This window comes from Pseudomonas sp. CAN1, from assembly GCF_030462585.1.
Lineage (GTDB): Bacteria > Pseudomonadota > Gammaproteobacteria > Pseudomonadales > Pseudomonadaceae > Pseudomonas.
Map to the genome: position 1 here is coordinate 395,290 of NZ_JASMRU010000002.1, position 55,963 is coordinate 451,252.

A 55,963-nucleotide genomic window follows, 5' to 3' on the forward strand; every position below is an offset into this window, starting at 1 on the left:
GAACACGCGGGCCACCCGCGGGTGCGCTTCGAGCGCTTCGGCCAGCGCCTGGGCGTTCTGTGAGTGGGCCTTCATGCGCAGGGACAGGGTCTTGGCGCCGCGGAAGTTCAGCCAGCTCTCGAACGGGCTGGCGCTGCCGCCGGCGTTGATCTGGAAGCGCCGCGCGGCAGCGATCCACTGCGCATCGCCGACCAGCGCGCCGCCCATGGCGTCGCTGTGGCCGTTGAGGTACTTGGTGGTGCTGTGGATCACCAGGTCGGCGCCATCGCGCAGCGGCTGGTAGAGCACCGGCGAGAGGAAGGTGTTGTCCACCAGCAGCTTGAGACCGTGGCGCTGGGCAAGCTCCGCCAGCGCCGGGATGTTGCTCACACGCACCAGCGGATTGGAGGCGGTCTCGGTGTAGATCAGCTTCGTGCTCGGGGTGATCGCCGCTTCCACCGCCGTCAGGTCGTTGAGGTCGAGCAGGCTGGAGGCGATGCCGAAGCGCGCCAGTTCCTTCTCGATCAGGCTCTGGGTGGTGCCGTACAGCTCGCGGCTGGCGATCAGGTGGTCACCGGCGCCGAGCACGCCCAGCAATGCCGCGGAAATCGCCGCCATGCCGGAGGCGGAAAACAGCGCGTCCTCGCCACCTTCCAGCTCGCGCAGCAGCTCTTCCACGGCACTGTGGTTGGGGTTGCCGATGCGCGTGTACATGTAGTTGTCGGGGTTGCCGGAGAGGAAGTCGTCGACCTGCTCCAGGGAGTCGTAGACGAACACCGAGCTCTGGTAGATCGGCTGGCTCTTGGCGCGGGTGACCATGCGCCGGTCGGCATCGTGGCCGGCATGTACGGCGCGGGTGGACGGGCCTTTGGCGGGGTCGCTCATGGCAGCTCCTGGGGAAAGAAAAACGCCGGTGGAACCTGCCCACCGGCGTCGAAAGCGGGCGCAAGCAAGGCGCGCCCAGCGTGGGAGTCGTTGCGCCCGGCGCGCGGCCGGGCGACGGATCAGAAGGCCGGCACCACGGCGCCGTTGTACTTCTTCTCGATGAAGGCTTTGACTTCCGGGCTGGTCAGGGCGGCGGAGAGTTTCTTCAGGGCATCGCTGTCCTTGTTGTCCGGACGCGCCACCAGGTAGTTCACGTAGGGCGAGTTGCGGTCTTCGAGGATCAGCGCGTCCTTCACCGGGTTGAGCTTGGCTTCCAGCGCGTAGTTGGTGTTGATCAGGTCCAGGTCGACCTGGTCCAGCACGCGCGGCAGCAGGGCCGATTCCAGTTCCTTGAACTTCAGGTGCTTGGGGTTCTCGGCGATGTCTCGCGGGGTGGCCAGGGCGTTGCTCGGGTCTTTCAGCTTGATCACGCCGGCCTTCTGCAGCAGGAGCAGGGCACGGCCGCTGTTGCTGCCCTCGTTGGGGATGGCGACGGTGGCGCCGTCAGGCAGATGGTCGATGGACTTGTACTTCTTCGAGTAGCCGCCGAAGGGCTCGACGTGCACGCCGGTCACGGTGACCAGGTTGGTGCCCTTGCCGGCGTTGAAGTTGTCCAGGTACGGCTTGGTCTGGAAGTAGTTGGCGTCCAGGCGCTTCTCGGCGACCTGCACGTTGGGCTGCACGTAGTCGGTGAAGACCTTGATCTCCAGGTCCACGCCTTCCTTGGCCAGGGTCGGCTTGATCAGTTCGAGGATCTCGGCGTGGGGAATCGGCGTGGCGGCAACCACCAGCTTTTCGTTGGCGAAGGCAGTGGTGCTGAAGGCAGCGGCGAGGGCGGTCAGAAGCAGCAGCTTTTTCATTGCGATGTCCTTGTGGGGCAGATGACCGCTGGCGTCCGGGCCGGCCGGGATGGGGCCTTCGTACGGGCGGTGGATTCTAGTTCCGCGGCTCGACATGGCAGCGGTTGAGGCAGAAGTTACCGGGCTTTTTTATTCCAATAAAATATTAATTTTTCATTTTCATATTCGATTTTGTTCATATGGACCGGTCGGCCCTTGCCTGAGACAAGCTGTCGCGCGACACCCCGTCGCGCGGCAACCCACCACTCCAGCCCGCGCAGGGTGGGCGCGTAAGATCAATGCAGTTTCTTGAGCGGCGTCAATGCAGAGGCTGGTCCATTCTGAATGAGCAGCGAAAAGAACCCGAACCGACGCGAGATCGGTGGCTCGAACAGAAACATCAAGCACCACAGACATCACGCAAGAACGCCCTGCGCATGCGCAAGGCAAGGTGCCCGGCCAGCCGTGTGGCGGGCGTCAGCCTGAAGAGGAATAGTCATGTTCGGATTAGAGGCGCTCGACCTGGCCCGCATCCAGTTCGCCTTTACCGTGTCCTTCCACATTATCTTCCCCGCCATCACCATCGGCTTGGCCAGTTATCTGGCGGTGCTCGAAGGCCTGTGGCTGAAGACCGGCGAGGAGGTCTATCGCGACCTCTATCACTTCTGGTCGAAGATCTTCGCCGTCAACTTCGGCATGGGCGTGGTCTCCGGCCTCGTCATGGCCTACCAGTTCGGCACCAACTGGAGCGCCTTCTCGGCCTTCGCCGGGAGCGTCACCGGCCCGCTGCTGACCTATGAGGTGCTCACGGCGTTCTTCCTCGAAGCCGGCTTCCTCGGCGTCATGCTCTTCGGCTGGCACCGCGTCGGCCCGGGCCTGCACTTCTTCGCCACGGTGATGGTGGCAATCGGCACGCTGATCTCGACCTTCTGGATTCTCGCCTCCAACAGCTGGATGCAGACCCCGCAGGGCCACGAGATCGTCAACGGCATCGTGGTGCCGGTGGACTGGCTGGCGATCATCTTCAACCCGTCGTTCCCCTACCGCCTGCTGCACATGGCGATCGCCTCGTTCGTCGCCACCGCCTTCTTCGTCGGCGCCTCGGCGGCCTGGCACCTGCTGCGCGGCCGCGACAACCCGGCGATCCGCAAGATGCTCTCGATGGCCATGTGGATGGCGCTGATCGTCGCGCCGATCCAGGCCATGGTCGGTGATGCCCACGGCTTGAACACCCTCAAGCACCAGCCGGCGAAGATCGCCGCCATCGAAGGCCACTGGGACAACAGCGAAGGCGGCCCGACGCCGCTGGTGCTGGTCGGCTGGCCGGACATGGAGCGCGAGGAAACCCGCTTCAAGATCGAGATTCCGGTACTCGGCAGCCTGATCCTGAATCACAGCCTGACCGAGCCGATCCCGGCGTTGAAGGACTTCCCCAAGGCCGACCGGCCCAACTCCACCATCATCTTCTGGTCGTTCCGCGTCATGGTCGGGCTGGGCATGCTGATGATCCTGATCGGCGTCTGGAGCGTCTGGCTGCGCTGGCGCAAGCGCCTCTACGAGAACCGCGCGTTCCTCAAGCTGGTGCTGTGGATGGGGCCGTCCGGCCTGATCGCGATCCTCGCCGGCTGGTTCACTACCGAGATTGGCCGCCAGCCCTGGGTCGTCTACGGGCTGATGCGCACCTCGGACGCGGTGTCCAACCACAGCGTCGCGCAGATGAGCCTGACCCTGGTGATGTTCGTGCTGGTGTACTTCAGCCTGTTCGGTGTCGGCATCGGCTACATGATGCGCCTGGTGCGCAAGGGCCCGGTCACCCACGAAGGTCGCGAGACCAGCCATGGCGGCGCCGGCCAGAAACGCACGGCGGCGCGGCCGCTGTCGGCCACCGAAGAGGGACTTGATGACGATGACAGCACTGACGCGGGGAGGAACTGAGCCATGGGAATCGATCTTCCGCTGATCTGGGCGATCATCATCATCTTCGGCGTGATGATGTACGTGGTGATGGACGGCTTCGACCTGGGCATCGGCATGCTCTACCCGTTCTTCAAGGACGAGGGCGACCGCGACGTGATGATGAACACCGTCGCGCCGGTCTGGGACGGCAACGAGACCTGGCTGGTACTGGGCGGCGCGGCGTTGTTCGGCGCCTTCCCGGTGGCTTATTCGGCCGTGCTCTCGGCGCTGTATCTGCCGCTGATCCTGATGCTCGTCGGGCTGATCTTCCGCGGCGTGGCCTTCGAGTTCCGCTTCAAGGCGCGCGCCAACAAGCGTCACCTGTGGGACAAGTCGTTCATCGTAGGCTCCTTGGTGGCGACCTTCTTCCAGGGCGTTGCGCTGGGTGCCTTCATCGAGGGCATCCCGGTGGAGAACCGCGCCTTCGCCGGCGGCTCGCTGGACTGGCTGGCGCCGTTCCCGCTGTTCTGCGGCCTCGGCCTGGTGGTCGCCTACAGCCTGCTGGGCTGCACCTGGCTGATCATGAAGACCGAAGGCAGCCTGCAGGAACGCATGCATGACCTGGCGAAGCCGCTGGCGCTGGTGCTGCTGGCGGTGATCGGCATCGTCAGCCTGTGGACCCCGCTGGCCCATGGGGAAATCGCCCAGCGCTGGTTCAGCCTGCCGAACCTGTTCTGGTTCCTGCCGGTGCCGCTGCTGGTGCTGCTGACCTTCTACGCCCTGCTGCGCTCGGTGGCGCGCAATGACCACGTGAAACCGTTCCTGCTCACCCTGGCGCTGATCTTCCTTGGCTACAGCGGGCTGGGCATCAGCCTGTGGCCGAACATCATCCCTCCGTCGATGTCGATCTGGGACGCCGCGGCGCCGCCGCAGAGCCTGGGCTTCATGCTGGTGGGCGCGCTGTTCATCATCCCCTTCATCCTCGTCTACACCGCGTGGAGCTACTACGTGTTCCGCGGCAAGGTGAAGCACGGCGACGGCTACCACTAGAGGTGCGCGGCATGACTCACGAGGAACCGCAGAAGGCGCCGCTGCGCAAGCGGCTGGGCTGGCTGGTGCTGATCTGGGCGCTGAGCGTTGCCGGCCTGGGTGTCGCGGCCTGGCTGATGCGCCTGTTCATGAGTGCTGCTGGGTTGGGCCCGGCTCACTAGGCTGCGCAATCGATCCCATCCGGGCGCCGCTCGCGGCGCCCGTTCCCACATCCCTCGCCGGTGCTTCCGGCGGGGGATTTTTTTGGCTCAATGGGTGGGGTTGGGTTTTATGTAGGAGCGAGCTTGCTCGCGAACATAATCACCGGCAGAACCGATGTTGGGCGGTTCGCGAGCAAGCTCGCTCCTACGAAAAGCAGGGCGGCGAAGCTGTCAGTGCAACTTGTCGCGCTTGGCCAGGGTCGGGAACAGCTTCATCCACACGCCGGTGACCACCAGCGTGCCGACGCCGCCGAGCACCACCGCCGGCACGGTGCCGAGCCAGTGGGCGGTGAGGCCGGATTCGAATTCGCCCAGCTGGTTCGAGGCGCCGATGAACAGGCCGTTCACCGCGCTGACCCGGCCGCGCATTTCGTCCGGGGTTTCCAACTGCACGAAGGCGCCGCGGATGACCATGCTGATCATGTCCGCCGCGCCCAGCACCACCAGTACCGCCAGGGAGAACCAGAAGGACGTCGACAGGCCGAAGGCGATGGTGGTGACGCCGAAGATGCCCACGGCGAGGAACATGATCCGCCCGACGTTGCGCTCGATGGGGAAGCGCGCCAGCCAGAACGACATCAGCAGCGCGCCCACCGCTGGGGCCGAACGCAGCAGGCCCAGGCCCCAGGGGCCGGTGAGCAGGATGTCCTTGGCGAACACCGGCAGCAGCGCGGTGGCGCCGCCCAGCAGCACGGCGAACAGGTCCAGGGAGATGGCGCCGAAGATGTCCGGGCGGCTGCGGATGAAGCGGATGCCGGCCAGCAGCGATTCCAGTGTGGCCTTGCCCTGCGCCGCCGGCGCCTGGCGCTTGGGCAGGGTGAGCACCAGGGTGCAGGCGATGAAGTACAGCACCGCCGTGGGCGTGTAGACCCAGAAGGCGCCGAAGGCGTAGAGGAAGCCACCGAAGGCCGGGGCCGCAATGGTCGCCGCCTGCATCGCCGAGGCGGACGCCGCCACCGCGCGGGGGAAGAGCGCGGTGGGCACGATGTTCGGCAGCAGCGCCTGCGTGGTGGGCATCTCGAAGGCCCGCGCGGTGCCCAGCAGGAAGGCCATCACGAAGATCATCTCGCGGGTCACGTTGTCGGTGCTGGCGCCAATCACCAGTGCGACGGCGATCAGTCCCTGGGCGACCTGGCACAGCGAGGCGATGCGCCGGCGGTCGTAACGGTCGGCAACGTGGCCGGTGTGCAGCATGAACAGCACGCGCGGGGTGAACTCCACCAGACCGACCAGGCCCAGGTCGAGCACGTTGTGGGTCAGCTCGTAGATGTGCCAGCCGATGGCCACGGTGATCATCTGGAAGGCGCTGGCGGTGCAGACGCGTGCCAGCCAGAAGGCGAGGAAGGGGCGGTGACGCAGCAGTGACGTGGCTTCGGCGGTCATTTTGGGTTGTTCGTTAGGGGGCTAAGCAAGGGTCGAGCAGCGTAGCACGGCGTAACACTTTTCCGCTTGTCGCCAGCCGATTCCGCTATTGGCGAATAGTCTCGATGTGTCGACTAAAATTTTCATCTCCGCGACAAGCCGCCCGATTGACTTTGCTTCGTACCCCTGAGGTGCGTTAAAGTTGACAGAAGAGTCAGGTTTTTCTGCAGGATCCTTCCCCCGGCGCCACCCCCGAGACGCCCGCGATTGTGCGGCCTCCGAACTCTCTCCAGCACCGAAAAAAACCACATGGGCGGGCCTTCACCGTCCAGAGGATGAACCATGTCCAACCGTGATATTTCCCGGCGCGCCTTCCTGCAAGGCGGGCTGATTGCCGGTGTCAGCGTGACCATGGCGCCGCTCGGCAGCCGGGCTTTCGCTGCCCTGATGGAAAACTCCGTCACCGTCTCCCCCCAGCAGTGGATGGGCCACGACGGCAAGGCGCGCTTCCGTAACGACGCGTTGTCCAAGGTCTGCGGCAACAAGGTATTTGCCCGCGACATCCGCTCGAAAGACATGCCCGGCTGGCCGCAGCAGCAGGGCCACGCCATGCTGCTCAAGACCATCAAGGCCGACCGCATCTTCGACGGCATCGACCTCGCCTGGCTGGGCGCCGAGTTGCAGCCCGACCGCATCGTCACCGCCGAGGACCTGGACAAGGACGGCATCGCCTTCCCCGAAGCCCACGCCCCGGACCCGCTGCTGCCGCGCGGCAAGGTGCCGATGTTCATCGGCCACCCGGTGGCCATCCTGATCTGGAACGACTTCGAGCGCTTCCGTCAGGCCAAGCTGAAGATGAAGTTCAACGACAAGGCGATCCGCTACGGCGCGCAGGCCCCGCTGTACCAGGGCGACCCCTACGGCAGCTTCCGCTACGTGCGTGTCGGCGGCGCGACCTCGGCCGATCCGGACGAGTTCTCCAGCCTCAAGGACTCGATCCTCTTCCCGATGATCCGCGAGCGCAAACCGGTGTGGAACCAGCAGCCCAACCAGCACGGTGACCTTACCGAGCAGGGCCTGTTCTACGCACAGAAGATCAAGGACCAGATCGAAAACCCGCCGGAGAACTGGCTGGTCTTCGACGAACGCTACAAGACCCCGTCCATCGAACCGGCTGCCCTGGAGCCGGACAACGGCAACGGCTGGTACGACCCGGCGAGCAAGACCCTGCACTTCGTGGTCGCCACCCAGTGCCCGTTCGAGGCGGCCTTCGAGACGGCGCACATGATCGCCCCGTCGCGCTTCGGTCTGGCCAAGCTGAACATGCACCCCGGCTACACCGTGGGTTACGGCTCCAAGGACCACAACATCTTCGTCTACTACGCGGCCCTGGCTGCGCTGTACGGCAACGGTGTCCCAGTGCGCCTGGCCAATGACCGCTACGAGCAGTTCCAGAGCGGTATCAAGCGCCACCCGTTCGACATTCGTTACCAGCTGGCGGTGGACAAGAAGGACATGACCTTCAAGATCTTCCGCACCGAGATGAGCGTGGATGGCGGCGGCCGCATCAACTACAGCCCGTCCGTGGCCGCCGTGGGCGCCACCGCTGCGCAGTCGATCTACTACATGCCGCAGAACGACCTGCAGGTGACCGCCTACCATTCCCGCGCCGTCGAGGCCGGTTCCATGCGTGGCTACGGCACCCTGCAGAGCATGGCCGCCACCGAGATGATGGTGGACGAGATCGCCGGCCGCCTGGGCGTCGACGCCATCGAGTTGCGCCGCGTCAACGCGCTCAAATCCGGCATGAAGAACACCCAGGGCGCGATCCCCGCCGGCGCCCTGCGCCTGCACGAGATCCTCGACAAGGCTGCCGCCCACGAGTGGTGGAAGACCCGCGACGCGCGCAAGAAGGAGATGGACGCCAAGGACCCGGACCACTGGTACGGCGTCGGTTTCGCCATCTGCCAGAAGGACTTCGGCACCGGCTCCGAAGCGCCCATGGCGAGCATCGAGTTCGATGCCCAGGGCAAGGTGCACATGCGCCATATCGGCATCGAGATCGGCACCGGCATGTCCACCTCCCAGGCGCTGGTGGCGGCCGACTTCCTCGGTAAACCGGCGGACGAGATGAAGACCGCCGAGACCGAGTGGCCGGAGTTGCAGCTGCTCAGCGGCGAAGACCCCTACACCATGAGCCAGCCGACCCAGGACGAGAAGCTGCGCAACCCGCGTTGGGTCGGCAAGTATGCCTCGGCGTCGTCGGCGACCAACTCGGCTTACTACTTCAGCCACGCCACCCGTGAAGCGGCGCGCGTGCTGTTCAACCACGGCCTGTGGCCGGCGGCCCTGGAAATCTGGCGTCGCGGCCCGTTCAACGGCGCGGCCAACCCGCTGGTGGTGCGCCGTGAAGACGCCCACTGGGTCGACGGCAAGCTCACCGCCAACGGCCTGCAACCGCTGTCGTTCGCCGAGCTGGCCCAGGTTGCCCACGAGAAGGGCCTGGTCACCGGCGCCACCGTCCACGGCTTCAACCGCTGGAGCTGGGCGGAGTGCGACTACGTCATCGATGGCGTACGCGACCGCCTGCCGCTGGACGCCCTGGCCGTGAAGTACGGCGACGGCGCACCGGGCGTGAAGAAGGCGCTGATGAACAGCGCCGGCTTCCACCTGCTGGACCGCCAGAACGTGGCCTATCCGCCGGTGCAACTGAACAACGCTGCCGTGACCTACTACAGCCCGGTGGCGACCATCGTCGAGCTGAAGGTGAACAAGGGCAGCGGCGAAGTCAGCGTGCTCAACCACCACAGCTGGATCGAGTGCGGCCGCGTGCTGGTGCCTGAGCTGGTGAAAGGCCAGATCGAAGGTGGCACCGCCATGGGCATCGGCCATGCGCTGCTCGAAGACATGCCGCTGTACGAGGGTGGCCCGGGCGAGGGCGACTGGAACTTCAACCGCTACCGTCTCCCGAAGGCGAAAGACGTGGCTGTCTGGCAGCAGAGCTCGGAAATCCTTCCGCCGCTGTCGCCCAGCGACCCGTCCAAGGGCATCGCCGAAGTGGTGATGATCCCGGTGGTCGGCGCCATCAGCAACGCCGTGGCCCACGCCATCGGCAAGCGCGTCCGCGACCTGCCCATCACCCCCGCTCGCATCAAGGAGGCCCTCAATGGCTAACCGTCCGCTCAACCTGACCTTGAATGGTCAAACCGTCGGTCCGGTCGAGGTTCCCGAGGACCTGCCGATGATCGACTACCTGCACGAATACCAGAACCTCACCGGTTCGCGCCTGGGCTGCGGCCAGGGCATCTGCCATGCCTGCGTGGTGATCGTCGACAACCCCGACGGCACCAGCGAGGAAGTGCGCACCTGCATCACCGGCGCGCACTACTTCGAAGGCAAGAAGGTGCGCACCATCGAGGGCCACGCCCAGCGTGAGGAAGACGGCTCGCTGAAGGAGCTGAGCCCGATCCAGCAGAAGTTCGTCGACCGCTTCGCCTTCCAGTGCAGCTACTGCGCACCGGGCTTCGTCAACGCCGCTACCGTGCTGGTGGAAAAGGCCCAGCGCCAGCCGCTGAAGAAGAGCGAACTGGAATCGACCATCGAGGCGAGCCTCGGCCACCACATCTGTCGCTGCACCGGGTACGTGCGTTACTACGACGCCACCCGCGAAGTGCTGACCGATCTCGGCCTGGTCAAGGAGGGCTAAGCATGCAGCGCATACTTTCCGGCCTCGCGCTGGCTGCCGGCCTCGGCCTGGCGCTCGGTGCCCAGGCGGCCGACCAGGAGCTGATCAAGCGCGGCGAGTACGTCTCCCGCGCCGCCGACTGCATGGCCTGCCACACCGCCGAGGGCGGCGCGCCGTTTGCCGGCGGCCTGCCGATCCACTCGCCGTTCGGCACCATCTATGGCAGCAACATCACCCCGGACAAGGACTTCGGCATCGGCAATTACAGCGCCGACGAGTTCTTCGCCGCGCTCACCGAAGGCAAGCGCAAGGACGGGGCCAATCTCTACCCGGCCATGCCGTACACCTCGTACCACCTGATCAAGCGCGAGGACAGCGATGCCCTCTACGCCTACCTGATGAGCCAGACGCCGGTGCATCGCGCCGCGCCCGAAACCAGCCTGAGCTTCCCGTTCAACGTGCGCCTGGGGCTGTCGGGCTGGAACATGCTCTACGGCAAGAGCGTCCAGCTGGAGAACGCCGAGGGCAAGAGCGCGGCGTACCAGCGTGGCCAGTACCTGGTGGAAGTGCTCGGCCACTGCGGCGAGTGCCACACCCCGCGCAACCAGATCGGTGCGCTGGAGCAGGACAAGCGCCTCACCGGCGGCCTGCTCAACGGCTACAGCGCCCCGAGCCTGCTGGCCCAGGACCTGGCCGAGCGCGGCTGGACCAGCGCCGACCTCACCGGCTTCCTCAAGCACGGCATGAGCCCCCAGGGCAGCATGTTCAACGAGATGTTCCCGGTGATGCACCTGAGCACCCAGCACCTGGGTGACGAGGACCTGGCCGCCATGTCCACCTACCTGCTCGGCGAACAGCCGCCGCAGGCCAAGGTGGTCAAGGCGGTGGCCGAGGACCAGCTCAGCGACAGCGCCAAGCGCGGCCGCCAGCAGTACCTCAACGTCTGCGCCGGCTGTCATGGCAACGACGGCGAGGGCAAGCCGCACATCGCCGTGGCCATGCAGGGCAACACCACCCTGCGCCTGGCCGATTCGCGCAACCTGGCCAAGGTCATAGTCGAAGGCATCCGCGAGCAGCAGTTCACCGGTTTCGAGCGCATGCAGCCGATGCCGGGCTTCGCCGACAAGCTCAATGACGAGCAGCTCACCGACCTCATCAACTACCTGCGCCAGGCCTGGGGTGGCTTGCCGGGTGACATGGGCGTACAACAGGTCGCCCAGCTCAAGGCGGAGTGAGTCGTGCAGCATCTCGATCTGCAAGTAGTCCGGCAGGCCCTCAAGTGGTCCAGCGCCGGGCAGCGCGTGTGGTTATGCAGCGTGCTCTTCACCTACGGCTCGGCGCCCCGCGCGCCGGGCTCGCTGCTGGCGGTCAATGCCAGCGGCCAGTGGGTGGGGTCGCTGTCCGGCGGCTGCGTCGAGGATGACTTCCTCGAACGCGTCGCCGCCGGCGAGTTCAGCGAGCCGGTGGTCGTCGTGCGCTACGGCGACGGCACCGACACTCGCAGCAACATCCGCCTGCCCTGCGGCGGCATCCTCGACGTACTGGTAGAGAACCTCGCCGCCGATTGCGACGTGCAGGCCCACCTGCGCGAGCTGGAGTCGGCACTGCTCGGCCAGCGTCGCCTGCTGCGCGAAGTGAACCTGCAGGACGGCAGTCGTCGCCTAAGCGACGACCACGAACACGGCCCGCGGGTCGAGCGTGACGAAGCCCGCGTGCTGCTGCGCGTCGGCGCTGCCCAGCGCCTGCTGCTGGCCGGTTACTCCAGCGTTGCGCACTTCTGCGCCGAGTTCGGCAAGGGCCTGGGCTTCGAGGTGATCCTCTGTGATCCCCGCGACGAAGCGCTGGACGGCGTGGTGCTGGACGGCATCGAAATCCGCCGCGAGCTGCCGTCGATCTTCATCGCCAACGGTGGCTGCCACGCGGACACCGCCGTGGTCGCGCTGACCCACGATCCGAAGATCGACGACCTGGCGATGCTCGAAGCCGTGCGTACCGAAGCCTTCTACATCGGCGTGATGGGTTCGCGTACCACCTCCGACAAGCGCCGCGAGCGCCTGCACCGCGTCGGCGGCCTGGGCGAGACCGAGCTGGCGCGCATCCATGCGCCCATCGGCCTCAACCTGGGCAGCAAGACCCCGGCGGAAATCGCCATGGCTGTGCTCGCCGACATCCTGCGTACCCGCAGCGGCATCGCCCGCGAGGCGCTGTGACGGTCGTGGCGCTGGTCCTGGCCGCCGGCCAGGGCTCGCGCTTCGGCGCCGACAAGCGCCGCGCCACCTTGCCTGATGGGCGCAGCCTGCTGGCCCATAGCGTCGAGCGCGCATTGGCGGTGTTCGATGAAGTGCGCGTGGTGCTGCGTGATGGTGAGCGGGCGGAGGATTTCGGTCTGCCCAGCCCCTGCCGGGTGATCCACAGCCCCGACGCGGCGCTTGGCATGGGACATAGCCTGGCGGCTGGCATAGCTTCGCTGGGCGACTCCCAGGCCTGTGCCGTGGCGATCCTGCTCGGCGATATGCCGTGGATTGCGCCGCAAACCCTACGGGAATTAACCGATGCGGCCAGCGCCTCGACCATTCTCTTTCCGCTTCACGATGGCCAGCGTGGCCACCCCGTGCTGTTCGGTCGCGAGTTCTGGCCGGCGCTTACGCAGCTCAGCGGCGACGAAGGCGCTCGGGTGGTCGTGCAGGCGCACCGTGATCGCTGTATCACCCTGGAAGTCACCGACGCCGGCGTGCTGCGCGACGTCGATACCCCTGCCGCGCTGAACACCTGACGTAGGAGCGGACTTCGTCCGCGATAGGTCCGCATCGCGCTGGGAATCAATCGCGGACGGAGTCCGCTCCTACGCGAAGGGAAATGCTGAAGTCAGTCTGAGCGAACTCCGTAGGGCGAATAACGCCCCAGCGTTATCCGCTGCCAAAGCTACTGGCGGATAACCTGTTCCAGGTTATGCGCCCTACGCAGCTCAGTGCTGCGCCAGCCACTGCGCGATGCGCGGCCAGATTTCCAGGCTGGCATTGCGCGACAGCAGCAAGCGGTTGTGGCTGTAATCCTCCCGCGCACCGTTCTCCAACCCGAACAGTTCCAGCTTCGCCTGTGTCCCGCCGAAAGCCTTCACCAGCGCCTCGCACCCCGCCACCGGCGCAATGAAGGTATCGCCACTGCCGGCCACGCCCAGTACCGGCAGCTCAACGCCGCCCAGCCCGGCCAGATAATCGAAGCCACTCAACGAATCGAAGCGCCGCCGCAAGTTCCACTGGCACCACTGGCGCATCAGCCGCGCGCTCTCCGCTTCCGGGCCGACGCTTTTCGAACGGCTGGGGGCGATGCGCCGCCAGCGCAGCATCCAGTCGAAAGCCTGGAGCATCAGCCAGTGCCGCGGGCTGGCGCCGGCCGCGGTGGCCTGCGAGCCGATCAGTACCAGTGAACGCAACCGGCGCTGCGCCAGTTCGGGATTTTGCGCCGCCCACATCGAGACGATCAGCCCGCCGCCGGAATGGCCGATCCAGTGCAGCGCCGCCTGCCCTGTGCGCTGGCTCACCGCATCGAGAATCGCTGGCACGTCCTGCTCGGCCACGTCGTCGAAGCTGTGCAGGAAATCATTGCGCCCGCTGTCGCCATGCCCGCGCCAGTCGAACAGCCAGCAGGCGAAGCCCTGGCTGCCCAGGTAATTGGCCAGGCCCAGGCAACTGCGGTGGTTGGAGAAGGTGCCGTGGGTCAGCACCACCGGCACGCCGTCCGCCGGGCCTATGCGGCGCAGGGCGAGATCGACGCCGTCAGCGGTGCGGATCATTTCCGGAGGGAGGAGGGCGGCTTCTTGTGCAGTCATGGCGCGCGTCCGAGTGGGGGCGAACCATGCTGCTCCGGCGCGCCGGCCGGAGCAATCCCGGGCGCTTATTTGGTCGCTTTCAGCACCACGAATTTCGGATTTGCCGCCACCTGCTCGACGCCGCGGAACAGTCGCTTGAGCTTGGCGTGGTAGCCCAGGTGGCGGTTGCCGACGATCCACAGCTCACCGCCGGTGACCAGCGCCGCGCGGGCCTGCTGGAACATGCGCCAGGCGAGGAAGTCGCCGACCACCTGCTGCTGGTGGAAGGGCGGGTTGCAGAGAATCAGGTCCAGGGAGTCGGCTGGCTGTCTGGCAAGACCGTCGTCGGGGTGGATGTCCACCGGGCGCTCACCGAGGGCGGCCTGCCAGTTCTCCCGCGCGGACTGCACGGCCATGTACGACTCGTCCACCAGCGTCAGCTCGGCCTGCGGATTGAGCAGGGCGAAGGCGATGCCCAGCACGCCGTTGCCGCAGCCCAGGTCTGCCGCGCGCAGGGCGTGGTGAATCTGCGGCAGGTGCGGAAGGAAGGCGCGGGTGCCGATGTCCAGGCCCTCGCGGCAGAACACGTTGGCGTGGTTCAGCAGCGTCAGTGCGGGTTTGTCCAGGCGGTAGCGGCTGGGGTAGGGCGAGAAGGGCGCGGGGCGCTCCTGAGCCGTGGCCACCAGCAGGCGGGCTTTCTTCACGGCGAGCGAAGCCTGCATGGGGCCGATGTACTTTTCCAGCAGGTCGCCGGCGGCGCGCGGCAGATGCTTGATCATGCCGGCGGCAACCACCTTGGCGCCTGGCGCGAGCTGGCCGTGCAGACGAATCAGCTGTTCTTCCAGCAGTGCCAGCGTCTTGGGCACGCGGATCAGCACGTGGTCGAACGGGCCCTGCGGGGTTTCGCTGGCGGGAACGAAGGTCAGCGGCGCTTCGGCGAGGCCGTTGCGTTCTAGGTTGCGCTCAAGGGCGATGAAGCCCAGGTGCGAGTCGCCGCTGCTGGTCAGGCGCACATGGGGCGCGAGGCTGGCGGCGAGGGCGCCGAAGCTGTCATTGAGTACCAGAACGCGGCTGTCCGCGCTGACTTTCTGCTCATGGAGATGGCCGAGCAGGTACTCGTCGGCCGCATCGAAGGCCTGCAGCGGGTCTTCGCGCTGTTCGGGGTGGCGGACCAGGTCGAGCTGGGCGAAGGGGCTGGCGAGGACGGGCATGGGACTCTCGAAACGACGGAAATGGCTGGAATAGAGGTGTTGCTTCGCTGGCAATGAGTGATGGCTTATTGCAACGATATTGTCATCAAATTGAGACGTGGTTTACGTGTTCCTGCTTGTGCAGGCGCGCGTTATACCGAAAAATTATGACCTATCCGCCCGCGCTCGTCTGCGCGGCGGCTTCCCAATAATAACCGGGCGCCCCTCGCGACCCGGTAGGGCCCGATCCCGGAGCGCGTCTCCGCCGACCGACGGCCACCCTTCCAAGTCTTCACGAATCCTCGACACGCGACTCCCGTTCGCGCGCCGGGCTATTGCCATTGCATAAGGATGTCGATGTACAAGTCGTTGCTCGGGGTGGCGCTGTCCGCCCTTTTCCTCGTGGCCCAGCCGGTTCTCGCCGATGCGCCCATCGTGATCAAGTTCTCCCACGTCGTCGCCGATGACACGCCCAAGGGCCGCGGCGCGCTGCTGTTCAAGAAGCTGGTGGAAGAACGCCTGGCCGGCCAGGTAAAGGTCGAGGTGTTCCCCAACTCCACCCTGTTCGGCGATGCCGACGAGCTGCAGGCGCTGCAGGACGGCAAGGTGCAGATGCTGGCGCCGTCGCTGTCGAAGTTCGAGGGCTACACCAAGCAGCTGGAGGTCTTCGACCTGCCGTTCCTGTTCGATGACCTGGAGGCGGTGAAGCGCTTCCAGAAGCGCGACAAGAGCCGCGAACTGCTGCATTCCATGGCGCGCTCGGGCATCTACGGCCTGGGCTACTGGAACAACGGCATGAAGCAGCTTTCCGCCAACCGCGAACTGCGCGCGCCGGCCGATGCCAAGGGCCTGGCCTTCCGCATCCAGCCGTCTTCGGTGATCAACGCCCAGTTCGGCCTGCTCGACGCCACGGCGGTGAAGCTGCCCTTCGCCGAGACCCTCAAGGCGCTGCAGGACGGCAAGGTGCAGGGCACCGAGAACACCTGGTCGAATATCGGCAGCCAGAAGCTCGACAGCGCCCAGCCGTTCATCACCGAGACCAACCATGGTGTGCTCAGCTACATGGTGATCAGCAACCAGAAGTTCTGGAACAGCATGCCGTACCCGGTGCGCACCCAGCTGGAAAGCATCATCGAAGAAGTCACCGTCGAGGTGAACAAGGACGCCGAGGCGCTGAACCAGAAGGAGCGCGAGCACGTGGTCGCCAACGGCAAGTCGCGCATCATCGCCCTGACCCCGGCCGAGCGTGAAGCCTGGCGCACCGCCATGCAGCCGCTGTGGAAGCAGTTCGAAGGCGAGATCGGCACCGATGTGCTGCGCGCCGCCCAGGTGGTAAACCGCAAGCACTGATCCACAGGGACTGATCCAGAGCAGGCTTGTGGCAATCTCCCCGGATAGCCACAAGCCTTGCGGGTGTTTCTCGCGCCGGGAATACGGGAAAATGGGCCGTTGCCTGCAAAGGAGCGGACGATGACCGCCAGCGAAGAGAAGTTCACCCGCCAGACCCTGGTGGAGGTGCAGACGCTCACCCCGAGCCTGTTCACCCTGCGCACCACCCGCGACAGCGGCTACCGCTTCCGCGCCGGGCAGTTCGCCCGCCTGGGCGTGTACAAGCCCAGCGGCAGCATCGTCTGGCGCGCCTACTCGATGGTTTCGGCGCCCCACGACGACTTCCTCGAATTCTTCTCCATCGTCGTTCCCGGCGGTGAATTTACCAGTGAGCTCAGCCGCCTGCGCGTCGGCGACCAGTTGCTGGTGGACCGCCAGGCCTTCGGCTTCCTCACCCTCGACCGCTTCCCCGATGGCCGCGACCTCTGGCTGCTGTCCACCGGCACCGGCCTGGCGCCGTTCCTGTCGATCCTGCAGGACTTCGAGGTGTGGGAACGCTTCGAGACCATCAAGCTGGTCTACAGCGCCCGCGAGGAAAAGGAGCTGGCCTACCGCGACCTGATCGCCAGCTTCGGCGCGATGGAGCACCTGGCCGAACATATCCACAAGCTGCAGTTCATCCCGGTGGTCACCCGCGAACAGGTGCCCGGCTGCCTGAACGCGCGGATCACCACGCTGATCGAGGACGGCGAGCTGGAACGCGCCGCCGGTCTGGAACTCACCCCGGAACATTCGCGGGTGATGCTCTGCGGCAACCCGCAGATGATCGAGGATACCCGCGCCGTGCTGAAGGCCCGTGGCATGAGCCTGGCGCTGACGCGCAAGCCCGGCCAGATCGCCGTGGAAAACTATTGGTAAGCCCGGCCCGATAGATTTTGAAAAGATTGTCCCCTTAGGGCGGCGCGGCTTTGCCCTTAGGATGAGCGTCCGTTTCCCTTTTTCCGGACCTTATGGACAGTCAAAGTACAACGCCGATCCCCGTATCTACCTGCGTAGAGCCGGCGTTCGGCGAACCTCCCCCGGCACCCGCGTTCGCGGATAAGCCTTCCCAGCCTGCCATGGCGCGCGCCCAGCGAGGTCGTTCGACATGGAATGGTTGATGGACCCCACGGCCTGGCTCGGCCTGCTCACCCTGATCCTGCTCGAGCTGGTGCTCGGCATCGACAACCTGGTCTTCATCGCGATCCTCGCGGACAAGCTGCCGCCGCACCTGCGCGACCGCGCACGGCTGATCGGCCTGTCGCTGGCGCTGCTGATGCGCCTGGGCCTGCTGGCGAGCATTTCCTGGCTGGTCACGCTCACCGCGCCGTTGATCGAGGTGTTCGGCAAGAGCTTCTCCGGCCGCGACCTGATCATGCTGTTCGGTGGCCTGTTCCTGCTGTTCAAGGCGACCCTGGAACTGCATGAGCGCCTCGAAGGCCGCGTGCACACCTCCAACGGCAAGCGTGTCTACGCCGCCTTCTGGCCGGTGGTCGCGCAGATCGTGGTGCTGGACGCGGTGTTCTCCCTCGACGCGGTGATCACCGCCGTGGGCATGGTCGAGCAGCTGGAAGTGATGATGATCGCGGTTATCTTATCCATCGGCCTGATGATGGTGGCCAGCAAGCCGCTGACCCGCTTCGTCAACGAGCACCCGACGGTGATCATGCTGTGCCTGGGCTTCCTGCTGATGATCGGTTTCAGCCTGACCGCCGAAGGCCTGGGCTTCCACATCCCCAAAGGCTACCTGTACGCCGCCATCGGCTTCAGCCTGCTGATCGAGATGGCCAACCAGCTGGTGCGCTGGAAACGCCAGAAGAGCCAGCGCGGGCAGCGTGGCCTGCGCCAGCGGACCGCCCACGCCGTGCTGCGCCTGATGGGCGGTAAGGTCGACGCCGACGAGGTGGGCGAGGACATCGCCGACCTGGTGGGTGAGGACGATGGCGCCGACGCGCCGTTCCACCGCCGCGAGCGGGTAATGATCAGTGGTGTGCTGGGTCTGGCCGAGCGTCCGGTGAAGGCGGTGATGATCGACCGTCAGCGCGTGCACCGTATTGATGTGGCCGATAACCCGGAGAACATCCGCCGCGCGCTGCTGGAGTCGCCGTACTCGCGTCTGCTGGTGATTCGCGAAGGCAACATCGATGAGCCGCTGGGTTACGTGCACAAGAAGGAACTGTTCTCCGCCCTGCTGCAGGGCCGCGAGCTGGACATCCTGCCGCTGCTGCGCGAGCCGCTGAGCCTGCCGGACAGCAGCACGGTGCTGGGCGCGCTGGAACTGATGCGCGAGGGCTCGACTCACCTGGCCTTCGTGGTCAACGAGTTCGGTGGCTTCGAGGGCATGCTGAGCATGACCGACGTGCTGGAAGCCATCGCCGGTGAGCTGCCGGACGCCAGTGAGGTGTCCGGTACGGACATCGAGCCGGAGGAGGGCGCTTATCGGGTGGACGGTGCCGTGACATTGTCGGCGCTGGCCGAGCGGGTCGGCTTCCATGCCCGCCCGACGGCGGAGTACCAGACCCTCGGCGGGCTGGCGCTCAAGCACCTTGGCCGCTTGCCGGCCAAGGGTGACACGCTGGAGCTGGGCGGCTGGCGCCTGGAAGTGACGGACGTCAGCGAGCGGCGCATCGGCCGTGTGCTGCTGACGCCGCCGGGCTGACGGCGCGCCCGATCAGCGATCTGCTCAGGGAGCGCGGTTGTTCTGCTGCTTGAGCAGGTCGCGGATCTCGGTCAGCAGGGTTTCCTCGGGCGTCGGCACCGGCGGCGCCGAGGGGGCCACTGCTTCCTCGCGCTTGAGGCGGTTGATGGCCTTCACGCCCATGAAGATGGCGAAGGCGACGATGACGAAGTCCAGGCAGGTCTGAATGAACTTGCCGTAGGCCAGGACCACGGCCGGTACATCGCCTTCAGCGGCCTTGAGGGTGATCGCCAGCTGGGAGAAGTCCACGCCACCGATCAGCAGGCCGATGGGCGGCATGATCACGTCGCCGACGAAGGACGAGACGATCTTGCCGAACGCGGCGCCAATGATGATACCGACGGCCATGTCGACCACGTTGCCCTTGACGGCGAAGGCCTTGAACTCGCTAAGCAGACTCATGCATAGACTCCTTGTAACGAAAAGAGAGGGGACAGGCGCAGTTTAGCGGTCAATAGAGGCTCCTTCATTCCGAAAATTCATACTGATGTGGCTGTAGTCTTCGGACTGGGAAGCTGCCGGTGCCTGGTCTAGGCTCAATGGGATGTATCCACCACCACCAAGGAGGCCCGACATGCCGCTCGAACATCATCCCCTGTCCCGCGAGTTTCCCGACCAGAAGCCGCTGATGACCCGGCTGCACGGCAAGGATGCGAATTTCACCCGCATGGCTGCCAGCTACGAGGAGCTGGACAAGAAGATCTACGACATCGAGGACGGCCGTGAGGCGATGGACGACCTCGCTCTGAATTCCCTCAAACTGCAACGCGTGACGCTGAAGGACGAGATCGCCGACCTGTTGAAACGATCCGGTTGAGCTTGATCAGAGTCAAGGGTGTGTGTCGGAGCGAGGCGTAGGCTCCCGTCATCTCTTTCCAACCGGTGCCACCGCCATGCGTAAAGCCATTTCGTCCTCTGGCAACTCCGTCACCAAGCTCCCCAAACGCAACGTCGAAGCCCTGCGCGCCCAGGAGCGCCTGGTTCGCCTGAAGCTGCAGTACGAGCTGCTGGACCAGCGCATCGGTCGCGTGGAAGAGGGCATCGAGCGCCCCGACTGCACCCTGGCTTCGCTGCTGATGCGCCGCGAAAGCCTCAAGCACGATATGGAAAGCCAGTACCGCCGCCTGGCGAGCTGAGAATCTGATTACGCTCTGCTGCGTACCTGTCAGATCGTAAACAGGTTCTGAAGCGCCTGGCGCTCTTGGCTTATGATGCGGGCTTTGTTTATGACGGAGTCCGCCCATGGCCAAGGCCAAGCGCATGTACGGCTGCACCGAGTGCGGCAGCACCTACCCGAAATGGGCCGGGCAATGCCCTGATTGCGGTGCCTGGAACACCCTGGTCGAGACCGTCATCGACACCACCCCCACCGGCGGTTCGGGTAGCAGCCCGTCCGGCCGTGGTGGCTGGGCCGGCCAGCAGGCCAACATCAAGACCCTCGCCGAAGTCAGCGTCGAGGAGATGCCGCGCTTCTCCACCGCCTCGGCGGAGCTGGACCGCGCCCTCGGCGGCGGCCTGGTCGACGGTTCGGTCGTGCTGATCGGCGGCGACCCCGGTATCGGCAAATCCACCATCCTCCTGCAAACCCTCTGCAACATCGCCACGCGCCTGCCGGCGCTCTATGTCACCGGTGAGGAATCCCAGCAGCAGGTCGCCATGCGCGCCCGCCGCCTGGGCCTGCCGGAAGACAAGCTCAAGGTCATGACCGAGACCTGCATAGAGACCATCATCGCTACAGCGCGCCAGGAGCAGCCCAAGGTGATGGTGATCGACTCGATCCAGACCATCTTCACCGAACAGCTGCAATCCGCCCCCGGCGGTGTCTCCCAGGTGCGCGAAAGCGCGGCGCTGCTGGTGCGTTTCGCCAAGCAGAGCGGCACGGCGATCTTCCTGGTCGGCCACGTCACCAAGGAAGGCTCCCTGGCCGGCCCGCGCGTGCTGGAGCACATGGTCGATACCGTGCTGTATTTCGAGGGCGAATCCGACGGCCGCCTGCGCCTGCTGCGGGCGGTTAAGAACCGCTTCGGCGCGGTGAACGAACTGGGCGTTTTCGCCATGACCGACCGTGGCCTGAAGGAAGTTTCCAACCCCTCGGCGATCTTCCTCACCCGCGCCCAGGAGTCGGTGCCGGGCAGTGTGGTCATGGCCACCTGGGAAGGCTCGCGGCCGATGCTGGTGGAGGTGCAGGCGCTGGTGGACACCAGCCATCTGGCCAACCCGCGCCGGGTGACCCTGGGCCTGGACCAGAACCGCCTGGCCATGCTGCTGGCGGTGCTGCACCGCCACGGCGGCATCCCGACCTACGACCAGGACGTGTTCCTTAACGTAGTCGGTGGTGTGAAGGTTCTGGAGACGGCGTCGGACCTGGCGCTGATGGCGGCGGTAATGTCCAGCCTGCGCAATCGTCCGCTGGATCACCAGTTGCTGGTATTCGGCGAGGTCGGCTTGTCCGGCGAAGTGCGCCCGGTGCCCAGCGGTCAGGAGCGTCTGAAGGAAGCGGCCAAACATGGCTTCAAACGCGCCATCGTGCCCAAGGGCAACGCGCCGAAGGAGTCGCCGCCCGGCCTGCAGGTCATCGCGGTGACGCGCCTGGAACAGGCGCTGGATGCGTTGTTCGAGTAGCGGCTTTTCGTAGGAGCGAGCTTGCTCGCGAACATTTGCCGGCACCTCCGGTGCCAGGCGGTTCGCGAGCGATAACGATGGCGTCCCCCTTGCTTCTGCAAGAGCAGATCAATGCTCGCTGAGCAGCGTCAGCTCCCGCTCCAGCAGCGATTCGTCGCCCAGGTTGAGCTCCACCAGCCGGCGCAGGTGGCTGATCGAGTCCAGGTCGATGTGCCGGCAGTTGAAGCCCAGCAGCCCCTCGCGCTCCCAGGCGAGGTCGGCCTCCATATAGACGTTGACGTCGAAGCCCAGGTAGATGCGCACCTGCACCGGCTCGTCGGCGGCTATGCCCCAGTGCTCCGGCCTTTGTACCAGCAGGCCCTGCAGGGACAGGTCCAGCAGCGTCACCTTCCAGCGCTGGTCGCCCTGGCTGATCTCGGTACCGGCGTCGAAGGCGATGCGCTGGAAGCGCCGGCGCTCGTCGTGATCGTCCGTCATGTCGTGGCTCTCCGGCCGTTTCTGCTTGGCTTCACTATAGACAGGCCTGGGTAAGAGGTCCTACAGCTTTATCTGATCTTTCTTCCGACAGACAGAAACCGCGCGGGTTTGACAGCATTAGCCCCCTGGCCAAAGCTCCATGGGCGTTAATCCAACACCTACTGCGGAGTGCAGAATATGGACAATAAACTGATCAAGGGTCTGATTTTCGGGGTTATCAGCGTTGCCAGCCTGGCAGCTCACGCGGATGAAGCCGGCCAGAGCGGCAAGGGTTGCGGCTGGGGCAACATGATGTTCGACGGCCAGCGCGGCCTGTTCCCGCACCTGCTGGCGACCACCACCAACGGTACCTCGGGCAACGCCACCTTCGGCCTGACTTCCGGCACCAACGGCTGTGACGCCAGCCAGCGCATCTCCTACGGCGGCCGCTCGATCTTCGCCATGAACGGCATGCTCGACAACATCGCCGAGAACATGGCCCAGGGGCATGGCGAAGCGCTGGACGCCTATGCCGTCCTGCTCGGCATCCCGACCCAGGACCGCGCGCACTTCGCCCAGGTCACCCAGCAGCACTTCGGTGAGATCTTCACTTCGCAGAACGCCACCGGCGAGCAGGTGCTGAACAACACCCTGGCAGTGATGAGTCGCGACCAGACCCTGGCGCAGTACGCCAAACAGCCGGCCTGATCGACCGCCGCGCCGCAAAAGGCCCGCCCCTGGCGGGCCTTTTCATTTCCTGACCCTGCAGTCGAGCATTTTGACCTCCGGCAATAAGCGCGTAACCGCTCTAGACTAAGGTCGTATGAATGGGTCGCTGGAAAAGACTAGAATTTTTCTGCGAATTCTCGCCTTCAAACTGTCGGAAGCCTCGCTATGAACAATAACAACAGCCTGCTACGTCACCTCGCCTGGCTGGCGGTGGCGATAGTCGGTGCATTTGCCTTGGGAGTCGTGGCGCTACGCCGCGGCGAAGCCATCAACGCACTGTGGATCGTCGTCGCGGCCGTGGCCATCTACCTGGTCGCTTACCGCTACTACAGCCTGTTCATCGCCACCAAGGTGATGCAACTGGACCCCAACCGAGCGACCCCTGCGGTCCTCAACAACGACGGTCTGGACTACGTCCCGACCAACAAGCACATCCTCTTCGGTCACCACTTCGCTGCCATCGCCGGCGCCGGCCCTCTGGTCGGTCCTGTCCTGGCCGCGCAGATGGGCTACCTGCCCGGCACGCTCTGGCTGATCGCCGGCGTGGTGCTGGCCGGTGCCGTGCAGGATTTCATGGTCCTGTTCATCTCCAGTCGCCGCAACGGGCGTTCGCTGGGTGAACTGGTCCGCGAGGAAATGGGGCAGGTGGCGGGGACCATCGCTCTGTTCGGCGCGTTCCTGATCATGATCATCATCCTCGCGGTGCTCGCGCTCATCGTGGTGAAGGCTCTGGCCGAAAGCCCGTGGGGCATGTTCACCGTGCTGGCGACCATCCCGATCGCGCTGTTCATGGGCGTGTACATGCGCTACATCCGCCCGGGTCGCATCGGCGAGATTTCCGTGGTCGGCATCGTGCTGCTGCTGGGCTCCATCTGGCTCGGCGGGCAGATCGCCGCCAGCCCCGAGTGGGCTCCGGTGTTCACCTTCCATGGCGTGCAGATCGTCTGGATGCTGATCGCCTACGGCGCGATTGCTTCGGTCCTGCCGGTGTGGCTGCTGCTGGCGCCGCGTGACTACCTGTCGACCTTCCTCAAGATCGGCACCATCATCGCCCTGGCCATCGGCATCGTGATCGTTTCGCCGGAGCTGAAGATGCCGGCCCTGACCCAGTTCACCGACGGCACCGGCCCGGTGTGGAAGGGTGGCCTGTTCCCGTTCCTGTTCATCACCATCGCCTGTGGCGCCGTCTCCGGCTTCCACGCGCTGATCTCCTCGGGTACCACGCCCAAGCTGCTCAACCGCGAGCCGGATGCCCGCTACATCGGCTACGGCGGCATGCTGATGGAATCCTTCGTGGCCATCATGGCGATGGTCGCCGCCTCGGTCATCGAACCGGGCATCTACTTCGCCATGAACAGCCCGCCGGCCGTGGTCGGTACCGACGTCACCGCGGTGGCCCAGACCGTCAGCAGCTGGGGCTTCACCATTACCCCGGAAATTCTGACCCAGACCGCCAAGGACATCGGCGAGACCACCATCCTGGCCCGTGCCGGTGGTGCGCCGACCCTCGCCGTGGGCATCGCGCACATCCTTCACCAGGTGCTGCCGGGTGAGAACACCATGGCCTTCTGGTACCACTTCGCGATCCTCTTCGAGGCGCTGTTCATCCTCACTGCGGTGGACGCCGGCACCCGTGCCGGGCGCTTCATGCTGCAGGACCTGCTGGGCAATTTTGTCCCGGCGCTGAAGAAGACCGAGTCCTGGACTGCCAACATCATCGGCACCGGCGGCTGCGTCGCGCTGTGGGGCTGGCTGCTGTACCAGGGCGTGGTCGATCCGCTGGGTGGCATCAACACGCTGTGGCCGCTGTTCGGCATCTCCAACCAGATGCTCGCCGGCATCGCGCTGATGCTCTCCACCGTCGTGCTGATCAAGATGAAGCGCCAGCAGTACGTCTGGGTGACCGCTCTGCCGGCCGCCTGGCTGCTGATCTGCACCACCACCGCCGGCCTGATCAAGCTGTTCGACAGCAACCCGGCCGTGGGCTTCATCGCCCTGGGCAAGAAGTACTCCGCCGGCCTGGACGCCGGTCAGATCATCGCCCCGGCCAAGGACATCGGCCAGATGCAGCACGTGATGATGAACGCCTACATCAACGCAGGCCTCACCGTGCTGTTCCTGCTGGTGGTGTTCAGCGTGCTGGTATACGCGATCAAGGTAGGCGCCAGCGCCTGGACCAAGAAGGAGCGCACCGACAAGGAAGCTCCGTTCCAGCCGATCCCGGACGCCTGACGGAGGAGCATCATGTTCAACGACCTCAGCCGCATGGGTAAGTACCTCGGGCAGGCCGCCCGCATGCTGGTCGGCATGCCCGATTACGACACCTACGTTCAGCACATGCAGAACAAGCACCCGGACAAGACTCCGATGACCTACGAGGAGTTCTTCCGCGAGCGCCAGGAGGCGCGCTACGGTGGCGGCAAGGGAAGGCCGATCCGCTGCTGTTGACCGCGCGGATGGGTGTATAACGGACGGGCCGCGAGCGATCGCGGCCCGTTTCATTTCCGCCTGTTTTCAATTCTGATTGCCTGGATGTTTCCATGACCGATTCCGCAAGCGCGCCGCAGATTCCGGTGACCGTCCTCACCGGCTTCCTCGGGGCCGGCAAGACCACCCTGCTCAAGCACATCCTCAAGGCCGAGCACGGCTTGAAGATCGCCGTGATCGAGAACGAATTCAGCGACACGCCGATCGACGCCCAATTGCTCGGCGACGACGCGGTTCAGGTGACGACGCTGTCCAACGGCTGCGTCTGCTGCACCATCAATAGCGACCTGGAGCGCGCGCTCTACGTCCTGCTGGAGCGCCGCGACAGTGGCGAGCTGGACTTCGACCGCGTGGTGATCGAGTGCACCGGCCTGGCCGACCCGGCTCCGGTGGCGCAGACCTTCTTCGTCGACGAGACGCTGCGCGAGCGCTACCTGCTCGACGGCATCATCACCCTGGTGGATGCCGCCAACGCCGAGCGCCACCTGCAGGAAGCCATCGCCCAGGCCCAGGTTGGCTTCGGCGACCGCATCCTGGTGAGCAAGAGTGACCTCGTTTCTCCCGCGCAGTACGAAGCACTGGTCGAACGTCTGCAGCGCATAAACCGCCGCGCCGAGATCCATGCCGTGGAGCACGGCGCCATCGAGCTGGAGCGCCTGCTCGACGTGCGCGGCTTCAACCTCAACGCTGACCTCGGCCTGCGCCCGCTGCTGCGCCCGGCGCGTCCGGCAGCGGACACCACCGACCGCATCACCACCCTGGTACTGCGCAGCGACAACCCGCTGGATATCGAAGCCCTCAGCGAGTTCATGGACGACCTGCTGCAATGGCACGGCAACTCGCTGCTGCGCTACAAGGGCGTGCTGAACATCGCCGGCGAGGAGCGCCGCCTGGTGTTCCAGGGCGTGCTGCGGCTGTACGGCTTCGACTGGGATACGCCGTGGAAGGGCAACGAGCAGCGCGAGAGCGTGATCGTCTTCATCGGCGACAACCTGCCCGAAGAAGAAATCCGCCGCGGCTTCGACCGTATTACCGGCGGCCCGACCGCCTGAATGAAGAACGCCCGGCCAATGCCGGGCGTTTTCTTTGTTGCTCTTTGTAGGAGCGAGCTTGCTCGCGAACAGTTGCTCCCGGCTAACGCCATAGTGAAATCACGCACCGACCGGTTCCCTCTCCCTTCAGGGGGAGGGCTAGGGAGGGGGATATGCTGCCAAGCCGAACTGTGGCGTTCAGCCAAGCTCCTTGCCCTCTCCCCAACCCTGGCTGCGCGCCCCGCTCCGACGGGCGAGGGGGCTGCCCGGAGTGGGGATGGAGTTCGGTATCCGCCGGGCGTCTCTGTTCGCGAGCAAGCTCGCTCCTACAGTGAGCCTCAGCCGCCGATCAGATGCTTGAGCGGGTGGTAATCCGCCTTCAGGTTCCCCGCCGCCTTGAGGATCGCCTGCTCGATCGCATTCAGGTGCATGCAGGTCAGCTCGATGGCCGCCGCCTGGTTACCCGACTCGATGTACTCGATCAGCCGCTGGTGTTCGTTGCCGCGGCAGGTTTCGTGCTGGTCGTCGTCCAGGGTGGTGGCGTAGAGCGAAGCACGCTCGATCAGCTTGCGGAAGAAGTCCAGCAGCACCGGGTTGTTCAGCGCCGCCGCCAGCTTGAGGTGGAATTCGCCCAGCAGGTGGACGAACCGCGCGTGGTCGTGGTCATGGGTCGCCTCTTCCAGCGCCACGTGGTCGCGCAGGTCCTGGATGATCGCGCTGTCCGCGCGGCGGCAGAGTTCGCTGACGATGCCGATCTCGATCAGCCGCCGGGTTTCGAACAGCGAGCGGATCTCCTCGTCGCTGGGTAACGACACCCATGCACCCTTGTTGAGCGCGCTGGAAACCAGCCCGTCCGCTTCCAGATGTTTCAGCGCCGCGCGCACTGAAGTGCGGCTGACCTTGAACAATTCCGCCAATGCCGCCTCGCCCAGCTTCATGCCGGGACGCAGGCTGCGCTTGCTGATTGCCTCGTAAACCCCTTGGTAGACGCGTTCCACCGTGGACTCGGGGTGATTCTCCGCCATGAGCGACTCCGCCTCTTGCTTGACCCTTCAAAGGATGCCGCAAAACCGTCCGTGCAAAACCAGTTGCAGAAGAAAAATACATCAGCTATTTCTAGATTGCATTCAAATATTGCATACAAAAACAAGAGGAATGCACCAAAATGAATCACTCGTCGTCAGTCGAGGTGCGTCGGGTCAGCAAGCGCTACACCGATGATCCCAACGTCGCTCCTGCCCTCAACGAGGTCTCGGTCGACATTGCCCATAACGAGTTCTTCACCTTGCTGGGGCCGTCCGGCTGCGGCAAGACCACGCTGCTGCGCAGCATCGCCGGCTTCGAGAACGTCACCTCCGGCGACATCCTCGTCGGCGGCGAGCGGGTCAACGACCTGCCTCCCTACCGCCGTCGCATCAACACCGTATTCCAGAGCTACGCCCTGTTCCCGCACATGTCGGTGAGCGAGAACATCGCCTTCGGCCTGGAAATGCAGGGCCTGGCGCGCGGCGAGATTCCCGGTCGGGTGAAGGAGATGCTGGCGCTGGTGCAGATGGAGCACCTGGCGCGACGCAAGCCGGCCGAGCTGTCCGGCGGCCAGCAGCAGCGCGTGGCCCTGGCCCGCGCGCTGGCGCCCAAACCGTCGGTGCTGCTGCTCGACGAGCCGCTGTCGGCGCTGGACCTGAAGCTGCGCAAGGAGATGCAGGTCGAGCTCAAGCGCGTGCAGGAAGAGGCGGGCATCACCTTCATCTTCGTCACCCACGACCAGGAAGAAGCGCTGACCCTGTCCGACCGCATCGCCGTGATGTCCCACGGCAACATCATGCAGATCGGCACGCCCAACGAGATCTACGAACGCCCGACCCATCGCTTCGTCGCGCAGTTCATCGGCGACATCAACTTCCTCCCCGGACAGATGCGCCAGGGCGGTTTCCACCCCAACGCCATGGCGGCGGAAATCCCCTGCGAGCTGCCGGCGGGCCTGAGCAGCGCCAGCGTGCAACTGGCCTTCCGTCCGGAGCGCTCGAAGCTGGTCGACCCGTCGCAACCGCACCACCTGCGCGCGGTGATCGAGACGGTGATGTACGTCGGCACCGCCACGCTGTATCGCTGCCGCCTGCCGGATTCCTCGCAGATCACCCTGCGCGAGAGCAACGAGGGTGGCCGCGCCCGCGACGTCGGCGAGGCCGTGGCGGTGCACCTGCCGCCCCAGGCCTGCCTGCTGATGGAGGCCTGAAATGAACGAGTCGCCCACCACTCGCCGCCTGTTGCTGCTGAGCCCCGTGGCGCTGACGCTGCTCGGGCTGATCGCCATCCCGCTGTCGATCATGGGTTACATCAGCCTGCTGCCGCGCAACCTCTACGGCGGTGTCGACTGGCACGCCGACTGGCAAATCCAGAGCTACGTGCAGCTGTTCTTCCAGGAAGACTTCGACGGCAACCTGGAGCTGAACTGGGTCTACGCCCAGGCGCTGCTGCGCTCGCTGTTCCAGGCCGGCGGCACCACGCTGCTGTGCTTCCTGTTCGGCTTCCCGGTGGCGCTGTGGATGACCAGCCTCAGCGAGCGTTCGCGCAACCTGATGGTGCTGCTGATCACCATCCCGTTCTGGACCAACCTGCTGATCCGCAACTACGCCTGGCTGATCATCCTGCGCGAGCACGGCTGGATCGCCCAGTCGGTCAACGCGCTGTTCCCCCAGGCCGGCGGCATCACCCTGCTGTACAACGACTTCGCGGTCTGCGTCGGCCTGGTCTACAGCTTCCTGCCGTTCATGATCCTGCCGATCTACTCGACCCTGGAGAAGCTTGACTGGCGCCTGGTCGAGGCCGCCTATGACCTCGGCGCGAACCGCTGGAAGGCGCTGCGCCGGGTGATCCTGCCGCTGTCCATGCCCGGTGTGATCGCCGGCTCGCTGCTGGTGTTCGTGCCGAGCCTGGGCGCCTTCATCACCCCGGCGATCCTCGGCGGCGGCAAGACGCTGATGATCGGCAACCTGATCCAGCAGCAGTTCGGCACCGCGCGCAACTGGCCCCTGGGCGGTTCGCTGTCGTTCCTGTTGCTGGCGATCATGCTGCTCGCGCTGATCGCGTTCGCCCTGTATAGCCGCCGCGCCGCCAAGGCCGTCCACCTGGGAGGAGCCAACGCATGATCGCCCAGCACCTGAAGAAACTGCCCGGCACCCGCGAAACCAGCCTGCTGGTCCTGGCCTACCTGTACCTGCCGATCTTCGTGCTGATCGGCTACAGCTTCAACGCCAACCGCTCGGCCACGGTGTGGACCGAATTCTCCTTTGCCTGGTACGCCAGAATCGTCGCCAACCCGTCGATCCAGGCGGCGGCGTTCAACTCGCTGGTGGTCGCCGGCTTCGCCACCGTGCTCTCCACCGCGATCGCCCTGGCGGCGGCGCTGGCGACCTCGCGGCCGTTCTACGGGCGGCGTCTGGTGGAAGGTGGCATCAACCTGCCGCTGATACTGCCGGAGATCGTCATCGCGGTAGCCACGCTACTGCTGTTCATGTCGCTGGGCATCAAGCTGGGCCTGCTGACGGTGATCGTCGCCCACGTCGGCTTCTGCATTCCGTTTGCCTACCTGCCGATCCGTGCGCGCCTGAATGACCTGGACAAGAGCCTGCTGGAAGCCGCCGGCGACCTCTACGCCAGCCCCTACCAGGTGTTCCGCCGGGTGACCCTGCCGCTGCTGTGGCCGGCGGTGCTGTCCGGCGCGGTGTTGGCGTTCGTGGTCAGCCTCGACGACTTCATCATGACCTTCTTCGTCGCCGGGCCCGGCTCGACGACGCTGCCGGTCTACATCTTCTCGGCCATCAAGGCCGGGGTGACCCCCGAGATCAACGCCATCTCGACCCTCATGCTGGTGATTTCCATCGTCCTCGTGGTGCTGTCGTACTGGCTCGGCCAGCGCGGCAAACCGGACGCCTGATCAAGACTGCCAACCTTTCGTTTTCTGACCTTTCGTTTCGGAGAGCCACATGAAGTTGAATGCCCTGCGTCACGGCCTTGCCGGCTTGTCCCTCGCCCTGCTGGCTGCGGGCGTCGCCCAGGCCGAGGAGCCCAAGCAGCTGTTCTTCTACAACTGGACCGACTACTACCCGGTGGAACTGCTGGCCAAGTTCGAGAAGGAGACCGGCATCAAGGTCACCATGGACGGCTACGACAGCAACGAAACCCTGCTGGCCAAGCTGCAGGCCGGTGGCGCCGCGTACGACGTGATCGTGCCGTCGCACTCGATCATGCAGACGCTGATCCACCAGGACCTGCTGCTGGAAATCGACACGCCCAAGCTGGCCAACTTCCAGTTCGTCAAACCGGCCTTCCGCGACCCGGGCTTCGACCCCGGCCGCAAGTACTCGGCGCCCTACCTGTGGGGCACCACCGGTTTCTCCTACGACAGCGCGCGGGTGCCGGGCGGCAAGCTGGATGACTCGTGGAAGGAATTCTTCGAGCCGCGTCCGGAGCTGCAGGGCCAGGTCGCCGCGCTGGATACCCCGAGCAGCCTGATCAACGCCGCCGCGCATTACCTCAACGTCGACGAGTGCACCGAGAACCCGCAGGACGCCAAGAAGATTCTCGAACTGCTGCAGAAGCAGAAGCCCTTCCTGAAGATGTACAGCTCGGACAACACCGTGGACCGCATGGCCTCCGGCGAAGTCGTGCTGATGCAGAACTGGAACGGCTCCACCGCCCGCGCCACGCTGCAGAAGAGCACCATCAAGTACGTCTACCCGCGCGAGGGCGTGGCCTCCTTCCAGGACAACTTCGCCGTGCCGAAAAGCGCGCCGCACCCGGAGAACGCCAAGGTCTTCATCAACTGGATGATGAAGCCGGAGAACGCCGCCGCGGTGACCAACGCCATCGCCTATTCCAACGGCATCCAGACCGACCAGTTGCTCGACGCCAAATGGAAGGTCATGGACGCCATCAACATGCCCGAGGAATACGCCTCGCGCCTGCGTCTGGAAAAGGAGTGCAGCAACAAGTCCCGCGAGCTGCAGGACCGCATCTGGTCCAAGCTCAAGGGCTGATGGTTCGGCCCGGCCCCGTGCCGGACTGCTCTTCGTAGGACCGAGGGGGACACCTAGTCCTTGCTCGCGAACAGGCTCCGGGTTGGTACCGGCGTTGGGTGGTTCGCGAGCAAGCTCGCTCCTACAAGGTTCAATCCGGAGCTCGCGTCGGCGAGCTCCTCGGCGGATAACAGCAAGCAGTTGTTCGCCCTACGTTCTTCTCTGGATTCGAGGTCCCCATGACCGACAGCTACTGGCTGCGCAACATCCGTCCGCTGGGCAATGCAGCGGAAGACTTCCTCATCCGTGACGGCCGCATCGCCGAGCGCCGCCCGGCCAGCAACACCGCACCGCAAGCCGGCGACATCGACGGCGACGGCCAGCTCCTGCTACCTCCGCTGGTGGAAAGCCACTGCCACCTGGACAAGACCCTCTGGGGCCAACCCTGGCGCCCCAACAGCGCCGGCCCCACGCTCAAGGACTACATCGCCAACGAGCGCCGCGTGCTGCGAGAGATCGAGGCTCCCATCGCTGCCCGTGCCGGCGCGCTGCTGGAACAATGCATCGCCCGTGGCTCGCTGACCTTCCGCTGCCACGTGGACATCGACCCCGAGCTGGGCTTGCGCCACGTGGTCGCCATGCAGGCGTTGCGCGAGCGCTATGCCGACCTCATCGACATGGAGTTCGTGGTCTTCCCGCAGACCGGCCTGGTCAGCCGCCCCGGCACCGCCGAGCTGATGCGCGAGGCGCTGGCGCTGGGCGTAGAGAACGTCGGTGGCCTCGACCCTTGCGGCATCGACGACGACCCCATTGCCCAGCTTGATATCGTCTTCGGCCTGGCTGTGGAATTCGGCCGTGGCGTCGACATCCACCTGCACGACAAGGGCGAACTGGGCCTCTGGCAGATCGCCCGCATCGCCGACTACACCGAGCGCCACGGCCTGCAGGGCAGGGTGATGATCAGCCACGCCTACTGCCTGGGCATGGCGCCCTGGGAGCAGGTCGAGCCGCTCGCCGAGCGACTCTCTGAACTGCGGATTTCCCTGATGAGCTCCGCACCCGCCGACACCCCGGTGCCGCCATTCCTCGCCCTGCGCGAAGCCGGCGTCAACCTGTGCCTGGGCAGCGACGGCATCCGCGATGCCTGGTCGCCCATGGGCAATGGCGACATGCTCGAACGCGCCATGTTCCTCGCCTTCCGCTTCGACCTGTGCAAGGACGAAGACCTCGCCGCTGCGTTCGCCGCGGCCACCGACAACGGTGCTCGCGCACTGGGGCGCGAGCCATCGCGTATCGAAGTCGGCGCACCGGCGGACTTCCTCCTGCTGCCGGTCGAAACCCTCGGCGAAGCCGTGGTCGCGCGCCCGGCGCAACGCCAGGTATTCAAGGCCGGCAAGCTGATCGCCGAACACGGTCGCCTGTTGGAGTCGCGTTTGTGAGCACGCCCCGCATCGGCTTGAAAGCCAGCTTCGTGGTTGGCTTCGACGGCAAGCAGCACGTGCTCTGGCGCCACGGCGAAGTGGTGTTCGAGGGCGGGAACATTGTCTTCGTCGGCCGTGGTTTCCCCGGTGAAGTCAGCCAGTGGATCGACTACGGCCACGCGCTGATCGGCCCCGGCTTCATCGATCTCGACGCCCTCGGCGATCTCGATTCCACGGTGCTCACCCTGGACAACGGCGCCGAGTGGAACATGGGCCGCGTGTGGTCCGAGGATTACCTGCGGGCCGGGCCGAATGAGTGCTACAGCCCCGACGAGGAACTGTTCAAGTACCGCTATGCCTTCACCCAGCTGATCCGCAACGGCATCACCACCGCCATGCCGATCACCTCCATGTACTACCGGCGCTGGGCCGAGCACTACGACGAATTCGCCGGAGTCGCCGCGCTGTCCGGCGAGCTCGGCCTGCGCACCTACCTCGGCCCCTGCTACATGAGCGGCATGACCTACGCCCGCGCCGACGGTAGCTCCGCGCAGCACTGGGACGAAGCCGCCGGCCTGGCCGGACTGAAAGAGGCGGAGCGCTTCTTCCACGACTTCGATGGCGCCCACGATGGTCTGGTGCGCGGCGCGCTGCTGCCGGATCGCATCGAAACCTGCACGCCCGCTTTGCTGGAGCGTACCGCCGCCGTGCAGCGCGAGCTGAACGCTGCGCTGCGCCTGCACTGCTGCCAGTCGCGCTACGAAGTGGAGCTGGTGCGCCGCCTGCGTGACACGTCCTCGCTGCAGTGGCTCGACCGCTACGGCCTGCTCAACCCGCGCAGCGTGCTGCCCCACGGCATCCTGCACAGTGGCGAGCACGAGTTGCAGCGCCTGGCGGACACCGGCGCGAGCCTGGTGCATTGCCCGGTGGTGTTCGCCCGCGAAGGCGATGCGCTGGATTCGTTCGGCGCTTATCGCGCTCGCGGCATCAACCTCGCCATGGGCACCGACACTTTTCCGGCGGACATGCTCGACAACCTGCGCCAGGGCCTGAACATCGCGCGGGTGAAGGAGGGCGATGCCGAACATACGCGCATGCTCGATCTGTACAACGCCGCCACGCTCGGTGGCGCCCAGGCGCTGGGTCGCGACGATCTCGGCCGTCTCGCCGTCGGTGCCCGTGCGGACATCACCGTGTTCCGCCTCGGCGACTTCCACCAGGGGCCGTTCTTCGACCCACTGAAGAACCTGTTCACCGCCGGCCGCGGCGACGACTGCATCGCCAGCTTCATCGACGGCCGCAGTGTGATGCAGGACGGTCAGGTGATCGGCGTCGATTACGCCGACCTGCAACGCCGCGCCGACGCGCTGTTCCAGAAGCAGATGCAGCACCACTCCGAACGCGCCTTCGGCAACCCGCCGTGGCGCACGCTGTTCCGTTCCGCGATTCCCTTTGCCGACTCGTACAGCGCCGCCGCGCCGCTGCTCGACGCCCACGCAGCGCAGGCTCATTGAAGGATCAATCCATGCTCAGCTTCGACTTCCAGCAGCTGTCCGCCCGCGAGAAATACAAGATCCTCATCGGCAGCGTGGTGCCCCGGCCCATCGCCCTGGTCACCACCATCGATGCCGAGGGGCGTGCCAATGCCGCGCCCTTCAGTTTCTTCAACGCCCTCTCGGCCGACCCGCCGATCCTCGCCCTGGGCGTGGAGAACTACAGCGACCTGAGCCCCAAGGACACCACGCTGAACATCCGGCAGAACCAGGAGTTCACCGTGAACATCGTCTCCGACGCGCTGGTGGAAGCCATGAACGTCTGCGCCGTGCCCTTCGAGCCGGGCTTCGACGAACTGGTCGCCGCCGGCCTCACCGCCATCCCCGGCACCCGCGTCGGCTGCCCACGCATCGGCGAAGCGCCGGTGGCACTGGAATGCCGGCGGATGATGGCGCTGTCCATCGGCCAATCGCGGGAGATCATCCTCGGCGAAGTGCTAATGGCCCACGTGCGCGACGACCTGATCGACCCGGCCACGCTTTACATTGACCAGCTCGGCCTCGACGCCATCGGGCGCATGGGCGGGCATGGCTATGCGCGCACGCGGGAGTATTTCGACTTGCCGACGCGGTCGTTGAAGCAGTGGATGGAACAAAAAGGCGGTGGCGAGCGGCAGTGGGTGGAGGGAAAAGTTCCGGCTTATTAATTCCCTGCGGGCACGCTGGGAATTTTAGGATGTGACTGGGTGTCGCATAGATTCGATGTTTCGACTGAACCTTAAGGTTTCGTTAAGTTTCAGTATGTTCGTCGATTTATTCATGATCTGGCAGGTTTCATAAGGATTATCGGTGAACGCCAGGTCTGTCGATAACGTGCCGCCCAGGCTGGATTTTTCGCGTCATGCAATATTTGCAGGCGAGCGCACAGTATTTTTCCCTACCCGTAAGCGATTTCTGCAGCGTATCATTGTGCCATCAATCAGAAATTTCCTACTTTTCTGTTGTTGTTTCGATGTTTCACGAAAATGTCACATTGACGTGGCGCGCTTCGCTGTTTTCGGGACGTAAGGGACTGCTTGTCTGAAAACCCTCTGTCTACGCCTGGTCTTTGACATCAGGCGCCTCTCGAATCGGTATGGCAAATGGTGATCGGCAACGCTGTTGCGGGTCGCCAGCAAGAGCTTTTTGCCGCTCTGTTTCTGTTTTGTTCGTCCAGCCTTCCGGATAGCACCCATAGGCTCGGGTACAAGCCAGAGCAGAAAGCAGAGATACATCTGCCTTGGGAATTGCAGACGGATTTCGGCGCAATCTGCGCTGATGGAAATGGGATGTCTACTGCGGCCTGCTGAAGGACGTAGGGAAATTTTGCCTTGAACTCGACAACTCCGGAGCGCGCGAAATGCGCTTTCTGCTGGGGCGGGATCGTTCGGCCTTGAAAAAGTGTGAGGGTGTGTTGTGCGTTTGCAGCTAGGGGGAGGAAGCGATATCTGGTCCGCTATCCAGATATCGGTAGAGCGAGCGCGCCTCGGACTGAAGTCCGAGTCGACAAGGACGCGCCTGGGCTTCGCCTGGTGGCTGATCGAGCCTCTGATCCTTCTCGCGATCTATTACTCCGTGTTCGGCCATCTGCTGCGTATCCAGGTGGAGAACTTTGCCGTGTTCCTGATCATCGGCGTCACGTTCTGGACCTGGTTCAACAAGAGCGTGATGAACTGCACCGATGCCATCTACGAGAAGAAGCACATTCTCGAGCATTGCAGGGTCGACCCCCTGATATTCCCGCTGACCTCGATCTTCAAGGATCTGGTCAAGGAGTCGCTGGTTGTCGCTCTGCTCCTGGGGCTGCTCTGTGCCATCGGTTTCACGCCATCCTGGCTGTGGTTGTACCTGCCGCTGATCATGTTGGTGCAGATGATCATCACAGCCGGTTGCGGCGTCTTTGTCGCGGGCCTGACGCCATTCCTGCCGGATGTGCGCATCCTGATTTCCTCCGGGCTGCAGTTCCTGATGTTCGGATCGGGCGTGTTCTATTCCAAGGACAACATACCGCCGCAGTTCCATCTCCTGCTGGATCTCAATCCCCTGGCGCTGCTGCTTTCGCAGTATCGCGAGGTGCTGATGTTTAGCCGTGCGCCCGCTGTCGGAGATCTCTTCGCACTGTTCTGCGGCGCCCTGGCGCTGTTCGTGCTGGCAGTTCTGTTCGTCGCCGGCAACCGCAATTCCTATGCCATGGCGTTGAGCAAATGACAGACGTTGCTGCACTGAAAGCCGACGGTCTGTCACTAACCTTCCGCAACGGCCTGCGCCTGTTTTCCCGTCGCCAGACCACCGTGCTGCAGGATGTTTCCTTTTCGGTCGGGCGTGGCGAGACCTTCGGCGTTGTTGGCGGCAATGGCGCCGGCAAAAGCACCTTGCTGCGCGTCCTGGCGGGAATCTACCAGCCGACTCGTGGACGGCTGACTTCTTCGGTCGCGAGCGTCTCGCTGCTCAACCTGCAACTGGGTTTCGACGACAACCTGAATGCGAGCGACAACATCGTGCTCAGCGGCATGCTGATGGGCATGGGCCGCAGGCGCATGCGCGAGCTGACCGCCGAGATTCTCGACTATGCCGAACTGGGCGGCTCGGCCGGGCTGCCGGTGCGCAGCTATTCCACGGGGATGCGTGCTCGCCTGGGCTTCGCCATCTCCAAGTATTCGCGTCCCGACGTGATCCTGCTGGACGAGGTCCTGAGCGTCGGCGACGGGCATTTCCGCGAAAAGGCCGAGGCCACCATGCGCGAGATGCTTCAGGGCAATCAGACCGTGGTGTTCGTATCCCACGATTCAGGCCGTATCAGAGAGATGTGTAGTCGAGTGTGCTGGTTGAAGGACGGGCGCGTGCAGTTGCTCGGCCCGGCCAACGAAGTCATGGACGCATACGACGAATTCATCCTGCGCAAGTGAAGGAAAAGCAGATGCTCAACATAGTAGTTCCCATGGCCGGCGCCGGTAGCCGTTTCGCGGTCGCAGGATACAAGGACCCAAAGCCGCTGATTCCGGTACATGGCGTGCCGATGATCAAGGTGGTAATCGACAACCTCACGCCAGCTTGCGAGCACCGCTTCATCTTCATCTGCCAGGCAGCACACGTTGAAGCCTACGGTCTGCAGGAAAAGCTGCAGGCCTGGGCGCCGGGATGCGCCATCGTTGAGCTCGACGGCCTCACCGAAGGCGCCGCCTGTACGGTGTACGCCGCCAGGGAGCTGATCAACTCCGATGACCCGGTGATGATCGCCAACAGCGACCAGTACGTGGATATCGACATCAACGACTACCTGCGCTCCATGGAAGAGCAGCAGGCGGACGGCCTGATCATGACCATGAAGGCGGATGACCCGAAATGGTCCTTCGTCGGCTTCGACGATGGGGGGCGCATCAACCGCGTCATCGAGAAGGAAGTGATTTCCGACGAGGCTACCGTGGGCATCTACAACTTCCGCAGCGGCCGCGAGCTGATCGCCGCGATCGAGTCCATGTTCAACAAGGACCTGCGGGTGAACGGCGAGTTCTACGTGGCGCCGGCCTACAACGAGATGATCGGCGACGATGCCCGCATCGTGCACTACAGCATCGGCTCCGAAGGCGCTGGCATGTACGGCCTGGGCATTCCTGCTGACCTCGACCTGTTCCTCGGCCTGTCGGTCAGCCAGGCGGCCACGGCGGGTCACTGATTATGCAGATCATCAGTCATCGCGGTTACTGGCTGGAGCGGCCCGAGCGCAACCTGAAGGTTGCCTTCTGTCGCTCCTTCGACCTGGGCTTCGGCACCGAGACCGACGTGCGCGACGTCGCCGGCCGGCTCGTCATCTCCCATGACATGCCCAGCGGCGAAGAAATGTCTCTGGACGACCTGCTGAGGATCATGGCCGGGCGCAACCTGCCGCTGGCGATGAACATCAAGGCCGATGGCCTGTGCGAGCCGCTCAAGGCGACGTTCGAGGCCCATGGTCACAGCAACTGGTTCGTCTTCGACATGGCGGTGCCGGACATGCGCAGCTACCTCGCCAGCGGCGTCTGCACCTATACGCGTCTGAGCGAGGTCGAGCCGGTCCCCGCGTGGCTGAACGAAGCCGATGGCATCTGGCTCGATAGCTTCGGCAGCGAGTGGTATTCCCGTGATCAGCTCTCCAGGTTGCTGGCCGATGGCAAGGAAATCTGCGTCGTCTCCTCCGAACTGCATGGCCGCGAACACCTGCCACTTTGGCAACTGCTGGCTGAGTTCCAGGGCGCCGAGAACCTGACGCTGTGCACCGACCTGCCTGAATCCGCCCGCTCTTTCTTCAAGGAATGACCTCATGATCAAAGCTGTGATTTTCGACATGGATGGTGTGCTGATCGAAGCGAAGGATTGGCACTACGAGGCTTTGAACAAGGCGCTCAATCTGTTCGGCCACACCATCAGCCGTCACGACCACCTGACCACCTACGACGGGCTGCCAACCTCGCGCAAGCTGAACATGCTCAGCGTCGAGCATGACCTGCCGGTGGAGCTGCACAACTTCATCAACGAGATGAAGCAGGCGTACACGATGGAAATCGTCTACTCGCAGTGCAAGCCGACCTTCAATCACCAGTACGCCCTGTCCTCGCTGAAGAACCGTGGCTACAAGCTGGCTGTGGCCTCCAACTCCATTCGCAACACCGTCGAAGTGATGATGGACAAGGCCCGCCTGGACCAGTACCTGGACCTGAAGTTGTCCAACGAAGACGTGAAGAGCCCCAAGCCGGCGCCAGATATCTACACCAAGGCCATCCAGTCCTTCGGCCTCTCGCCCGACGAATGCCTGATCGTCGAGGACAACGAGAACGGCATTCGTGCCGCCCGCGCTTCGGGAGCCCATGTGCTGGTCGTAGAGGACGTAGCCGACGTCAACCTGGACAACATCACCCGCCGCATCGAGCAGATCGAAGCTCAGCGGCACGAGCGGCTGGAGGCCTGATCATGCGCAAGTTGAATATCGTACTGCTCGCCGGTGGCGAAGGCGCTTCGGTGAAGGCCGAAAGCAGCTACCCCGATTACTTGTCCGAGCGTGACGGCGTGCCGTTGATCCAGCATCTGGTGGAGAACTGCCTTGCCCTGGAGCCTGTGCGGATCATCTGCATGCTGCCCAAGGACGACGTCAGCAAGTACCACCTGCGCAACATGCTGCAGCAGATGACTCCGGTCGCCTCCGTGCAGCCGGTTCAGGCGCTGACCATGGGGGCGGCCTGCACTGCCCTGCTGGCGGCGGAGAGCATCGACAACAGCGATGAGCTGCTGATCATCAACTGCAACGAACTGCTCGATGGCTCGCTGCGCGACATCGTCGGCGGCTTCCGCAACGACCAGTGCGATGCTGGCGTGGTGGTCTTCAAGTCCCTGCATCCGCGCTATTCCTTCGTACGCATGAATGCCGAGGGTTATGTCACCGAGGCGGCAGAGAAGAATCCGATCAGCAACCATGCGGTGGCCGGCCTGTACTGGTTCGACCGCGGCGCGGTATTCGTCGAGGCGGTGAAGGAGATGATCCGCAAGGACGCCAAGGTGAACGACGCCTTCTACATCGCTCCGGCGCTCAATGAGCTGGTGCTGCTGCATAAGAAGATCGGCAGTTTCCGCGTCGAGCCCAACCAGTACCACCCACTGAAGAACCCCCATCAACTGCATGCTTTCGAAACGGTGGCTGTTCGATGAACTCCGCGAACCTGAAGGACATGGTCAAGGGCTGGTTCGTCGGGGGGTTTACCCCCACTGCCTTTAGTACCCAGGCCTGCGAAGTCGCAGTGAAGCCTTATAAGACCGGAGACTCGGAGTCCGCGCACTATCACAAGATCGCCACCGAAGTGACTCTGGTGCTCTCTGGTGAAGTGGAAATGTGCGGCAAGACCTGGGGCGCTGGCGAAATCATCGTTCTGGAGCCAGGCGACATCACCGCCTTCAAGGCACTCTCCGATGCCGTCACTGTTGTGGTCAAGGTGCCCGGTGCGCTGAACGACAAGTACCTCGTGGAAGCATGATGCTCACCTTTCCAGAAAAGGGCTCTGCATTGCCTTGCCAGGCACGTTCGCGATACTGCCCTGCAAGCCGGGCATTCGTGTCGCACCGCAGTACCTTGAAGTTCGCAACTAAGGACTGAGGCAGCATGCTGATTCAACTCAAGCCCCTGAAGCGCCTTGGCTACCCGGAGGCGAAGTTTCTACCCGCGCTATCGGATGATGTGCTCAACAGGGCGCGTGCCGCTAATGTGCTGACGTTCCGCAGCAAATCCGGAGCTGCTCCCGATCGTGTGATCAAGAATGTGAGTGCGCTGACACGTCTGGATTGGCCCGGCGGCGACGCCATTGTCCTCCTGGGCCTGCAGACGGACTCACCGCTGGCCCCGCTGATCCTCTGGGACCTCGTCCACGCCGCCCCGGTGGGGGCGACGATCGAGCTTGTGGAGGCCGTGGGCATCGCGTGCTATCTGACCCGCGAGTACTTCCAGGACGCTCTTGTCCTGGAGGAATCCTCTGCTGGTGTGCGCCGTTACCGTAAGATCGCCATGCTCGATGCCGAGCATGGTTCGCTCGATGAGTGGACATTCGGCATACCGTCCGGCCCCGACGATGCCACGCTCCTGAATGCCTGCGTTGCTCGCATTCTGGAACTGCCTATTCCCAAGAAGGAAATCCTGCTCTGTGGACGTCCGTCGGACAGCTTCCTCTATTGGGAGCATGTCCGCATCGTTGGCGAGGACATTACAGCGCCGCCGCTGAAGATCTGCTCCAAGAAGAACCGATTGGCGGAGGAGGCCAAGTACGAGAACCTGTGCATCGTGCATGACCGGGTCTTCCTGCCTGACAACTTCCAGGAAGCGATTCAACGGTTCGGCAACGCCTATCCGCTGACTGCCTTCCAGTCGCTGTACTTCGATGACCATACGAACTTCTGCCTGCGCCGCTATTCGGACTTCTTCATTTCGCAAGGGCTGATCTCCCATCGCACCGAAGCGCCACGCCGGGACGACAAGTCTGCGACCTCGCGCTTCGCGCCAGCAATCCTTGAGCGTGTCGAGGACACGGCATTCGCTTATGCGAACGGGCACCGTTACTCGGCAAACGTCTATCCGAGCGGCAGTCTGTACCTTGTGAAAAAGCGTGTATGGGCGCGCATCCCCCAGGATGAATCGCTGCTCTGGACCGAGTTTGAGGATGTCGAACAGGGCGAGCGTGCTGGCCGCCTGGGAATTCCGTCTCGTATCAATCCATACGCATTCACCCAGTCCATGCTGTCGCGCAGCATGTTGAACTGGTTGGGCACCACCTTCTGCGAGAACCAGAGTGGGGATATGCGTATTCAGCGAACGCTCTTCGAACTGGTTCCATTTCTCTCGCGCAAGCCCGTCAACCGCAAGACCCAGGAACAAGCTGCGCGTGACCACACTGCGTTCATGGCGCGTTGGGGTATCGAGGCGGATGCGTCGCTTGAGTCACCAGCCGCAGCGGCCGCCAATACCAAGCGACGCCTGCGCTGGCTCGTGCAAGTTATCCATGCGGCGCGGATTCCGCTGCGCCCTGAGTCGGTTCGCAACTTCATCAACGATGTCGAAAAGCTGGTCGTCAGCGAGCAGATTGCCTACCAGAACAAGCAAGCCATGGCGCGGGACATCGTTGAAGGTTCCGAGGAAGCCAGGGCCGCGATCATTCTGCACTGCAGCGAACTGGTGAATCAGTCTGCCCAGCGGCCCGGCGGGAGGGTCTTCGCCAAGAGTCTTTCGGACTATCTCCCCAGACGAAGCCTGCTGGCGAAGCTCGGCTCCTTTGCCAGTGCCTGGTACCTCTGGCGTCACCGCAAGGTGATGGTGGCTACCAATCTGGGACTGTTCGGCCTTTACCGGGCGATTGTCGGTTCTACCCCATGGGCTAGCTACAAGGATAAGCAGTCGTGAGCGATGCACCGTTGGTGGCGATCATTTCCGCAATGGCCGCGCAGGGGCCGGGGCAGCTTCAGCAGATCAAGGCATGGCTGTTCGAACAGCGCCAGCGCGAAACATTGCCCTCTTCACTGGTAGTCGATCATTCGGTGGTGCCGGTAGCCGCCAGTCCTGCAGAGGATGGGGCGCCTATGTGGGTCGAGGTCTACGCTGCCGATTTTCTGCGCCGCAACACCGACAGCTACGGCCCGGATCTGCGGGCGATCCAGGGCGCGCTGGACGAGGCGCAGGGGAAAGGCTTGCTGGTTCGGCAGGCGCTGGGCGATGTGAAGAACATGCTCGCCTTGCACAAGGTCATGCGCGAGCTGCTCTACGCCTGTGGCAATCCGCCGGCGATCATCGCCTTTGAGGTCGCGCCCAAGGACATCACTGCAATGAGTTTCAGTGTCGAGGACATGGTTCAGATCAATCCGCGGCGGCTGAGTAACTCGGAAGTGAAAATGTGGCTGAAGACGACTCGTACACAGATCCTGTTTTCGCAGCTTCGCACGCTGATGCCGGAGCCGTTGTTCCGTGTCTACAGGGGGCTGAACCACATCATCACCAGGCTGAGCGCGGTGCTGGACAACAAGTAGGAACTGAAGATGGCGGTCAGTTGAGGCTGACCGGCTGGCATGAGTTCGCCGCGCCAGGCGCCTCCGGATTATCAGGGGCACTGGAAGTTGAAGCGAGACAGATGATCTGTTTTTTCGCGTGGCAGCGAGACTGCTGGCGGCAAGGTTCCGGCGCGAAATGTTTTTGGGGGGAGTGATGGACCAGAAAATTACCTGGCTCAATGTGACGGGTAGTCCTCGCAGTGGGACGACGGCGTTGGGTGCTGCACTGAACAAGAGTCAGCACATTGGCGTGCTCCATGAGCATTATCCCAAGGACTTTTTCGACTCGATCGAGTCGCTGTTCAAGAATCAGGATTTCCATGCCTCACTGGGTGGATATCCATTCTTTGCCGACTCGATAGTGGCCCGGGAACGCGATCTCACTCCCATCGTTGAGTCGATCTTTTCGATTGTCTTCAAAAAGTCGCCGAGCATCATCGGTTCCAAGATTCCGGGGTTGCAGCGTCGCGAAAAGACCCGATACCCGGAAGGCTTCCGGCCGCGGGAAATCAATATCGTCAGAAACCCTGTTGATGTCGTGAACTCTTACCTGAAGAAGAGCGATGGCACTCTGGCGGAGGATCCCGAGCAGGCATTCTGCGATTGGCTCCATTCGTTCAATTACGCAGTCGCCCAACAGGGTGGTGAAGATTTCTTCTGGGTGCTCTACGAACGTTTCCGAAGTGCTGAGAACGTCGAAATTGCCACACAGATGGCTGAGTTTCTCAAGATCGATTGCGACTTCGAACTGGAGGAAATGAACTCGTCCGAGCAGCCGTCCGAAGCGCAGTTCCTGCATAGCGAGTCGGGGAGGCGGACCTTTACCGCCATTACCCGTTTGTTCGACCTGTCCGACTGGGATGCTGATGCCACCCGGAAAATCGAGGCCGGCAAGCTGATCGGGTATCCGCTAACCCATGGCGAATCGATTGTATTGCGGGCCGGCGGGAACTCCTGGAAGTACGTTCACAACGGTTTCTACTCGCCCGAGCCTGACGGCTCTTGGACGCGAGGCCCCGAGGCGATCATCCGCCTGACCCCGGAAGCGACGCTTTCGGGAAAACTCAGCGTGACGCTGGATGTTTCGTGGAGCCTGAACATTCACGGCGTTGGAACGATGTTCAGTCTCTACCTGGACGACACGCTACTGGGCAATACCACCCTGGCTCTGGGCGACTCTCAGGGCGCAAGCAACAAGGTCATCTTCAACTGTCCGGCGTTCATTCAGGCAGCAGACTCCGTAACCCTGAAAATAGTCATCGAGAACCCCAGGAATCCATCGGCGCTGGGAGTCTCCGCAGACAATCGTGACCTGGGGCTGATGATCCGCTCCATTTCTTTTGGCGTGTGATTCATCACTCCGTGCAGGAGGCAAACCGCTAGGCGCCTTCTGCGGGATCCAGGGAGGTCCGACGATGACCGCAATCAAGGAATCGAGTGTTCGGAAGGGAAGTATGACTACGCCTCTAGAGATCGCCAGCGAAGTGCGCTGGCACGATCAGAAAGTCTCGACGCAGATGCGTCTGGATGCGATGGAGCAGAAGGGCATGTGCATCTGGTTTACCGGGCTTTCCGGCTCCGGCAAGTCGACACTGGCCAATGCGCTGGACCTGGCGCTGCATGGCACCGGCAAGAAAACCTACTTGCTCGATGGCGACAATCTCCGCCATGGCCTGTGCCAGGACCTCGGGATGCAGGAGCAGGATCGCGCCGAGAATATTCGCCGCGCGGGAGAGGTTGCCAAGCTGATGGTGGATGCCGGGCTCGTGGTGCTTTGTGCCTTTATCTCGCCCTATCAGCGCGACCGCGACCGTGTGCGCAGCTTGTTCGACGAGGGGCAGTTCCTCGAGGTGCATGTTTCCACACCGCTGACAGTGTGCGAGGGGCGTGATCCCAAAGGCCTGTACGGCAAGGCCAGGGTGGGACTCATCAGCGACTTCACGGGCGTCAGTTCCCCCTACGAGGTGCCGGTTGCGCCGGAGTTCGTTGTGGATACCAGTGGCGAGACCCTGGACTATGCCGTCAGCCGTCTCATGGCGACCGGTGCGGGGTTGTCGTCGTGAAGCCGGGCCTGTCGACTCGCGATATAGCCGTGATCGTCCAGGGGCCCTTGAAGGACGGCGAGGTCAATATTGCGGCGCGGGCCTTGCGCTCGGTTCTCGAACATCTACCAGATGCGCAGGTCATCCTGTCCACCCATGACGATATCGAAGGCCTGCACTTCGAGGGTGTCCTTGTTGTGCAGGCGCAGCCTGCTCGCCAGTTCACGGACGTCAATGGCAATCAGAACAACGTCAACAAGCTGATCAGTTCAATGGCCAGCGGGCTGGCCCAGGTGGACCGTGAGTTCTGCATCAAGCTTCGCACCGATCATGTGCTGAGCAGTGCTGCCATCGTTGATTGCCTTGACTCGGTGGAGCGGGAGGCTGCCGAAGCGCGCCTGTTCTCCAGCAGAGTCTGCGTCTCGAATCTATTTCTGCGTAATCCCTGTAAGGTGCCTTACCTGTTTCACCTGACCGACACAGTTCAATTCGGTCGGACCAGGGATCTGCGTACGCTCTGGAACATTCAGCCCATTTCGGACAGCGTCCTCTTCCTGAAGGGAGGGGCACGGATCAATCCCCTGGGCACCTTCCAGGGGTATACGTCGTTCCGACTTCTTCCCGAGCAGGCAATATTTCTCCAGTTCGCGCAAAAGCAGGGCCTGCAACTCGACCTCGAGCACATTTCGCACACCAGTTTCGAACTCTTCAATGCCTGGGAAGAACTCCTGGCCTCGAACTTCGAAGTGTTCGATTGGCAGAACCTCGGCATCCTGCCGCCCAAACGCTTCCTTACCGCGCCCTATTCCCCCGGCTCCCTCATGACCCGGGATGATCTGCAGATGCTGCGCACCGGCCGCTCGCCCCTGGCCAGGGCGTTGCGCTACGGGGATCTGCTGATCAACAAATATCTGCTGTGCTGGTTCAGCCGGCGCTGGCTGGTTTCCGTGGCGTCACTGCTGCTGTTCTCCTTCTCTTCCGAGTTGGCAGTCGGCGCGCGTGACTTTTACAGACGCCTGACGGGGGCCAGCCGCACCTGAGCGTGCGGCTTCCTGATTCCCACCCATTGATCGAGAGTCGTTTTTTACATGAACAAGAAGTTGGTGATTTGCGCGGCGCTGCTGGCCCTGGCTGGATGCGACAAGGCGGCGGAGCCGAAGGTACAGGCAGTGGTTCGGGCGACACCTGCCGAGGTGCCGAAACAGAACGGCCAGTACTTGCGCTTCTATCAAATGGCGAATGGTGAGACGCGCCTGGAAGCTCATCGTGTTGCCGGTCAGCTCAAGGCGGTTATCAGTGGCAATCCCGGCTTTACCGTCGAGCCCGGCAAGTTTCCTGCAGTCAATCCGGTGCTGGTCCGTATCAAGGACTGTGGGCTGATTACTTTCACCCAGGACAAGGGCGATCCTCAGGCGATGACTGCCAAGCGCACCGACAAGCAGGGATTCAATGCGCAGTGCCCGATCCAGAACCTCGATGGCCTATGGGTCAAACTCTCGGCCAGCGTTTGATGATCCGACTGGCGTGCGTCTGATGAAGGTTCTGCACTTCTACAAGACCTTCGGTCTGGAGCAGTACGGTGGCGTCGAAATGTTCATTCGACACCTGACTCACGCCACCTCGATCCAGGGTTGCCAGAACACTGTGCTGTCGCTGGCGAAGGAGCCGATGAAACCGGTAACGACGTCCAGCTTCCGTCTGGTTCAGGCCAAGCAGGATCTGCATATCGCGTCGACCGGGTTCTCCTGGTCTTCGCTGGGCGCATTCGCGCGCCTTGCGAGGCAAGCGGACGTCATCCACTACCATTTCCCCTGGCCTTTCATGGACGTGGTCCATCTGCTTAAAGGCCTGGGTAAGCCCAGTGTGGTGACCTATCACTCGGACATCGTGCGGCAGAAGGCTTTGCTGCAACTCTATCGGCCCTTGATGCGAGCCTTTCTGGGACGAGTCGATTCGATTGCCGCTACCAGCCCCAACTACCTGGAAAGCTCGACTGTCCTGCAGCGCTATCAGGACAAGGCTTGCTCCATTCCCATAGGCCTGGAGCAGGACCTATACCCGCGTCCGGATGTCACCGAGGTGGGCAAGTTGCATCGGCTTTATGGCGAGCGCTTCTTTCTGTTCATTGGTGTGCTGCGCTACTACAAGGGCCTGCACTATTTGCTCGAGGCGATGAAGTCGGCGCCTTGGCCGCTGCTGATCGTTGGTGCCGGACCGATGGAGCGGGAGCTTATGCAGATGGCGACGGCGCAAGGCCTGAGCAACGTGCATTTCCTCGGGCAGGTCAGCGAGCAGGAAAAGATCGATTTGATGTGCGCCTGCTATGGCGTGATCTTCCCCTCGCACCTTCGCTCGGAAGCCTTCGGTATCGGCTTGCTGGAGGGCGCGATGATGGGAAAACCGTTGATCTGCAGTGAAATCGGTACCGGCACCAGCTTCATCAATCAGCATGAGGAAACCGGGATCGTTGTCCCGCCGGCCGACGCTGGAGCGTTACGCCAGGCCATGCAGACGTTATGGCATGACCCGACGCTGGCGGAGCGTTATGGGCGAGCTGCGCGAGCACGCTTCCTGAATACCTTCACCGCCAGGGGTATGGGTGAGGCTTATAGCGAGCTTTATGCCCAAGTGGCAGGCCGACAGGCTGGCTGACTAAAGAAAACGCCCGGCATCCTTGCCGGGCGTTTTCGTTTCACGTCTAACGCTTACTGCTGATGCAGCTTCCACGCATCCCCGTGGGGAGCGGTGCCCTTGTCGTACGGGCGGAACAGGGTCATGTAGGCCAGGCCCAGCAGGATCACGATGCCGCCGACCAGGATGATCCCGTAGTTCAGGTACCAGGGCGCATCCGGCGTACGCGGCCAGGACATGTTGATGATCGCCAGCACGCCGTACGTCAGCGCCAGGACGTTCACGATCCAGCCCCAGTTGCCCAGGGTGAAGGCGCCGCTCGGCTTCCAGCCGCGCAGACGGGCGAACAGGGCGCCGCCGACGATCATCTGGAACGACAGGTAGATGCCAATGGCGGCGAAGCTCACCACCATGGCGATGGCGTTCTGCAGGTAGAAGCCGGCGCAGACGATCACCGACGGAATCACGCCGCAGGCGATCAGCGCTGCCACCGGCACGTGGGTGTTGGGCGACAGGCGCTTGAGCAGACCGCTGCCCATCACCATCTCATCGCGGGCGTAGGAGTACAGCAGGCGGCTGGCGGCGGCCTGCAGGCTGAGCACGCAGGAGACGAAGGAGACGATGATCACCGCCATCACCAGGCGCGCGCCGGTCACGCCGAAGGCGTTGTCGAGGATGGTGGTCATCGGGTCCTTGTCGGCGCCGGAGATCACGGCCTGCATATCCGGTACCGCGAGGATCAGCGCGAGGGCGGCGAAGATCGCCGCGCCGCCGCCGATCCAGATGGTCATGCGCATGGCCTTGGGAATGCGCCGGCTGGGGTTCGGGGTTTCCTCGGCGACGTCACCGCAGGCCTCGAAGCCGTAGTAGAGGAACATGCCGGCCAGCGAAGCGGTGAGGAACGCCGGCCAGTAGCTGCCGTCGATACGGATGTCGAAGCTGTTGAACAGCACCGAGAACGGCTGGTGACGCTCGAAGATCAGCAGGTAGGTGCCGATCACCAGTGCGCCGAGCAGCTCGCAGATGAAGCCGAACATCGCCACGCGGGCCAGCAGCTTGGTGCCGGAGAGGTTGAGCAGGGTGGCGATCACCGTCAGCGCCAGGGCGACGAAGGTGTTGGTCACCGGCGTGGATTCGAAGCCGAGCAGCGTGGCGATGTACGGGCCGGCACCCAGGGCCACGGCGGCGATGGTCACGCACAGCGACACCGAGTAGAGCCAGCCGACCATCCACGCCCAGCGCTTGCCCACCAGGCGCCGGGCCCAGGGATAGACGCCGCCGGAGATGGGGAACTGCGAAACCACTTCGCAGAAGATCAGGCACACCAGCATCTGCCCGATGCCCACCAGCAGGTAGGACCAGAACATCGGCGGGCCGCCGGCGGCCAGGCACAGGCCGAACAGGGTGTACACGCCGACCACCGGCGAGAGGTAGGTGAAGCCCAGGGCGAAGTTCTGCCAGAGGGTCATGCTGCGTTGGAAGTTGGAGGTGTAGCCCAGCGCGCGGAGTTGCTCCGCGTCGCGGTCCAGGGCGGCGCCTGGCTGGGTCGAGCTGTTCATCGTGGGAGTCCTGTGTGAGGTTTTCGCGTCGGCAGCCAATCGGGTGCAACGGAAAGCGTTGTTGTTATTGTTCGGCGCGCGGGGTCAGCCGCACGCCGTCTTGCTCCAAACCTCTCGTTTTCCGGATCGCGTTACAGCTTGATCCAGGTCGCCTTCAGCTCGGTGTACTTGTCGAAGGCGTGCAGCGACTTGTCACGGCCGTTGCCCGACTGCTTGAAGCCGCCGAAGGGCGCGGTCATGTCGCCGCCGTCGTACATGTTCACCCACACGCTACCAGCGCGCAGGGCGCGGGCGGTGAGGTGGGCCTTGGAGATGTCGCGGGTCCAGACCGCCGCCGCCAGCCCGTACTGGGTGTCGTTGGCGATGCGGATGGCTTCCTCGGCGTCCTCGAACTCGATGACCGAGAGCACCGGGCCGAAGATTTCCTCGCGGGCGATCTTCATCGCGTTGCTCACGCCGTCGAACAGGGTCGGCTCGACGTAGGTGCCGCCGGTTTCTTCCAGCACGCGCTTGCCGCCGGTGAGGATCTTCGCGCCTTCGTCCTGGCCGGCCTGGATGAAGCCCAGCACCTGCTCCAACTGACGACCGTCGACCAGCGCGCCGACGTTGGTTTCCGGGTCCAGCGGGTGGCCGGCTTTCCAGCCCTTGAGCGCTTCGACCACCAGCGGCAGAAATTTCGCCTTGATCGACTTCTGTACCAGCAGGCGCGAGCCGGCGGTGCACACTTCGCCCTGGTTGAAGGCGATGGCGGCAGCGGCGGATTCGGCGGCGGCCTGCAGGTCCGGCGCGTCCTCGAAGACGATGTTCGGGCTCTTGCCGCCGGCTTCCAGCCAGACGCGCTTCATGTTCGATTCGCCGGCGTAGACCATCAGTTGCTTGGCGATTTTTGTGGAGCCGGTGAACACCGCGGTGTCCACGTCCATGTGCAGCGCCAGGGCCTTGCCGACGGTGTGGCCGTAGCCCGGCAGTACGTTCAGCACGCCGGCGGGGATGCCGGCTTCGATGGCCAGCTGGGCGATGCGGATGGCGGTCAGCGGCGAACGTTCGGAGGGCTTGAGGATCACTGAGTTGCCGGTGGCCAGCGCCGGGCCGAGTTTCCACGCGGCCATCATCAGCGGGAAGTTCCACGGCACGATGGCGGCGACCACGCCCACCGGCTCGCGGGTAACCAGGCCAAGCTGGTCGTGGGAGGTGGCGGCCACTTCGTCGTAGACCTTGTCGATGGCCTCGCCGCTCCAGCGCAGGGAGTCGGCGGCGCCCGGCAGGTCGACATTCAGCGAATCGCCGATGGGCTTGCCCATGTCCAGGGTTTCCAGCAGCGCCAGTTCCTCGGCGTGCTCTTCCAGCAGGGCGGCGAAGCGGATCATCACGGCCTTGCGGGTGGCCGGCGCTTCCCGCGACCAGACGCCGGAATCGAAGGTGCTGCGGGCGCTCTGCACGGCGCGCTCGGCGTCGGCTTCATCGCAACTGGCGACCTTGGCCAGCAGGCGGCCGTCCACCGGGCTGATGCAGTCGAAGGTTTCGCCGGAGGCGGCGGCAAGGTACTCGCCCTGGATGAAGGCACGGCCCTCGATCTTCAGGGCCTTGGCGCGGGCTTCCCATTCGGCGCGGGTTGGCTGGCTCATGCGTATCGCTCCTCGTTGTTGCTGTTGTTGGCGGAGACGGCCTGCGGACCGTCGCTGGCAAATACATTTGAAACCATATCTTATGTTTTTGCGGTTGCCAATACAGGTCGAAAAATGAACGTTTGAAAGGGCTTTTCGTGGCAAAAGACCTTGCTGAAAGTGCGGAAAGCGATTTTAAAATATGGAGACATAGTTTTTGCGAAGCCGCAGCCGGGCTAGTCGGTAGACTTCGCTATCAACCCAGGAACAGGAATTTGCCGCGCAGGAAGCGTCCGCGCTCCGCGCATTGCCGCCTATGAACGAATTCAGGAAAGTCCGCCCCGCCAGCTTCATGCGCCTGCGCCAGGAAGGGCGCACCGAGGAGGTCGCGCGCCGGCTGGTGGAGATGGTCGACCTCGGCCTCTACGCCGAAGGCGAGCAACTGCCCAGTGAAAGCGAGCTGGCCATGCAGTTCGGCGTCGCCACCGTGACCCTGCGCGATGCCCTGGCGGAGCTGCGCGAGCGCGGGGTGATCGAGACCCGGCGCGGGCGCAATGGCGGCAGCTTCGTCTGCTCGCCGCAGCACAGCTCCGAAGACGCCCTGCTGGGGCAGCTGCGCCAGATGAGCGCGCTGGAGCTGCGTGACCTGGGTGACGAGCATGTCGCCATCGCCGGAGCTGCCGCGCGGCTCGCGGCGCAGCGCTCCACCTCCGACGAACAGGCACGCATCGCTCAGTACCTCGACGCGCTGGCGAACGCCACGACCCGGCAGGAACAGCGCCGCGCCGACGCGCGCTTTCATATCGAGATTGCCGTCGCCGCCCAGTCCGTGCGCCTGACCCATGCGGAAACGCGCCTGCAGGCGGAAATCGGCGAATGGCTGTGGCTGCCGGTGGATGGTTTCCCTGGCGCAGCGATCATCGTGCAGGAACACCGCGCCATTCTCGAAGCCATCAGTGTCGGTGACTCGAACCTGGCTGGCGCGTTGGCCGAGGCCCATGTCACCCGTGGCATCAAGCGGCTGATCAACCTGCGCCTGAGCCTGCTGGCCGACGACGGCTGACTGGCACAGCGCTTGCTGCTTTCCCGACGCGTCCGGAAGGGCGCAGGCAACGACTCACCGTGGGCCTCTCTGGCCTGCGCGATAACAAGAACAGCGAGGCCCGGTCATGTCCATCGAACACCCCACGGATGAACTTCAGCACTGCGCCGAGCGCATCGACGCTTCCATCCGTAACGTTTTCCAGCGTCTCGACGAGCTGGCCGGCGATGTCGTGGCGATCTGGCGCACGCTGGCGGAGGAGGGCAAGCGCCCGTCCTCGAAGGACCTCGGCGTACTGCGTCCGCGCATCCAGCACGACCTCACCGATGACGGCACGCGCCTGCACGGCACCGGCGTGGTGATCGAACCGGGCGAACTGGCCGACCAGGAGATGTACCTGGAGTGGTGGTACCACGGCCGCGGCGACAAGGTCGTGCCCATGAGCCTGAACTTCAACCGGCGCAGCGAGAGCTTCTACAACTACCTCAACATGCCGTGGTTCTCCCGTCCGCGCGCCAGCGGGCAACCCTCGGTGGTCGGGCCCTTCGTCGACCTCTACGGCACCGACCTGTACATCCTCGCCTTCTCGGTGCCGATCCAGGTGGACGGTCGTTTCATCGGCGTCGCCGCCGCCGACATCGCCTTGCATGAATTCGAAGGCGTGCTGCTGGGCAGCCTGATGCAGATGGGCCACGAGGCACTGGTGGTCAACGGGGAAGGTCGTGTGGTTGCGGCGAATACCGCCAACTGGTTCACCGGCGACCTCGCCCGGCGCACCCTGGGGCGTGATGCGCAGGGACGCGAGCAGGAGCTGGCAGCGTCGTTCTCGCACTGGGCAGTCATTGAACGACCGCTGAACCGCCGCCTTGCCGGTGCTGCCTGAGGCTGCCAAACGCGAAGTAAACGGCTAGGCTAGGGCGGTTCCCTCATCGACGGATACCGCCATGAGCCAGTCGCTCGACACCCTCTCCGACTTCGAACCCCTGAGTGCAACGGATGCCCGCGTTCTCGGGTGCCTGATCGAAAAGCAGCTCACCACACCCGAAGCCTACCCGCTGACCCTCAACGCCCTGGTCACCGCGTGCAACCAGAAGACCAGCCGCGACCCGGTGATGAACCTCACCCCCGGCCAGGTCGGCCAGTCCCTGCGCCACCTGGAAGGGCGCGAGATGACCCGCCTGGTCATGGGCAGCCGCGCCGACCGCTGGGAGCAGCGGCTGGACAAGGCGCTGGAGCTGGTCAAGCCGCAGGTCATCCTGCTCGGCCTGCTGTTCCTGCGCGGCCCGCAGACTCTCAACGAGCTGCTCACCCGCAGCCAGCGCATGCACGACTTCGATGACACCGAGGAAGTCCGCCACCAGCTCGAGCGCCTCGCCGGCCGTGGTATGGCCGTGCAACTGGATCGCCAGGCCGGCCAGCGCGAAGACCGCTACATGCACCTGCTGGGCACCGAGGAAGACCGTGAGGCTGCCATTGCCGCCAGCGGTAGCCGCGCTTCCAGCGAACGCAGCGACGGCGGTGGCCAGGACGAAGGGCGCCTGGTCGAACTGGAAGCCCGCATCGCCGCCCTGGAGGAGCGCCTGGCGCTGCTGGAACTGGGCGTATCACGAGACTGAGAATGCGTGCGCGCAGCTCGACCCAGGTCAATCTGCGCACTGCTAATTCAGCGTTAAGATTTGCCGCCGATAGTCAGGCTAGATCCTCGCTGCCCCCGGAGCGCCCCATGAGTCGTAAACCCTCCCAGGCCCAGCTGAACGCCGTGCTCAGCCAGCTCACGGAAACCGACTTCAAGTCCATCGCCGACCTCGCCGGCCCGCGCGAGGCGAACCTGTTCGCCATCCGCGAGCTGTTCCGCCAGGGGCTGATCAAGGGAGTGCTGATCGATGATCCCTTCGGCGCCGAGGATGAGGAGGGGGCGCTGCTGTGCAATGCAGAGCGGTTGCGGTTGCGCAAACCTTGCGTGGAAAGAGTGATGGATGAGCAAACCGAACCGCTGATGCCGCGGCTGGGCTTTCTGACGCTCTAGGCAAATCGCGGGCAAGAAAAAAGGCGCTGGGCTTGAGGCGCAGCGCCTTTTCTTTGGATTTGGTGGAGCCGGGGGGATTTGAACCCCCGTCCGCCAGTTCTCCGCTGTCGGTTCTACATGCTTAGCCATCTCTACTAGGTTAACTCCTCGCGGCCCGAGTGGCAGGGCGCTTGGAGCGAGCTGTATGAGTTTTAGCCGTTACGTCTACAGCGAACTTGGCGGCGATCCTGTTCTATATGACAGACCTAATCTTCGGGTTTACAGGCATCCCCTAGGGTCTGCTAGCGGCACTTAGGCTGCTAGGGCGTAGTTGTCGTCGTTGGCAACTATAAAGTTGTGGCAGCTGATTTACGAGAACTGTCACCTACTCGGCATGCCCCTAGAGTTTTGTTACCGGCGTCGAATCCTAATCGGCCCCAAAACCTGTCAAGGTCGGGAGTCATTCTACGGCAAAGCCGCCCCGATAGCCACCCGGGGCGGCGCAAGCCGTTGTCAGCTCAGGAATTTCAGCACTGCCTCGGCCACGGCCTCGGAGGACGCGGGGTTCTGTCCGGTGATCAGGCCGCGGTCCACCTCGACGTGGCTCTGCCAGTCCGGGCCCTTGCTGTAGCGGGCGCCGTTGGCCTTGAGCATATCCTGTACGAGGAAGGGCACCACGTCGGTGAGGCCGACGGCGTCCTCTTCGCTGTTGGAGAAACCGGTGACGTGCCGCCCCTGCACCAGCGGCTGGCCGTCCAGCCCACGCGGATGGCGGAACACCGCCGGGGCGTGGCAGACGGCGGAGACGGTCTTGCCGCTGGAGTGGAAGGCTTCGATCAGCGCCACCGAGGTGCGGTCCTCGGCCAGGTCCCAGAGCGGGCCGTGGCCACCGGGGTAGAACACCGCGTCGTAGTCTTCGGCCTTCACTTCGCTGAGCTTCACCGTGCTGGCCAACGCGGCCTGGGCTTCGCTGTCCTGGCGGAAGCGCTCGGTGGCCGGTGTCTGGGCGTTCGCCTCGTCGCTCTTGGGGTCGAGCGGCGGTTGGCCGCCCTTGGGCGAGGCCAGGGTCAGGCTGGCGCCGGCATCCTTGAACACGTAGTAGGGCGCGGCGAACTCCTCGAGCCAGAAGCCGGTTTTCTTGCCGGTGCTGCCGAGCTGGTCGTGGGAGGTCAGGACTACCAGGATTTTCATGCTCACTCCTTCGGCGTATCGCTAGTCGTGCGGCTGCCGCCGAAACGGCAGCCCGGACTGGTCAGTGTAGGCAATACGCCGCCTGCGTCAGCGCGACAGGGTGATACCCAGATAGGCGGCGTACAGCACGCCGTTGAGCAGCAGCACCCAGATCGGCAGGCCGCCGCCGCGCTGGGCGTTGATCCGCAGCCAGAGCGAGGCGCCGAGGGTGACCAGCACGCCGGTGAGCACTTCGATGCGCGGCTGCCAGGGCGTCAGCAGGATGCCGATGGCGGGCAGCAGGGTGCCCTGGAAGACCATGGCGCCGCTGATGTTGCCGAAGGCCAGGGTGTCGCGGCTGCGGCGCACCCAGAGGATGCTGTTGATCTTCTCCGGCAGCTCGGTGGCGATGGGGATGATCAGCAGCGACAGCAGCAGTGCGGAGATGCCGAGGATGTGCGATAGGCCTTCGACGCCGTGGATGAAGCCCTTGGCGCCCAGCACCAGCAGTGCCAGGCCCAGCAGCAGCTGCAGGAAGATGGTGGCGAGGTTGGTCGGCAGGCCGATGCGCGACAGGTACATGTGGTGGTCGGCTTCGGTGCCGTGGCCGTCTTCCACCAGGCCCTGCGAGGCGCGGATGGTCAGGGTGATGTAGCCGACGTAGGTGAGCACCAGCAGCACACTGAGGGCAATGCGCACGGACTGCAGCTCAGCAGGCACGAACATGGCGATGGTGGCGAAGCTGAAGGCGACCAGGAAGAAGTTGAGGTCGCGCTTGAGGCCCGTGCGTTCCGGGCGGATACGCCCGAACAGACCGCGGGCGCGCCAGGCGGCGATGGCCATCAGGCAGGTGGACAGCGTCGACAGCATCAGCGGTGCGCCAAGGATGGCGCCGACGCCGACTTCCTCGTTGAGGGCGGCGTTGCTGGTGCCGGCGAACAGCGCCAGCAGCGGGATCAGGGTTTCTGGCAGGGCGGTGCCGATGGCGGCGAATAGCGAACCGGTGACGCCTTCGGAGATGCCCAGGCGTTCGCCAAAGTGCTCCAGGGCGTTGGTGAAGAGTTC

The 55,963-nt window shown here is 64.0% G+C and carries 55 protein-coding genes and 1 other RNA gene (2 of these 56 running past the window's edge); 43 read left to right on the top strand and 13 right to left on the bottom strand.

Annotation, left to right across the window (positions count from 1 at the left end; translation table 11 throughout):
- Both QO207_RS04770 and QO207_RS04775 read right to left on the bottom strand, forming a co-directional pair.
- Positions 1-864, bottom strand: the 5' portion of a protein-coding gene (locus QO207_RS04770; protein ID WP_301531415.1) for a PLP-dependent aspartate aminotransferase family protein. The gene continues 327 nt to the left of window position 1, outside the view; the window shows 864 of its 1,191 coding nt (coding positions 1-864); it begins with the start codon at positions 862-864; the stop codon falls past the left edge of the window.
- Between the two features lie 119 nt (positions 865-983).
- Positions 984-1,763 (bottom strand): MetQ/NlpA family ABC transporter substrate-binding protein, encoded by a 780-nt coding sequence (locus QO207_RS04775; RefSeq protein WP_301531416.1) that lies wholly within the window; start codon positions 1,761-1,763, stop codon positions 984-986.
- Positions 1,764-2,240: 477 nt separating this feature from the next.
- Between QO207_RS04775 and QO207_RS04780 the strand changes: the two genes are divergently transcribed.
- Genes QO207_RS04780 through QO207_RS04790 form a run of 3 tightly spaced genes read left to right on the top strand, consistent with a single transcriptional unit; the run spans position 2,241 to position 4,849 of the window.
- Positions 2,241-3,677: a cytochrome ubiquinol oxidase subunit I gene (locus QO207_RS04780; RefSeq protein WP_301531417.1), complete on the top strand. Its 1,437-nt coding sequence runs from the start codon at positions 2,241-2,243 to the stop codon at positions 3,675-3,677.
- 3 nt (positions 3,678-3,680) lie between these two features.
- Positions 3,681-4,688 carry a cytochrome d ubiquinol oxidase subunit II gene (cydB, locus tag QO207_RS04785; RefSeq protein ID WP_301531418.1) on the top strand — a complete coding sequence of 336 codons (1,008 nt, stop codon included), beginning with the start codon at positions 3,681-3,683 and terminating at the stop codon, positions 4,686-4,688.
- Between the two features lie 11 nt (positions 4,689-4,699).
- The gene (locus QO207_RS04790) at positions 4,700-4,849 is read left to right on the top strand and encodes a DUF2474 domain-containing protein (protein ID WP_253445412.1); all 150 of its coding nucleotides are present in this window, start codon (positions 4,700-4,702) and stop codon (positions 4,847-4,849) included.
- Between the two features lie 210 nt (positions 4,850-5,059).
- On the opposite strand, the gene QO207_RS04795 is transcribed toward QO207_RS04790, so the two are convergent.
- The gene (locus tag QO207_RS04795) at positions 5,060-6,271 is read right to left on the bottom strand and encodes an MFS transporter (RefSeq protein ID WP_301531419.1); all 1,212 of its coding nucleotides are present in this window, start codon (positions 6,269-6,271) and stop codon (positions 5,060-5,062) included.
- A gap of 321 nt (positions 6,272-6,592) precedes the next feature.
- Between QO207_RS04795 and QO207_RS04800 the strand changes: the two genes are divergently transcribed.
- From QO207_RS04800 to QO207_RS04820, 5 genes are read left to right on the top strand one after another with little or no spacing between them, the layout of a single operon-like run.
- On the top strand, positions 6,593-9,424 hold the full coding sequence (locus tag QO207_RS04800) for a xanthine dehydrogenase family protein molybdopterin-binding subunit (RefSeq protein ID WP_301531420.1): 2,832 nt from the start codon (positions 6,593-6,595) through the stop codon (positions 9,422-9,424).
- Positions 9,417-9,956, top strand: a complete 540-nt coding sequence (locus QO207_RS04805; protein WP_301531421.1) for a (2Fe-2S)-binding protein — start codon at positions 9,417-9,419, stop codon at positions 9,954-9,956. Before QO207_RS04800 ends, QO207_RS04805 begins: the two co-directional genes overlap by 8 nt.
- A 2-nt stretch (positions 9,957-9,958) precedes the next feature.
- Positions 9,959-11,170, top strand: coding sequence for a cytochrome c (locus QO207_RS04810; RefSeq protein ID WP_301531422.1), 1,212 nt, complete (start codon positions 9,959-9,961; stop codon positions 11,168-11,170).
- Positions 11,171-11,173: 3 nt separating this feature from the next.
- Entirely contained in the window at positions 11,174-12,145 is a 972-nt protein-coding gene (locus QO207_RS04815; RefSeq protein WP_301531423.1) for an XdhC family protein, read from the top strand.
- Positions 12,142-12,708 carry a nucleotidyltransferase family protein gene (locus QO207_RS04820; protein ID WP_301531424.1) on the top strand — a complete coding sequence of 189 codons (567 nt, stop codon included), beginning with the start codon at positions 12,142-12,144 and terminating at the stop codon, positions 12,706-12,708. Before QO207_RS04815 ends, QO207_RS04820 begins: the two co-directional genes overlap by 4 nt.
- A 192-nt stretch (positions 12,709-12,900) precedes the next feature.
- On the opposite strand, the gene QO207_RS04825 is transcribed toward QO207_RS04820, so the two are convergent.
- Positions 12,901-13,764, bottom strand: coding sequence for an alpha/beta fold hydrolase (locus QO207_RS04825; RefSeq protein ID WP_301531425.1), 864 nt, complete (start codon positions 13,762-13,764; stop codon positions 12,901-12,903).
- A 65-nt stretch (positions 13,765-13,829) separates the two neighbouring features.
- Positions 13,830-14,954 (bottom strand): class I SAM-dependent methyltransferase, encoded by a 1,125-nt coding sequence (locus tag QO207_RS04830; protein ID WP_301531426.1) that lies wholly within the window; start codon positions 14,952-14,954, stop codon positions 13,830-13,832.
- 336 nt (positions 14,955-15,290) lie between these two features.
- Between QO207_RS04830 and QO207_RS04835 the strand changes: the two genes are divergently transcribed.
- The 3 genes from QO207_RS04835 to QO207_RS04845 all read left to right on the top strand — a co-directional run bounded on the left by QO207_RS04835 (position 15,291) and on the right by QO207_RS04845 (position 18,960).
- Entirely contained in the window at positions 15,291-16,283 is a 993-nt protein-coding gene (locus QO207_RS04835; RefSeq protein ID WP_301531427.1) for a TRAP transporter substrate-binding protein, read from the top strand.
- 120 nt (positions 16,284-16,403) lie between these two features.
- Positions 16,404-17,180 carry a ferredoxin--NADP reductase gene (locus QO207_RS04840; protein WP_301531428.1) on the top strand — a complete coding sequence of 259 codons (777 nt, stop codon included), beginning with the start codon at positions 16,404-16,406 and terminating at the stop codon, positions 17,178-17,180.
- Positions 17,181-17,409: 229 nt separating this feature from the next.
- Positions 17,410-18,960, top strand: a complete 1,551-nt coding sequence (locus QO207_RS04845; protein WP_301531429.1) for a TerC family protein — start codon at positions 17,410-17,412, stop codon at positions 18,958-18,960.
- 24 nt (positions 18,961-18,984) lie between these two features.
- Here QO207_RS04845 and mscL read toward each other — a convergent pair whose 3' ends face one another.
- A complete protein-coding gene (gene mscL, locus QO207_RS04850; RefSeq protein ID WP_301531430.1) occupies positions 18,985-19,401 on the bottom strand; it encodes a large-conductance mechanosensitive channel protein MscL in 417 nt (138 codons plus the stop codon).
- A 172-nt stretch (positions 19,402-19,573) separates the two neighbouring features.
- On the opposite strand from mscL, the gene QO207_RS04855 reads away from it, so the two are divergent.
- From QO207_RS04855 to radA, 3 genes are all read left to right on the top strand, one after another.
- A complete protein-coding gene (locus QO207_RS04855; RefSeq protein WP_301531431.1) occupies positions 19,574-19,816 on the top strand; it encodes a YdcH family protein in 243 nt (80 codons plus the stop codon).
- Between the two features lie 76 nt (positions 19,817-19,892).
- Positions 19,893-20,135, top strand: a complete 243-nt coding sequence (locus QO207_RS04860) for a hypothetical protein (RefSeq protein ID WP_301531432.1) — start codon at positions 19,893-19,895, stop codon at positions 20,133-20,135.
- Positions 20,136-20,241: 106 nt separating this feature from the next.
- Entirely contained in the window at positions 20,242-21,621 is a 1,380-nt protein-coding gene (gene radA / locus QO207_RS04865; protein ID WP_301531433.1) for a DNA repair protein RadA, read from the top strand.
- 108 nt (positions 21,622-21,729) lie between these two features.
- Here the strand turns inward: radA and QO207_RS04870 are convergent, their stop codons facing one another.
- Positions 21,730-22,098 (bottom strand): PilZ domain-containing protein, encoded by a 369-nt coding sequence (locus QO207_RS04870; RefSeq protein ID WP_301531434.1) that lies wholly within the window; start codon positions 22,096-22,098, stop codon positions 21,730-21,732.
- A 177-nt stretch (positions 22,099-22,275) separates the two neighbouring features.
- On the opposite strand from QO207_RS04870, the gene QO207_RS04875 reads away from it, so the two are divergent.
- The 4 genes from QO207_RS04875 to yjiA all read left to right on the top strand — a co-directional run bounded on the left by QO207_RS04875 (position 22,276) and on the right by yjiA (position 26,345).
- On the top strand, positions 22,276-22,785 hold the full coding sequence (locus QO207_RS04875; RefSeq protein WP_301531435.1) for a DUF3015 domain-containing protein: 510 nt from the start codon (positions 22,276-22,278) through the stop codon (positions 22,783-22,785).
- 186 nt (positions 22,786-22,971) lie between these two features.
- Complete coding sequence (locus tag QO207_RS04880) at positions 22,972-25,038, top strand: carbon starvation CstA family protein (RefSeq protein WP_301531436.1); 2,067 nt, start codon at positions 22,972-22,974, stop codon at positions 25,036-25,038.
- A gap of 12 nt (positions 25,039-25,050) precedes the next feature.
- A complete protein-coding gene (locus tag QO207_RS04885) occupies positions 25,051-25,254 on the top strand; it encodes a YbdD/YjiX family protein (protein WP_015478970.1) in 204 nt (67 codons plus the stop codon).
- A gap of 92 nt (positions 25,255-25,346) precedes the next feature.
- Positions 25,347-26,345 (top strand): GTPase, encoded by a 999-nt coding sequence (yjiA, locus tag QO207_RS04890; protein WP_301531437.1) that lies wholly within the window; start codon positions 25,347-25,349, stop codon positions 26,343-26,345.
- 317 nt (positions 26,346-26,662) lie between these two features.
- Here the strand turns inward: yjiA and QO207_RS04895 are convergent, their stop codons facing one another.
- Entirely contained in the window at positions 26,663-27,349 is a 687-nt protein-coding gene (locus QO207_RS04895) for a GntR family transcriptional regulator (RefSeq protein ID WP_301531438.1), read from the bottom strand.
- A gap of 140 nt (positions 27,350-27,489) precedes the next feature.
- Between QO207_RS04895 and QO207_RS04900 the strand changes: the two genes are divergently transcribed.
- From QO207_RS04900 to QO207_RS05000, 21 genes are all read left to right on the top strand, one after another.
- The gene (locus QO207_RS04900; protein WP_192292734.1) at positions 27,490-28,560 is read left to right on the top strand and encodes an ABC transporter ATP-binding protein; all 1,071 of its coding nucleotides are present in this window, start codon (positions 27,490-27,492) and stop codon (positions 28,558-28,560) included.
- A gap of 1 nt (position 28,561) precedes the next feature.
- Positions 28,562-29,473, top strand: a complete 912-nt coding sequence (locus QO207_RS04905; protein ID WP_301531439.1) for an ABC transporter permease — start codon at positions 28,562-28,564, stop codon at positions 29,471-29,473.
- A complete protein-coding gene (locus QO207_RS04910; protein WP_301531440.1) occupies positions 29,470-30,261 on the top strand; it encodes an ABC transporter permease in 792 nt (263 codons plus the stop codon). Before QO207_RS04905 ends, QO207_RS04910 begins: the two co-directional genes overlap by 4 nt.
- A 49-nt stretch (positions 30,262-30,310) precedes the next feature.
- Positions 30,311-31,363 carry an extracellular solute-binding protein gene (locus QO207_RS04915; protein ID WP_301531441.1) on the top strand — a complete coding sequence of 351 codons (1,053 nt, stop codon included), beginning with the start codon at positions 30,311-30,313 and terminating at the stop codon, positions 31,361-31,363.
- Between the two features lie 218 nt (positions 31,364-31,581).
- Positions 31,582-32,781 (top strand): amidohydrolase family protein, encoded by a 1,200-nt coding sequence (locus QO207_RS04920; RefSeq protein ID WP_301531442.1) that lies wholly within the window; start codon positions 31,582-31,584, stop codon positions 32,779-32,781.
- Positions 32,778-34,277, top strand: a complete 1,500-nt coding sequence (locus QO207_RS04925; RefSeq protein ID WP_301531443.1) for an amidohydrolase family protein — start codon at positions 32,778-32,780, stop codon at positions 34,275-34,277. Before QO207_RS04920 ends, QO207_RS04925 begins: the two co-directional genes overlap by 4 nt.
- 11 nt (positions 34,278-34,288) lie before the next feature.
- Entirely contained in the window at positions 34,289-34,963 is a 675-nt protein-coding gene (locus tag QO207_RS04930; protein WP_301531444.1) for a flavin reductase family protein, read from the top strand.
- A 748-nt stretch (positions 34,964-35,711) separates the two neighbouring features.
- A complete protein-coding gene (locus QO207_RS04935; protein WP_301531445.1) occupies positions 35,712-36,503 on the top strand; it encodes an ABC transporter permease in 792 nt (263 codons plus the stop codon).
- Positions 36,500-37,201, top strand: coding sequence for an ABC transporter ATP-binding protein (locus QO207_RS04940; protein ID WP_301531446.1), 702 nt, complete (start codon positions 36,500-36,502; stop codon positions 37,199-37,201). The genes QO207_RS04935 and QO207_RS04940 overlap by 4 nt, the downstream gene beginning before the upstream one ends.
- An 11-nt stretch (positions 37,202-37,212) precedes the next feature.
- Positions 37,213-37,968, top strand: coding sequence for a glycosyltransferase family 2 protein (locus tag QO207_RS04945; RefSeq protein WP_301531447.1), 756 nt, complete (start codon positions 37,213-37,215; stop codon positions 37,966-37,968).
- Positions 37,969-37,970: 2 nt separating this feature from the next.
- Entirely contained in the window at positions 37,971-38,588 is a 618-nt protein-coding gene (locus QO207_RS04950) for a phosphodiesterase (RefSeq protein WP_301531448.1), read from the top strand.
- A 4-nt stretch (positions 38,589-38,592) separates the two neighbouring features.
- Complete coding sequence (locus tag QO207_RS04955) at positions 38,593-39,237, top strand: HAD family phosphatase (protein ID WP_301531449.1); 645 nt, start codon at positions 38,593-38,595, stop codon at positions 39,235-39,237.
- Between the two features lie 2 nt (positions 39,238-39,239).
- Positions 39,240-39,971, top strand: coding sequence for a glycosyltransferase family 2 protein (locus QO207_RS04960; RefSeq protein ID WP_301531450.1), 732 nt, complete (start codon positions 39,240-39,242; stop codon positions 39,969-39,971).
- A complete protein-coding gene (locus tag QO207_RS04965) occupies positions 39,968-40,294 on the top strand; it encodes a hypothetical protein (RefSeq protein WP_301531451.1) in 327 nt (108 codons plus the stop codon). The genes QO207_RS04960 and QO207_RS04965 overlap by 4 nt, the downstream gene beginning before the upstream one ends.
- 125 nt (positions 40,295-40,419) lie before the next feature.
- Positions 40,420-42,204 carry a hypothetical protein gene (locus QO207_RS04970; RefSeq protein WP_301531452.1) on the top strand — a complete coding sequence of 595 codons (1,785 nt, stop codon included), beginning with the start codon at positions 40,420-40,422 and terminating at the stop codon, positions 42,202-42,204.
- Entirely contained in the window at positions 42,201-42,824 is a 624-nt protein-coding gene (locus QO207_RS04975; protein ID WP_301531453.1) for a hypothetical protein, read from the top strand. The genes QO207_RS04970 and QO207_RS04975 overlap by 4 nt, the downstream gene beginning before the upstream one ends.
- A 175-nt stretch (positions 42,825-42,999) precedes the next feature.
- Positions 43,000-44,196 carry a hypothetical protein gene (locus tag QO207_RS04980; protein WP_301531454.1) on the top strand — a complete coding sequence of 399 codons (1,197 nt, stop codon included), beginning with the start codon at positions 43,000-43,002 and terminating at the stop codon, positions 44,194-44,196.
- Positions 44,197-44,260: 64 nt separating this feature from the next.
- Positions 44,261-44,908, top strand: coding sequence for an adenylyl-sulfate kinase (cysC, locus tag QO207_RS04985; RefSeq protein ID WP_301531455.1), 648 nt, complete (start codon positions 44,261-44,263; stop codon positions 44,906-44,908).
- Positions 44,905-45,927 carry a WavE lipopolysaccharide synthesis family protein gene (locus QO207_RS04990; protein ID WP_301531456.1) on the top strand — a complete coding sequence of 341 codons (1,023 nt, stop codon included), beginning with the start codon at positions 44,905-44,907 and terminating at the stop codon, positions 45,925-45,927. Before cysC ends, QO207_RS04990 begins: the two co-directional genes overlap by 4 nt.
- Before the next feature lie 48 nt (positions 45,928-45,975).
- Positions 45,976-46,398, top strand: coding sequence for a hypothetical protein (locus QO207_RS04995; RefSeq protein WP_301531457.1), 423 nt, complete (start codon positions 45,976-45,978; stop codon positions 46,396-46,398).
- 22 nt (positions 46,399-46,420) lie between these two features.
- Positions 46,421-47,539: a glycosyltransferase gene (locus QO207_RS05000; protein ID WP_301531458.1), complete on the top strand. Its 1,119-nt coding sequence runs from the start codon at positions 46,421-46,423 to the stop codon at positions 47,537-47,539.
- Positions 47,540-47,592: 53 nt separating this feature from the next.
- Here the strand turns inward: QO207_RS05000 and QO207_RS05005 are convergent, their stop codons facing one another.
- The gene (locus QO207_RS05005; protein WP_301531459.1) at positions 47,593-49,077 is read right to left on the bottom strand and encodes an APC family permease; all 1,485 of its coding nucleotides are present in this window, start codon (positions 49,075-49,077) and stop codon (positions 47,593-47,595) included.
- A gap of 131 nt (positions 49,078-49,208) precedes the next feature.
- Entirely contained in the window at positions 49,209-50,702 is a 1,494-nt protein-coding gene (locus QO207_RS05010) for an aldehyde dehydrogenase (RefSeq protein WP_301531460.1), read from the bottom strand.
- Positions 50,703-50,997: 295 nt separating this feature from the next.
- Between QO207_RS05010 and QO207_RS05015 the strand changes: the two genes are divergently transcribed.
- The 4 genes from QO207_RS05015 to QO207_RS05030 all read left to right on the top strand — a co-directional run bounded on the left by QO207_RS05015 (position 50,998) and on the right by QO207_RS05030 (position 53,749).
- A complete protein-coding gene (locus QO207_RS05015) occupies positions 50,998-51,744 on the top strand; it encodes a FadR/GntR family transcriptional regulator (RefSeq protein WP_301531461.1) in 747 nt (248 codons plus the stop codon).
- Positions 51,745-51,850: 106 nt separating this feature from the next.
- A complete protein-coding gene (locus tag QO207_RS05020) occupies positions 51,851-52,606 on the top strand; it encodes a cache domain-containing protein (protein WP_301531462.1) in 756 nt (251 codons plus the stop codon).
- Between the two features lie 61 nt (positions 52,607-52,667).
- The gene (locus QO207_RS05025) at positions 52,668-53,339 is read left to right on the top strand and encodes a YceH family protein (protein ID WP_301531463.1); all 672 of its coding nucleotides are present in this window, start codon (positions 52,668-52,670) and stop codon (positions 53,337-53,339) included.
- Positions 53,340-53,446: 107 nt separating this feature from the next.
- Positions 53,447-53,749: a hypothetical protein gene (locus QO207_RS05030; RefSeq protein ID WP_301531464.1), complete on the top strand. Its 303-nt coding sequence runs from the start codon at positions 53,447-53,449 to the stop codon at positions 53,747-53,749.
- A gap of 60 nt (positions 53,750-53,809) precedes the next feature.
- Here QO207_RS05030 and ssrA read toward each other — a convergent pair.
- The 3 genes from ssrA to QO207_RS05045 form a co-directional block, all read right to left on the bottom strand.
- Positions 53,810-54,167, bottom strand: a transfer-messenger RNA (tmRNA) gene (gene ssrA / locus QO207_RS05035).
- Between the two features lie 74 nt (positions 54,168-54,241).
- Positions 54,242-54,919 carry a type 1 glutamine amidotransferase domain-containing protein gene (locus QO207_RS05040; protein WP_301531465.1) on the bottom strand — a complete coding sequence of 226 codons (678 nt, stop codon included), beginning with the start codon at positions 54,917-54,919 and terminating at the stop codon, positions 54,242-54,244.
- A gap of 87 nt (positions 54,920-55,006) precedes the next feature.
- A protein-coding gene (locus tag QO207_RS05045) for a sodium:calcium antiporter (RefSeq protein ID WP_301531466.1) crosses the window boundary here: on the bottom strand, positions 55,007-55,963 show its 3' portion. The gene runs 57 nt beyond the window's last position; the window shows 957 of its 1,014 coding nt (coding positions 58-1,014); its start codon lies beyond the right edge, outside the window; the stop codon is at positions 55,007-55,009.

Coding starts and splice junctions, on each gene's coding strand:
- QO207_RS04775 (WP_301531416.1), bottom strand. CDS start 1,763: ATGAAAAAGCTGCTGCTTCTGACCGCCCTCGCCGCTGCCTTCAGCACC.
- QO207_RS04780 (WP_301531417.1), top strand. CDS start 2,241: ATGTTCGGATTAGAGGCGCTCGACCTGGCCCGCATCCAGTTCGCCTTT.
- cydB (WP_301531418.1), top strand. CDS start 3,681: ATGGGAATCGATCTTCCGCTGATCTGGGCGATCATCATCATCTTCGGC.
- QO207_RS04790 (WP_253445412.1), top strand. CDS start 4,700: ATGACTCACGAGGAACCGCAGAAGGCGCCGCTGCGCAAGCGGCTGGGC.
- QO207_RS04795 (WP_301531419.1), bottom strand. CDS start 6,271: ATGACCGCCGAAGCCACGTCACTGCTGCGTCACCGCCCCTTCCTCGCC.
- QO207_RS04800 (WP_301531420.1), top strand. CDS start 6,593: ATGTCCAACCGTGATATTTCCCGGCGCGCCTTCCTGCAAGGCGGGCTG.
- QO207_RS04805 (WP_301531421.1), top strand. CDS start 9,417: ATGGCTAACCGTCCGCTCAACCTGACCTTGAATGGTCAAACCGTCGGT.
- QO207_RS04810 (WP_301531422.1), top strand. CDS start 9,959: ATGCAGCGCATACTTTCCGGCCTCGCGCTGGCTGCCGGCCTCGGCCTG.
- QO207_RS04825 (WP_301531425.1), bottom strand. CDS start 13,764: ATGACTGCACAAGAAGCCGCCCTCCTCCCTCCGGAAATGATCCGCACC.
- QO207_RS04830 (WP_301531426.1), bottom strand. CDS start 14,954: ATGCCCGTCCTCGCCAGCCCCTTCGCCCAGCTCGACCTGGTCCGCCAC.
- QO207_RS04835 (WP_301531427.1), top strand. CDS start 15,291: ATGTACAAGTCGTTGCTCGGGGTGGCGCTGTCCGCCCTTTTCCTCGTG.
- QO207_RS04840 (WP_301531428.1), top strand. CDS start 16,404: ATGACCGCCAGCGAAGAGAAGTTCACCCGCCAGACCCTGGTGGAGGTG.
- QO207_RS04845 (WP_301531429.1), top strand. CDS start 17,410: ATGGAATGGTTGATGGACCCCACGGCCTGGCTCGGCCTGCTCACCCTG.
- mscL (WP_301531430.1), bottom strand. CDS start 19,401: ATGAGTCTGCTTAGCGAGTTCAAGGCCTTCGCCGTCAAGGGCAACGTG.
- QO207_RS04855 (WP_301531431.1), top strand. CDS start 19,574: ATGCCGCTCGAACATCATCCCCTGTCCCGCGAGTTTCCCGACCAGAAG.
- QO207_RS04860 (WP_301531432.1), top strand. CDS start 19,893: ATGCGTAAAGCCATTTCGTCCTCTGGCAACTCCGTCACCAAGCTCCCC.
- radA (WP_301531433.1), top strand. CDS start 20,242: ATGGCCAAGGCCAAGCGCATGTACGGCTGCACCGAGTGCGGCAGCACC.
- QO207_RS04870 (WP_301531434.1), bottom strand. CDS start 22,098: ATGACGGACGATCACGACGAGCGCCGGCGCTTCCAGCGCATCGCCTTC.
- QO207_RS04875 (WP_301531435.1), top strand. CDS start 22,276: ATGGACAATAAACTGATCAAGGGTCTGATTTTCGGGGTTATCAGCGTT.
- QO207_RS04880 (WP_301531436.1), top strand. CDS start 22,972: ATGAACAATAACAACAGCCTGCTACGTCACCTCGCCTGGCTGGCGGTG.
- QO207_RS04885 (WP_015478970.1), top strand. CDS start 25,051: ATGTTCAACGACCTCAGCCGCATGGGTAAGTACCTCGGGCAGGCCGCC.
- yjiA (WP_301531437.1), top strand. CDS start 25,347: ATGACCGATTCCGCAAGCGCGCCGCAGATTCCGGTGACCGTCCTCACC.
- QO207_RS04895 (WP_301531438.1), bottom strand. CDS start 27,349: ATGGCGGAGAATCACCCCGAGTCCACGGTGGAACGCGTCTACCAAGGG.
- QO207_RS04900 (WP_192292734.1), top strand. CDS start 27,490: ATGAATCACTCGTCGTCAGTCGAGGTGCGTCGGGTCAGCAAGCGCTAC.
- QO207_RS04905 (WP_301531439.1), top strand. CDS start 28,562: ATGAACGAGTCGCCCACCACTCGCCGCCTGTTGCTGCTGAGCCCCGTG.
- QO207_RS04910 (WP_301531440.1), top strand. CDS start 29,470: ATGATCGCCCAGCACCTGAAGAAACTGCCCGGCACCCGCGAAACCAGC.
- QO207_RS04915 (WP_301531441.1), top strand. CDS start 30,311: ATGAAGTTGAATGCCCTGCGTCACGGCCTTGCCGGCTTGTCCCTCGCC.
- QO207_RS04920 (WP_301531442.1), top strand. CDS start 31,582: ATGACCGACAGCTACTGGCTGCGCAACATCCGTCCGCTGGGCAATGCA.
- QO207_RS04930 (WP_301531444.1), top strand. CDS start 34,289: ATGCTCAGCTTCGACTTCCAGCAGCTGTCCGCCCGCGAGAAATACAAG.
- QO207_RS04940 (WP_301531446.1), top strand. CDS start 36,500: ATGACAGACGTTGCTGCACTGAAAGCCGACGGTCTGTCACTAACCTTC.
- QO207_RS04945 (WP_301531447.1), top strand. CDS start 37,213: ATGCTCAACATAGTAGTTCCCATGGCCGGCGCCGGTAGCCGTTTCGCG.
- QO207_RS04950 (WP_301531448.1), top strand. CDS start 37,971: ATGCAGATCATCAGTCATCGCGGTTACTGGCTGGAGCGGCCCGAGCGC.
- QO207_RS04955 (WP_301531449.1), top strand. CDS start 38,593: ATGATCAAAGCTGTGATTTTCGACATGGATGGTGTGCTGATCGAAGCG.
- QO207_RS04960 (WP_301531450.1), top strand. CDS start 39,240: ATGCGCAAGTTGAATATCGTACTGCTCGCCGGTGGCGAAGGCGCTTCG.
- QO207_RS04965 (WP_301531451.1), top strand. CDS start 39,968: ATGAACTCCGCGAACCTGAAGGACATGGTCAAGGGCTGGTTCGTCGGG.
- QO207_RS04970 (WP_301531452.1), top strand. CDS start 40,420: ATGCTGATTCAACTCAAGCCCCTGAAGCGCCTTGGCTACCCGGAGGCG.
- QO207_RS04980 (WP_301531454.1), top strand. CDS start 43,000: ATGGACCAGAAAATTACCTGGCTCAATGTGACGGGTAGTCCTCGCAGT.
- cysC (WP_301531455.1), top strand. CDS start 44,261: ATGACCGCAATCAAGGAATCGAGTGTTCGGAAGGGAAGTATGACTACG.
- QO207_RS04995 (WP_301531457.1), top strand. CDS start 45,976: ATGAACAAGAAGTTGGTGATTTGCGCGGCGCTGCTGGCCCTGGCTGGA.
- QO207_RS05000 (WP_301531458.1), top strand. CDS start 46,421: ATGAAGGTTCTGCACTTCTACAAGACCTTCGGTCTGGAGCAGTACGGT.
- QO207_RS05005 (WP_301531459.1), bottom strand. CDS start 49,077: ATGAACAGCTCGACCCAGCCAGGCGCCGCCCTGGACCGCGACGCGGAG.
- QO207_RS05010 (WP_301531460.1), bottom strand. CDS start 50,702: ATGAGCCAGCCAACCCGCGCCGAATGGGAAGCCCGCGCCAAGGCCCTG.
- QO207_RS05015 (WP_301531461.1), top strand. CDS start 50,998: ATGAACGAATTCAGGAAAGTCCGCCCCGCCAGCTTCATGCGCCTGCGC.
- QO207_RS05020 (WP_301531462.1), top strand. CDS start 51,851: ATGTCCATCGAACACCCCACGGATGAACTTCAGCACTGCGCCGAGCGC.
- QO207_RS05025 (WP_301531463.1), top strand. CDS start 52,668: ATGAGCCAGTCGCTCGACACCCTCTCCGACTTCGAACCCCTGAGTGCA.
- QO207_RS05030 (WP_301531464.1), top strand. CDS start 53,447: ATGAGTCGTAAACCCTCCCAGGCCCAGCTGAACGCCGTGCTCAGCCAG.
- QO207_RS05040 (WP_301531465.1), bottom strand. CDS start 54,919: ATGAAAATCCTGGTAGTCCTGACCTCCCACGACCAGCTCGGCAGCACC.